Below are 57,671 nucleotides of genomic sequence, written 5' to 3' on the forward strand. Positions count from 1 at the left end.
CGGCTCGGTGGTGCGGGGCCCGGCGAGATCTCCGAGCAGGGGCGACCCGGTCATGGTGGCGAGATCACCGTCGGTCTCGAGGCAGAGACCAACAGCTGGCTGCCGGGTGAGTACGCGGGCGGCAACTCCGGCACCACCAGTCGCCTACGCCCTACGACCCGCTGATGAAGGGACGGCCGAGGGCGAGTTCAAGCCGTCTTCGCCGAGTCGATGAGCTCGAACGAGGACTTCACCACCTGGACGCTCACGCTCCGGCCGGACGTGCAGTTCCACGACGGCACGCCGCTGAACGGCGAGGCCCTGAAGACCGTCTTCGACACCTACCTGAAGGCGCCGACGTCCAACGTGGCCAACACGCTGGCGGAGGTCAGCGCGCTGAACGTCGTGGACGACCTCACCGTCGAGTACGTCCTGACCGAGACCAACGCCGCGTTCCCGGACGTGCTGACCGGCTCCCCCGGCTGGCCGTTCTCCCCGACCGCCGCGGCCGCCGCCGGCGAGGACGCCGGCGCCAACCCCGTCGGCACCGGCCCCTTCTCGTTCGTCAGCTGGCAGCGCGACAGCAACCTGGTGCTCGAGAAGAACGAGAACTACTGGCAGGACCGCCTGCCCTATCTCGACGGCATCACGTTCCGGCCCATCCCGGACGAGGACACCCGCCTGGCCAGCCTGCAGAGCGGTGACATCGACGTCATGCAGACCCTGCGGCAGAGCACCGTCGCGAAGGCGCGCGAGGTCGACGGCGTGGACAACTACGAGTACCTCGGCAACAACAGCGGCGTGTCGATCATCAACACCACCAAGCCACCGTTCGACGACGTGCGGGTGCGGCAGGCGCTGGCGTACGGCATCGACCAGCCGGCGCTGATCGACGTCATCGGCGGGACCGGGTTGACCCCCGACGCCACCCAGTACTTCAGCCCGGACAGCCCGTTCTACTCGGAGGAGGTCGCCGAGGCCTATCCGACCTACGACCTGGAGAAGGCCCAGGAGCTGTACGACGAGTACATCAACGACCCGGCGCGCTCCGACGGCCTGCCGGTCGGGACGGATCTGTCCTTCAGCTACAACTGCCCGCCCGATCCCACGCTCAACGAGCTGTCGCAGCTGTACCAGTCGTACTGGAGCGCGCTGGGCATCGACGTGAAGCTCAACACGGTCGAGCAGGCCGCCCACATCCAGAACGGGCTGGCGAAGGACTACGACGTCCAGTGCTTCCGGGTGGGTGCGGAGACCGACCCGTACTTCACGCTGAAGAACGCGTTCACCCCCGGTCCGCTCAACCTCACCGGCTACACCAGCTCGGTGATCGACGACGGCCTGGAGACCCTGCGCACCACCATGGACATCGCGGAGCGGAAGGCCGCGGTCGAGGCGATCGGCATGGACATCGCGGAGAACGTCCCGAACGTCTTCACCGGCTACACGCTCACCGACGTCGCCGTCGGCGAGCAGGTGAAGAACGTCGACGGCTGGGTCTTCCCGGACGACACCGAAGGCGACGGCGTCCCGGGCGCGACCACCATGTGGGGCTACGTCTGGCTCGCCGACTAGCCGGAACCGCATGAACCGGTGGCCCGGGCGGGGAACCGCCCGGGCCACCGCCATGTGTGATGGACGCTCCCGCGGAAGCGTCGTCAAGCCGTACACCTTGACCGCGTTCCCGCGGGAACGTCACCGCGGCGGCGAGGGAGGTCCTTCACGCCGGGCGGGCGGCGAACCCACTCCGTCGGGTCAGGGATCCGGCTCGGAACGGAGCGTTCGGCCCGTTCTCGCCAAGAATCCGCACCATGTACAGCGCGCTGGCTCGCGACTGGTCGGGCGGGGGCGTCGGCCGAGCGTGAGGCCATGCGCCGCATGCGGACCGAGCCGGTCCTCGTCGAGGCCCGTCCGCGAGCAGCACTGTCGGTCGTGCCCGCCTACCCGACGCCGTACGTCCCAGGACCGGCCGCCGGGATTCCGGCAGGCGGGCAGACGCCGTCCGGAGCGCGCCGCTGGGGCCGCCTGGCCGGCATCAGCCTGCTCGTCCTGCTGGCCACGTCGCCGCTGAGCGCCGCCGGCCCAGTTGGGCAGGTCATGGCGGCCCTGATCGGCTTCCCGGCCGTCGTGCTGTTCGGGGTCTCGGTGGTCGGCGCCCCCGTCGCAGCCGTCCGCGCGACCTGGACCTCACTACGCCCGGAGGCGTTCGTCCCGCGGTCTCGGTATCCGTCGCCGGTCGTCGCGGGGCCTCGCCGCCCGGCCCACCGGGGTACGCACCTGCGGGTCACCGGCGCCGAGGACAACTGGGTCAAGGGCGCCCGGGGCGAGCAGGCGGTGGGCGCGGCGCTGGCCTGCACGGGCCTGCCGGTGCTGCACGACCGGCGTCTCCGCCAGGGCTCCCGGGCCAACATCGACCATGTCGTCGTCGCCGCGGACGCCGTCTACGTCGTCGACGCGAAGAACATCACCGGTTCCCTGGTCGCGACGGGCGGCACCCTCCGGATCAACGGCCGGGACCGGGACAGCCTCTTGCAGGGTGTGCGACTCCAGGCCCGCGAACTGGAGGCGGCGCTCGACCGACTGGGCGTCGCCGTTCCGGTACGTCCCATGCTCTGCCTGACCGGCTCGGCCAGGCCCGCCGGCATGCAGTTCGTCGGCGGTGTCCTGCTCACCACGCCGTTCTCACTCGCCAGCGCACTCACCCTGCCGGGCCCCCTCGCCGGCGACCGACGGGCCGCGATCGCCGACGACCTGGCGTGGGCCTTTCCTCCTGCCGTCAGCGACTGAGAGCCGGACGCCCCTGCTCCCGGCTCACCGCGTGGGCCGAACGGCCAGGTCGTCCATCCGCAGGGCAACGGGGGCGTTGGTGGCGCTCCCGGAGAGGTAGGTGGTCAGCCCCACGCCGCCCGGCGCCTGCAGTGCTGCGGTGCTGTCGGTCGCGGTGCGCTGCCACTCGGTGGGCTCCGCCGAACCGGCCGGCCACACCTTCACCCGGACCGTGGTGGGCGCGGTGCCGACGACCTGCAGCCGCACGTCGAGCGCGCTGCCGGGCCCGTAGGTGGTCGACGCTGGCAGCCGGACGGCGGAGGCGAGCGTCTGGGCCGTGGACGTCCCCCGCAGTGCGGTGAGGGCGACGTCGACCCGCCCGTCGCTCGCCAGCAGCAGCCGGGCTCGGTACTCCGTGTCCTGTGCCACCCGGCGGCCCACCACGTCGACGTACGCGCCGCTGCCGGTGGGGCGCTTGTCGGCCGAGAGCCGTAGCCGGAGGTCGGTGTCGGTACTGCGGACGTCGCCCAGCCAGGCGGACACCTGCGTGCCGGGGTTCCGCATCGTCAGCCGGGCCGTGCCGCCATCGACCGCGATGTTGGCGGCGGAGCCGGCGGTCGACCAGGGCCCGCCGACGTCGGCCGTACCGAGCCCACCGCTGATGGTGCGGCCGAACGCATCGGTGGCGGTGCCGCCCGTCGGGGCCGGAGCCGGGGGCGGGGGCGGGGGCGGGGGCGGGGCCGCCACCGTCACCGTCCGACGAACGGTCGACCGCGCGCCGTCGTCGTCGGTGACCGTCAGGGTGATCGTGTAGGTGCCGGCCGCGGCGTAGGTGTGGCCCGTCTGCGACCCCGTCCCCGTCGTGCCGTCCCCGAAGTCCCACGCGTGGGCGACGATCCGGCCGTCGACGTCGGACGAGGGCGCCCCGTTGACCGAGATGGTGAGGCCGCTGACGGGTGTCGCGGTGAAGGTGGCCGTGGGCGCGGCATTGGCCGGCGCACCGCGACGGAAGCCGGCCAGCGCTCCGGCGTTCATCTGCTGGAAGAGCGTGCCCGCAGCGACCGCCAGCCTGCCGGTCCGGCCCGCCGGCAGGTCGATGAGCCGCACCTGGCGCCCCGTGACGTCGTAGGCGGCGATGCGCTCTCCCACCGACCCGTCCGCTCGGACGTACTCGTTGTTGAACCACACCACGTCCGCACCGCGGACCAGCCCCGAGGCCGAGCGGCCGACCTCGACGGACCACTCGATACGCCCCGTGGCAGCGGCCAGGCGGGCGATCCGGCCGATCCGGCGGACGTCCGGCTCGGCGTTCTCCCGCACCTGGGTCCAGGCCGCGAAGATCATCGAGCCGTCCGCGCCACCCAGGGTCGGAGTGCCCGCTCGCGAACCACCGAGGTCCACCGACCACTGCGGAGCGCAGGTGGCGGCTCCGCATCCTGCCGCCGGGTAGGCCAGCACCTTGCCCAGCGCCGTGCCGTACACGCGACCCCCGGCGACGACGGGGACACCGGCCGCGGCCGGTCCCGTCCAGAGCCGGCGGCCGGTGGCCGCGTCGTGGGCCACAATGCCCTCGCCGCCGCCGGTGTAGACGACGCCGTTGCCGACCGCGAGCCCGTCGACCCCGTTCGGCGTGCCCGCGACGTTGTTGGTGAACGGCGCCGTCCAGAGGGGTGCGCCGTCGGTGAGGCGGTAGGCGTTGATGGTGTTGCTGGCTCCGGTCACGAACACCCGCTGACCGTCGGTGTACGCGGTACCGGCGATCGAGTTGCCGCTCCACGCGACGCGGGAGGGCGGCAGGTCCCGCGCCCAGACGACGGTGCGGCTGGCGATGTCGACGACGATCACCCCGCCGGCGCGGCGCCACCCGGTGAAGGGCACCACCACGCGGGTCCCGCTGATCGCCAGGCCCGCGTTGTAGTTGGCCGCCGCGGGTAGGCCCACCGTCCAGAGCGTCTCCCCCGTCGTGGGCGAGGTCGCCGTCAGGTAGCTCGGCCCGTTCACCCCGTCCGGCGAGACCACACGCAGCACGGATCCGCCCGTGACCACCGGGCCGGTCGACGAGCGGGTGGCCGTGCTCCACGTGCCGCCGACGCTCCCAGCCGTCGCCCCGGTGAGGGTCAGCTCCCCGGGTTGTTCGACGTGTTGCCGCCGTCGCCGAGGGCCCCGGCCCACAGGTCGGGCGCGGCAGCCGCAACCGGTGTCGCGGGGAGCAGCACTCCTGCCGCGAGCACGGTGAGCAGCGCGCCCACCAGCATGGTGCGGCTCCGACGGGAACGAGCGTGGGCAGAGCGGTGCGGGATCACGGAGAACTCGCCTTCAGGGCAGGCCGACGGGACGGCGTGGGCTCTCCCCCTGCCACGACGCGGCACCACCAGAGCACGACATCCAGAACGGCGCGCGTTCCGGGGCCCGAACCACCCGAGCGGGCGACGGTCGACCACCCGCGGGAACGACTCAGGCCGCTCTCCCAGAGGGAGAACGGCCTGGTCATACGGGTGGACCTCCGTAGCAGCTTCTCAAACCCCCGGAAGCCGCTCGGATCGCTGATTTCCCGCGTTCTACGGGGTTCGCGGGCTCGTCGGCCGCGCACTCGGGGTGCTCAGATCGCCGATGAGCGCGGTCCGGTGCGTGAGAATTCGCGTCAGTCTCAAACCCGTTTGAGCGTCTCCAATCGAGCCGAGCTGATCGCCGGGTACGCCGATGGTGTGCCCGTGCGGGAGCTGGCGACGCGGTTCAACGTGCACCGCGGCACCGTGCGGGAGATAGCCCGGCAGGCGGGCCTGGCAGCGCGCCGACCGGAGTTGCCGGACGCGACCCGACAGGACGCCGCCCAGCTCTATGCGGGTGGGCTGACGCTCGCTCAGGTCGCCGCACGACTCGCAGTCAGCACCGAGGCCGTGCGCTCGGCGGTGATCGCAAGCGGTGGAACGATCCGTGCTGGCGGTCGTCGCCGGGTCGGTGCCTGAGTTCTCACACTTCACCGGACACCTATCGCGTCCACCGCGGCGCGCTCTTCGGCATCGTCTGCTTCGGAACGCAAGCTGGCGCGCTCACGACGGGCGGTGACGGTCTCGCGGACATGGGCGCGGATCAGGAGCACAGCGCTGACCGGCCCGATCCAGAGCATCTTGAGCATGTTCCAGATCGCCCACAGCACTACAAGGTGGAGCCATCCGGGGCCACCCTGCTCGACAAGTTCGACGCAGACGTTCGCGATCAGCAGGTACGGGATCGCGAGCAGCATCGCGGGGATACCCCACTTCAAGCCGCGTCGGCGGGTGCGGATCGCATCCAGCAGGATGTTGGTGGGCATATAGCGCCGCAGGAAGTAGCGGGTGTGGACGCTGACGGTCCAGATCAGACGGATCATGGTCTTGTTCCTCTCCATCGCACAGTGCATCTGGTGAGGCAGTGCGTTGGAGAGTGACCCGGGGGTCTGCCGCGAGCGGCGCGCTACAGAGGAGAAATCCACCTCAACGCCGAGTATACGCCCGGGCCGGACAGGACGGAAGGGACCGGCGAACTCGCGCCGAGCGCGGGTCGATCGCCGGTAGCGGGATCGCGGTTAGCGGTAGGAGCTGGCTGTGTTGGCCCACTTGGCGCGAGCGCGTTCCATGACCTTGCGGGCGCCGCTGTGGTTCATCCTCCAGCGGGCGACTGCGAGGCTGACGTCGTAGGCATCTGCTGCCTCCTCGTCGGTGGCGTTCGCTCGGGCGAGCCGGAATGCTCCGTCGTTGGGGATCAGCATCTCCCCTAGAGAGCCAGTCGGCTTCGGCTTCTTGGTCGCCGCCGAGCCCGCACTTCCTCTCGTCGGAAAGAGAGACGCCGAACTTGTGCTCCAGGACGACGTGGGCGAGTTCGTGGCACATGGTGGTGCGACGACGGGTCAGTGGCTGAGCGTCGTTCTCCAGGATGACCACGCCGCTCCCGTTCGGGATCAGCGCCCCGGACAGTGCGCTTCCGTCCGCTCGCAGGAAGTGGTCACGCGCGCCACCATCGAGGTCGCTGAGTTGGACGACGGGGATGCCGTACTCAGAAGCGAAGGTGTAGGGGTCGAAAGGCGCGTGGGCGTCGAGACCGATCTCGGCTCGTAGCTCCAGTGCGAGGCTCTTCGCCTCGGTCTTGAATCCTCGACGCACGAGTCATCCCTGTGCCCGTGCACGTTCGATGGTCGCGCCGATGACCTGTTGCAGGTACTTGACGTCGGTCTCGCTGAGGTCCTTCCGGGCGCGCAGGAGCGGCGCGAGCTGCGCCATGAGGTCGGGTTCACGGTCGTCGTTGGCGTCACGTTCTCCCTCGTGCTCGAAGAAGTCCTCGGCCGGGAGTCGGAGCCAGGCGATGATCGTGGCGAAACCGTCGGTGTCCGGCTTGAGGCCGTTGCCGAGCCGAGACAGCAACGAGGGGCTCACGCCGATCTCGCCGGCGAGTGCCCGCCAGGAGATTTGCCGCTCCTGACGCGCGGCGTCGAGGGCGGAGTGGAGCGCGGCCGTGTTGATCGTGGTCTTGGCCATGCACCCAGTGTGTCACATCTGCGACACCTCGTCGCCTCCGAAACGGAGTGTGTTAGAATTGAAACGTAGCATCGAGTGTGGAACGCAAAGGAGGTGAGGAGCATGGCAGGCAAGCGAGGGCGTAGCGCGGTCACCGGGCGGTTCGTGAAGCAGTCCACGGTGAAGCGTCACCCGAAGACCACGACCAACGAGAGCAACGGCAGGCGAGGCAAGAAGAAGTAGGCAGCGAGCCTGCCCTGCCCCGCGCAGCAATGTCGGTGGCAGTAACTACGGTGATCGAACAGACGGACCAATCAGGAGAACGATTATGAGTGTGACTGACGCCTTCAAGACCTTTCAGGACGTCGTGAATGCCGACATCACACACGTCCGCGAAGCACGCACTCGCCGCGATCTCTTCAAGGGCGCCTTCGGCACCGAGGACGATGTGAAGGAAGTCATTGCGTCCGGATCGCTCGCGCGAGGGACACACAAGGACCCGATCCATGACGTCGATGTGATCGTCGTCTTTGATCAGGATGAGCATCCTGAGTGGGGCTCGCCGGGAAGCTCCGCCGCGGACGCTCTCGATCACACCCGCGAGCGCGTCAACACGCTGCTCGGGGCAACGAACGGCACATACGACCAGGCGGTCCGCCTGGCCCGGTGGCGCAACCATGCCGTCAAGTGCTTCCTGGATGACCCTGATGATCCTCACGCGTTCACGGTCGACGCCATGCCCGCGCTTCGCCGCGATGGGCGACTCCTCATTCCTGAAGCACTCTCAGAAGATTGGGTCGCTTGCGACCCCGAGTTCCTAATCGCCGAGGTCGCGGATCGACACGCGCAGTGGAACAAGTTCGCCGGCACTGTTCGGATGCTCAAGTGGTGGGCCGCCGAGCAAGACACCAAGATCAAGTCTCTCGTCATGGAGGTCCTCGCACTCGACTTCCTGCCTACGGACGTCAACCAGGCGGCTGCGATCAAGCAGTTCTTCGTAAGCGCCTGCTACCACATCGAGGGCGGGAACGACGTCGCCGATCCCGCTGGACTCTGCGGACCGATTCAGCCTGACATCGACTACGACGCGTTCGCCGACGCCCTGCGGTCCGCGCGAGACAACGCCATCAAGGCGTTCCAGGCACAGGCGAACAATGACGCTGCGGCTGCGATCAATCACTGGGGTGAGGTCTTTGGGGACGACTTCCCGAAGCCTCCTGCCTCCACTGGCAATCCGGCGCCCGCGGTCGTGCCCGCGGCGCCCCGTCCGGTGAAGGACACTCCGCAGGGATGACTCGCGCAAAAGGTCCAGATCGCGGTGTGGGCACCACGGCGCTCAACCCCGTCCTCTGGACTGAGCGCGAACCTGTGCGACTGGCGCGCGATCAGAATGAGGTCCAGGCGTTCGCGCCATTGCTCGAATACCAGAGCCCCGCAGACGACGGCTTGCCGCACGGCGGATGGATCGGCGTCCTCCCCGCTGGCCGTTCGAGCGGCCACAGCCCGATGCTCTCGATGAGCTGCTCGGGGACCAAGAACTGCGAGTGCTCGTCATCTACTCCGCAGCGCACCCGATGGTTCCGCCGACCATCTACTCCCTCGATCCGGAGCCGTCGATCTGGGAACAGACACAGTCCGCATGGCACGTTGCCCCAGGAGGATCGCTCTGTCTGCTCCAGAGCGATGGCGGCTGGCAGCCCGAGGCCAGCCTCACCGAGCTTCTGGCGAAGGCATCGGGGTGGCGGATCGAGTACGCCCTCATGAAGCGCGGGAGTCATCAATGAGATGTCGGTCAATGGCATCGTCTCTGACCCCTCGCACGACCACCTGATTGACCGAGCGATTCAGCGAGCAGCTCCAACACCGGACCCGACCGAGGCGGGAGACACAGGTGTCTCCTCGTAACCCCTACATCGTGATGCCCAGAGACGCGGTCACCAAGATCGCAAGCTCCAACCTCTCGGGCGGAGCGCTGGTACTCCGCCGCGTTCCCGCGGACGATATGTACGTCGTCCAGGCCGTGGAAACCGGCAAAGACATCCGTCTTCCAGCCGACGTCCCACGCGAGTACGCCGCGCTTCGTTCAGGCGACCCCCACCATGCAGCTCAGTGGATCAGGGTGGCACCGAACGACGCCCATCTTCACCATCTCTTCTTGTCCAGGCGCCCCGATATCTCCATAGGCTTCAAGGATTTCAGGGAGCTGGTGCCGGGCGTTGCCGACCCCGGCAACAACCTTGGCGTGGTCGTCACTCACGACCCCGATCTTCCACCAGAACTGGTGGAGGCCGGTGCCTCGGAGTTTGCGGGCTGGGCCGTCCGGCGCGATGGTGTGGAACCGCTCGCTATCGAGATCGAGCCAGAAGTTGTTGGCCTGGCACAGTTGGCTGGCAAGTGGCCGATCGAGCAGCTCGCCGCCAACAGCATCATGGTCGTGGGCTGCGGCAGCATCGGTAGCGCCGCAGCAGAGGCGCTCGCAGGATACGGAGTCGGACGCGTGGAACTTGTCGACCCGGACCGATTCCTCTGGCACAACATGCTCCGCCACACTCTCGGAGCCGAAAGCGTCGGGCGATACAAGGTGACGGCCATGAAAGATCACCTGGCCCAGCACTGGCCGCAACAGACAGTGGTCGCCCACCGACGCGACCTGGTTGCCGAGGCCCACTACATCCGGCCCATCGTCGACCGCGTCGATCTGGTGCTGTGTGCCGCAGACGGTATTGCTCCCAGGCGTGTCGTCAGCCACCTCTCCAGACGCGCACAGAAGGCGGCGATCTTGGCGTGCGTGCTCGACAATGGCTCGATCGGAGAAGTCATCAGGCTGCGACCAACGCCCCGGTTCGGATGTCTCCTCTGTCTACGGCAGCAGCTTGCAGATCAGGGAGCGATGGACGCTGAGGCGGATCAGGAGTTGGATTACGGCACCGGGCGCGTCCATCAGCCTATGACGGCTGTGCCGCCCGATCTCCGATACGTCGGCACGTTCGCCGCGAAAGTAGCGATCGCGACACTGCTGGAATCGCTTCACGGCGACCACACCCAGCAGGTTCCCGGCGAACACGCCATCATCGGTCTTCGACCAACGGGTGACCTCGCAGCCCCGTTCGACCTCAGCCAAGCCGGCGATGTTCGGTGGTCGTCCATCCCCAGACCTCGCGCATCGTGTCCGACCTGCTCGCCAGGATGACAGCGCGGCGAGAGGTGACTCCGGTGACGATCACTGACGTCGCACTCAGCGCAATCGCGCGCGAGGCGTTGCGGTCCGTCGACGGACTCGAAACTGGCGGCATCTTGCTCGGGGACGACGCGACTGATGGGATCGTCATCCGACACGCCGGCGGACCTGGACCCAAAGCCACCCGCGGCGAACGCACCTTCATGCGCGACCTCGACCATGCCCGGCGTCTCGCGGACTCCGCCTGGTCGGAGGACCGTAGCCAGTGGATAGGCGAATGGCACACCCACCCGACCGGAGGACTCTCCCCGAGCGAGGTTGATCTCCACTCCTACATGCGCCATCTGCACGACCCCGAACTGGGGTTCGACAAGTTCGTCGCGATCATCGCTGGATTCGATTCATCGGCACGCGTGGTCGTTGCAACTTGGCTCGTAGAACGGGACCGCATCGTGGCAGTGGTACCCGAGAGGCTTCCTACGGCGCCTGCCGTAAACAGCCCGTACGCCAGTGATGCGGTGAGGCACGCCGCCTTCGTAGCTGATGAACACAAGGAGACGCCATGACATCCGATTCCGCCGCCCCTGACCCAGCAGACCCTGTCTTCATCTCGTACCGACAGAAGGACGGTACTGGTGTTGCTGGGGAGCTCGCCTGGCTCCTGCGGGCTGCCGGCATCCCTGTCTGGCGGGACCGAGACGATCTGCCGCCAGGCGACACCGAGGCCCGACTCAAGCAAGCGATAGCGGGCGGCATCTCCGGCGGCGTTCTTGTGACGACGCCGGACGTGGTGAACAGCAGAGTCGTGAAGACGCTGGAAGCACCTCAACTCCTTGAACTACACCGCGACCACGAAGTGTTTGCGCTCGGCATCGTCAACTCGGTGAAGACAGAGGACGGCGGAACAGATTACGACGCTCCTGACCGGCTCCTAGAGATTCGTCCCGGCACCTTGAGCGGTGTAGATCAGCGATCCGCCGAGCGCGATGGTCTGCTGGCATTGATCCGCGGTTTGGTCTGGCACCGGATCGCGTCTCTTCGCAAGCGAATCGAGGCAACCGACCCGACGTTCCGCCTGAGCCTCCAGACCAGGAACACGCCACAGGTCTATGACCGAACCGGTGACGAACTGGACATCCGGCTCAGGCCCTCCGATCACGAACGGCTTCCGAGCACCGAGGGGCTCCGAGATCTCAAGGACACCATTGGCCTCCTCCCCGATGCCGTGACCCGTTCCGGGGCACATCGCCTGCGTGTCGCTGGAGGGGCTCATCTCTCCGTGGCCTTCGCAATCGGGGCGGCTTTGCCTTCGTCTCGAATCGGGCACATGGACGTGATCGACCAACAGGGCGCCACCTGGGCGAGCGATGGCGAAGCGCGGTTCATCGAACAGCCGCAAGTACAGATCGCAGATCAAGGCGGCGACCCATCTGCCATCACGACCGGCCGCCCCTCCGTAGCCGTGTATGTCGATCTCCTGCCCCAACGCAGTGACACCGCCTTCACCCGCTATATCGAAGACCATAGGCCGTTTCTTGCGGCCTGGCGTCATCTCACAGGTGCGAGCGGCACGCTCCTCGACCCCGCTGATGCAGGCCTGATCGCTGCCGACGTCGCCGCGCACATCCGTGCCCTGTCGAACGACAACGCCAACGCCGAGGTGCACCTCCTGCTGCGGTGCCCGTTCCCACTTGCGCTTCTCATCGGGCGATTGACCAACACCCTGCGCGTAGTAGTCCATGAATGGGACGACTCCGACCCCATCGACGGTGAAGACTACCGCGCAAGGTACGTGCCCACGCTGCGTGTACGTACATCTGCAAGCTCCGGTGTCATCGAAGATGTGCTCCTCCCGGATGCGTCGTGACTGCGCCAACCGACCTTGCGGCCGCCCGTAACACCATGTTGAGCGTCACTCTCACGCGGAGGATTCGCTCAACGTTGAGACAACGGCGATCCGAAGGACACGGGCGTCTATGAGCTTCTCGCGCGATCCGAGCTTGTCCTACTCGGCATTCACTCAAGCGTGCCGCGCCTTCAAACCCAGCGAGCTGATCCCGGCGATCGCGCAAGCCTCGGCATCGCTCGGCGAACCGCCGTATCCAGATGCTGTGAAACATCGGATGCCGCCGTGGGGATTGGCTGCGGCCGCGCGAGATTCGCTTCTCTACGGCAATGAGTATCGCTCGAAGGTCGTCGATGAGGAGGCGCTGCGGAAGCTGATGCACAAGTTCCAGATCGCGATGGACATCGACGATGCCGATGTGGGGTCCGAGGACTTCCTCGTCAGACTGATGACTCGGGTCACGTACGAGCAGTTCCCCTACCAGGAGTCGATGTTCGAGGAACTTGCTCGCTCCCACGCCTGGATGGTCGAGGGCCTGCCCGATGTCGAGACCCGAGTGATCACAGAGGACTCGCTGGCGGCCATGCTCGACGGAGTTCCGTTCCGCGAGGCGATCGGCGCGACGTTCTTCCTCCAAGTGGGTGCCTTCCAGAACGGTGGAGCATATAAGCCTGGCTGGCTGGATCAGCCAAACTTCGCTGAGGTGCTGAAGCTCTATCCGCGGAGGAACATAGAGACGATCGCCTCTAGGCTCACCACGACACCCGCAGCCTTTCGGACTGCCTTCAACGACCACTCCGTCGGAACAGCCACAGCGGCCCGATTCGATTACAACCCGTTGATGGCGACGCCGTTCGTGGACATGGGCGACGGGGAGCCGGTTGCTCCAGCGACGCGTCTGATCATGCGGACGGTCACGCCGGGAGGCTTGTACTACGCCGGGATGGCCAAGCACGGCAAGGCTTTCGCGGATGATCTCGGAGGCCTGTTCGAGCACTACATTGGTCGACAACTCAGACTGATCGAGGACGCGGAGGTCGAACCCGAGATTGTCTTCGGCAAGGGTGGCGGTCACAAGAGCGTTGACTGGTTTGTGATCCTGCCCCATCTGGTCATCTTGGTTGAGGTCAAGTCTCGCCGCCTCGGCCCGGCAGCACGCGCCGGCGATGCGACGCTGATGAACTCGCTCAGCGAGACCCTGGGCGGCGCACGGAAGCAGTTGACCCGGACCGTCAGCCATCTTGCTGACAATCACCCGGCGTTCACGCACATCCCAACGGACCGCCCCATGTTGGGGTTGATCGTCACGGCGGAGCCGTTCTATACCGGGGCCGCATACCTTCTCGACCATGACGTTGCGGCCATCCCCGGCGGGAGGCTCCCAGATGTTCCTGTAACCGCGGCGAGCGCGCGTGAAGTCGAGTGGCTCGTGACGCACGGCAAAGACGTTGAGCCGCTGCTCCTCGCAGAGATGGCGAAGAGTGCAGGAGGTGTCGTCAGCCTGCGTGACATCGGTAAGAAGACTGATACCGAAAATCCGATTCTGTTGAACGCTTGGAATGCGTATCCCTGGCCGACCCGCAAAGGACGTGGCGATGGACAATCATCAGCGACGCCGACCGGCAATGGCTGACCCTCACAGTCAGACCAAGTCGATTGCAAGCTTCGGAAATGCCGAAATCGCGCCACGCTTACAACGAGCGCTCGACGTCCTCGCGTCCCGGTGAATGCTGCGGTACATCGCTCGCTTGGACGATGAAGCCACGTGCTCGATCGAGAGCAGTTCGTGCACGAGCGGCGTCGATGCTCTGCGCCGTGGACTGCGGCGGCGATCCCAGCGGTCGGTCATCCGTGACGCCGTATCTGTCGCGGTAGGCCGCGACAGTGCGCCCATAACGTCGCCACGCAGCGGCTTGGCGCTGACCGCGGGGTGGCTCGCCAAGATGCTGCACCCACGCTTCGCCGGTCTCACGTGCGGTGTCGAGCACGGCATCAGTGCGAGCTTCGATCATCTCGCGCCGCTCATCGAGTGCCTGCCGCATATCGCTTGCCATCGGGCCGTCCGCAGCCGGGATGAGTCCGGCGATCAGCCGCGGCGTCTTGCGAGCACGACCCGAGCCAGCCGGGCATGCTGTGGCGCGCGAAACGCGGTAGTGCAGCACAGAGGAGATGTCGTCGGCATCGGTGAACCCGCGGGCTGCCACGAGTCGCGGGAACAGAGTGTCGAGGTCGTGGTGGTTGGCCTCGGCACGGCGCAGCTCCGCGGTGAGCGCACCGAACGCCTCGGACTCGATCGCGGCGTCCGCCTGGTCGGCTGTCAAGCCCGAGGACTTGATCAAGGTGGCCCAGCGGTCTCGTTGGGCGGCGGCAGCAATCGTCTCGTACTCCGCGGCGAGCTGGGCGATCGACCCCCACTGCTCCTGTTCGGTAGTGATGGTCTCGTGCGCGGACAGCTCGGCTCCAACGTGTTGCAGGACGCCGTAGAGGACGGAGCGGGCCGTGGCGTCGGGGTTGTCGCCTGGGTGCGGGTGGGCGTGCTCGTTGGCCCGGTCGAGGATCACGTAGGCGTGGTTGGCGTGCTTGCCGCGGGTCATTGCGACGTAGAAGTTCTCCCGTGTGGTGGTCGGTTCCACCAGGACGTGTGCGGTGTCGACGGTGACGCCCTGCGCTCTGTGGGCGGTGATCGCATAACCCAGATCGACATGATCGGTCACATACGCGGCCGGGAGGACGATGGAGCCGCCGAACCGGCGGCCGGTCCTGCGGATCGTGATCGACCCGTCGTCGCGGACGCCGGTGATGGTCCAGGTGTCACCGTTGCGTACCCAGTCCTTCCCGGCTCGTAGGCGGCGGTCGTTGCGGCGGGTGACGACCGTGTCCCCCACCCCGGCAGTGGTGCCGTCATCCAACTCGACCTCCCGGCCCGGTTTCAGGCTGCCGTCGAGGATCAGGTCGGCACGTGCCCGCTGGTTGAGGGCGCTCACGTGGTCGCGGGTCTCGGCGACCAGCACCGACACCAACCCTCGCTGCCGGTCGGCGCGCCAGGCGATGTAGGCGGTGTCGCTCATCGCCTCGCCATCGCCCTCGTGGATGCGGTCGTGGTCGAGGTAGGTGTCGATCACCTGCGTACGACCGTGGCGCAGAGCGAGGGAGGCGGTCTTCTCCCAGGTGTTCACGAAGCGGTGCACGTCGACCAGCTCGGGCGCGTCGTCGTCGCGGTCGTTCACGAGGAGCCCGAACGCACCACCGGCGTCGACGGATTGGAGCTGGGCGAAGTCGCCCACGAGTAGCACCTTGGCACCGGCTCGTTCAGCCCGGTGCGTGATCCGATCCAACGACAGGGTGCCAGCGAGAGAGGCTTCATCGATGATGACGAGCTGACCGGCCTCGAAGTCGGTGCCGTACATGAGGTGGTTCTGCCACCACTTCGCCGTGTTCTCCGTCGCAATCCCCAAGTCCTCAGCGAGAACCTGCGCGGCCACCGCGGACAGCGCCAGCCCGACCACGGAGCCCTCGCCGTGCGCCTTCTCCCACGCACGCCGCAACGCCGACATAGCCGTCGTCTTCCCGGCCCCGGCCGGGCCCACCAGCACATCAAGGACACGGCCGGAGACCGCGATCTTCATGAGCGCGTCGGCCTGATCCTCGCCGAGCATCCGACCCTCCGCATCGGGACGAGCGGTGATCTTCTCGACCGTCGCCAGCGGCACGGTCGGCCCGGTCGTGGTGCGGGAGCGGTCGAGACAGTCGGTCTTCGGCGGCCAGGAGCAGCTCGGAGGAGAACACGGTCGAGTGCTTGGGCCTGAACACGCTGGTGCCGTCCACCCGCCGGAACGCGACGGGTGAGGTGGCGAGGTCGGGCGGCGTCAGCCGGAGCGAGGCTTGCTCGGCGGCGTCGGCAATCATCGCGACGACCGCTTCGCGGTCGTGCATGGTCGCGAAGCGCCAGCCCATCGTCTGCCGGGATGCCTCGGCCATGAGGTTCCAGCGCCGCCAGGTGGACCGTTTCTCGCCCACCACCTCGACCACGGTCTGGCCGAGTTCGCCGATGGCATCGAGCGGTACGTCGTCGGCGCGCAGCAGCATCGGCTTGTCGTTGTCGGTGATCGTGCGTGCCCAGTCGGTGGCGTCCTGGCCGAGTACCCCGGTGGCGCGGGTGCGCCACTCGGCCGTCAGGTCGGCCAGCGACCGCACCTGCTTCTCCGGGCGTGTGGCGAGGGTGGCTTGGGCGCGCAGCTTGATGATCGTGGCTGTGGAGGGTTGGCGGCCGTGCTTGGCGACGTACTCGGCGATGAGCCTGTTCTTCTCGGCGTCGATGTGCCGGGCACGGGTGGAGAACTCCTGGACCAGCTCTTCTGGCACCGTGCTGATCGCCCAGGCCGGGTTGCGGTCTCGGCCCATGTCGCGGGCTTCCCATTCGACGCCGAAGGTGCGGGTCATGTGGTCGGCGAACACCGCCTCGTGCAGCTCCGACAAGGCGACCACGGCGGCGTGCATCGGTCGCCCGTCCAGACTGCGCCATTTGCCGTCGAACGCGGTCTGGACCTTGTTGCTGATGACGACGTGGGTGTGCAGGTGGGGGTCGCCGGCGCGGGAGTGGGCGTGTCAGATGGTCTGTGTAGGAGCTGCGTGAGCCTGGGGCTGTGGCCTCGGGAGGGAGCACCCTGATGACCGTGACCGATGAGCAGGCCGGCGACCCGGGTGGCCCGGGCCGGGTGAGCGGGGCGCAGCTGCGGCAGCTGTTGGCCGATGACACGTGGCTGGATGCGTTGATCGACCGGGCCGAGACCGGCGGAGTGGCGCTGACCGGGGAGGGCGGGTTCCTTCCGGAGCTGGTCAAGGCCGTCCTCGAGCGGGGACTGGCCGCTGAGCTGACCGAGCACGTCGGCTACGAGCGGGGCGATCCGGTCGGCCGGGGCTCGCCGAACAGCCGCAACGGCAGCACGCCCAAGACGGTGCAGTCCGAGGTCGGCCCGCTGCCGCTGGCCGTGCCCCGGGACCGGGCGGGCAGTTTCACCCCGCAGCTGGTGCCCAAGGGCGAACGCCGCCTCGGCGGCCTGGACGACATGATCATCTCGCTCTACGCGGGTGGGATGACGGTGCGCGACATCCAGCACCATCTGGCCCGCACGATCGGCACCGAGCTGTCCCACGACACGATCAGCAAGATCACCGACGCGGTGCTCGACGAGGTCGGCGCATGGCAGGCTCGGCCGCTGGAGCCGATCTACCCGATCGTCTACGTCGACGCGCTGGTGGTGAAGATCCGCGACGGCCATCAGGTGCGCAACCGGGCCGCGCACATCGTGGTCGGAGTGGACCTCGACGGCATCAAGCACGTGCTGGGGATCTGGGTGCAGGCCACCGAGGGCGCGAAGTTCTGGGCCGGCGTGGTGGCCGAACTGGCCAACCGCGGCGTGCGGGACATCCTCATCGCCTGCTGTGACGGGCTGACCGGCCTGCCCGAGGCGATCGAGGCGACCTTTCCGCACACGACCGTGCAGACCTGCGTGGTGCACCTGATCCGCGCCTCGATGCGGTTCGTGTCCTACGGCGACCGCAAGAAGGTGGCCGCCGCGCTCAAGGGCGTCTACACCGCCCCGACCGCCGATGCCGCCGAGACCACGCTGCTGGAGTTCGCCGACTCCGACCTGGGACGCAAATACCCGGCGGCGGTGGCGACCTGGCAGAACGCCTGGGAGCGGTTCATCCCGTTCCTCGCCTTCGGACCCGCGCTCCGCAAGATCATCTACACGACGAACATGATCGAGTCGCTGAACTACCAGCTCCGGAAGATCATCAAGAACCGGGGGCACTTCCCCAACGACGCCGCGGTGATCAAGCTGCTCTGGCTGGCGATCCGCGACATCGAGGACAAGCGGGCCCGGGAGCGGCTCAAGGACCGCGGCAAGCCGGCCAACCAGCGCACCGCACCCGGCAAGCTCGTCGAGGGCGCGGTCACCCAGGGCTGGAAGCCGGCCATGGCCGAGATGATGATCGCCTTCGGCGACCGCATCGAGCCTTACCTCAGCTGACAACATCAAGATCGACTGCAGGTCTTACACAGAGAAGTTGACAAGCTCGCGGGAGTCGAAGTGATCGAACGCCGTCGCCACCAACCCGGTGACATCGACCTGCGCAACGGCACCGTCGCCGGCGGTTGCGCCCGACCGGGTGGCTGCAACCTCACGCTCCATGAACGCAACCACCTCCGCAACCGCCGCATGATGCGCCTCACCGATCAGGGCTTGGGTCCCGGCGTCGGCGACCGCCCACAGTGCCGAGGCCGACTTCGGGATCGAGAAGGTGAAGTCGAACCCGGCCACCGCGCGACGCTTCCCACGCTCGGCCTCCTCAGCCTCAATTCGCGCGACCGCCTCACCTTTCGCGCCCGGACTCAGCGATGGGTCGAGATCGGCGATCCGGGCCTCGATCCGCTCCGGGACCGACTTGTAGGCGGGGAACGCGAGGCCGAGCGCGTCGCCGGTGATCGGATCACGACCCATCCCCATCACGAGCTGGAGCTGGGCCTCCGAAACCCGGTCCCCGACCGCGAGCTGGCCCTTGCCGAGTGAGGCGACGCCGGAGCCGAGCCACTGCCCGGGTGGGGTGCCCGCCTCCACGTAATACCTCGTCAACGGCGTCGAGAGAGTCCGATCGCCGTCTGCGGCCGCGACCGTACGCAGGAGGTACTTGTAGCCGTCTCCAGCGCTCATCACCCGCATCGAGACCGTCACGAGACCACCGCCTTTTCGGCAGTCAGGTGAGCAGCAGACGCCCGTGACCTCCGCCCCGGAAATGCCCGCTGGTGCGGCCGGCCGCGACATCCGGCATCCACTGCTTGGCTCCGTCAGTTCGACACGTCGACGCTGACATACATCTCCGGAATTCGGGTGCTGGGAGACTAGTGGGGTGAATCTCGACGAGTTGCTACAGGTGATGGATCGCGCCGCGGCAAACCTTGCCAAGCTCCAAGCGATCTGGGACCGCGCGGAGCCGATGATCCCGTCGAGCCCTCAGCGGGGTACGAATCGGGAGTATGAGGATCTGCGTCGGGCGTGGACGCCGCTGCTCGCGGGGCTGCCCCCGATCGACGGGTTCACAGTCACCGAGGAGCTGCCCGACATCGACGAGGCGGGGCAATCTTTCATCGATTACTTCGAGATCGGCGAGCCTGCTTTCGCTCTCATGAACGAGTTGGAGAAGCCGGGCCAACAGCTCGACGAGTACAGATTCAAACTTGCTCAAGCGCGTCGCCGGGCGATTCACGAGCGCCTCGACGATCTCGTGTCGACGATCAACGCGACCCTTGGTCAGATCACTGATTCCGTTGCGCGGGACTCGTCCGATCGCGTGGACGATCTCAGAACGAAGGCGGTGGAGGAGTCGATCAGCGAGATCGAGCGGTTGCTCGGCGACACCACTGACCGAAAGGGACGATGGGGCGATCTTCACCGGCATCTCCGTTTCAGTCAGGGGCACGATTGGCACGACATCGCCGAGATGGATTGGCCGTCTGTCCGGGCTGACATTGAGGCCGCGAGTCTCTCCGAATCCGACCCTTTGCCGGTGCCAGCGGTCGACCTCGGCGTAGCTGCTTCCGCGAAACCCGCAGGTGGTGCAAGCATCGGGCTCGATTGGGGTGCTCTTGATGACGACGGCTTCGAGCGACTGCTGTTTGACCTTTTACGCGGCTTTCCCAGTTACCAGAACGTCGAGTGGTTGATGAAGACGCGCGCGCCCGATCGGGGCCGCGATCTGTCCGCTGAACGCGTCATAAGGGACGACGGCGGGACGACGCGAACCGAGCGGGTCATCGTGCAGGCCAAGCACTGGACGTCCAAATCTGTCGCACCTGCCGACATCACGAATACCTTGGCGGCGCTGTCGCTCTGGGAGCCGCCGGTCGTTCGGACTTTGGTGATCGCGACGAGCGGTCGCTTCACCACCGACGCGGTGGCGATCGTCGAGAAGCACAACGTCGATGGGAAACTTCCGTTCATCGAGCTTTGGGCAGATAGCCGCCTCGAAACGCAGTTGTCGCAACGACCGGACTTGATCGCGAGCTACGGCCTCCGCTCGTAAGTCCGACGTGAGCGATTCGCGACACTCTACCTCGACCTGCAAGACGCGTGGCAACTCCGATGGCGGGCTGAGCGAGAGACGGATCGGCGGCGGCCTGATCGCCGGGAATGGGTGCGTCTCGTTGTGTCGTTCGGCGAGGCGTCAGCGGCGGTTGAGCAAGGGTCGTGCACCTGGCGAGTGACCAGCCCGGCGAAGGGCTCCACGAGAAGTTCGGGTCCGGGGTCACCGAGCCGCCGGAGCCACCATGCGCGACCACACCCCTGCTGGCAGGCGCCGTCTGCGGGTCGGGTCCCTGTTCTCCGGATACGTGGTCTTGCCTGCCATATGAAGGTCTGCTTTGAGCGATCCTCGCGACCCTCTGGTCACCGCGTAGCGGATATCCTCAGGGCAGGAATACATCGCCGTTCTTCATGGCCTGCCCATCTCCGGAGTCCGCTGGACGAAACCTCGCCTGAGACTCGATCGTCCAGCGCACAGCAACTACTAGTGGACGTGGGCATGGCTCTCGATCTCGGCTCGCACTTGCACCATATCGAGGGCCCGTACCTGCGTGATCAGGTCGTCAAGCGCGGGCCTCGGGAGCGCCCCGGCCTGGAAGAACACCCTGATCGAGTCGCGGTAGACCGCGATTGTTGGTAGCGCGCGGATTCCGAGTGACTCAGACAACTGGTGCGCCGCCTCGGTGTCGACCTTGCCGAAGAGGATATCCGGGTGGTTCTCAGAGGCTGCCTCGTAGACTGGTGCAAACGCCTTGCACGCACCGCACCAGGTGGCCCAGAAGTCGAGGATCGCGATCCCATCCCGCTCGGTCACTTCGCGGAAGTTCTTGTCTGTCACATCAACCGTTGCCATCTTCCGTCCAATCGCTCGGCGACTCCTAAATGGACCCAAGGGTCCATCCATATGATGGTTGCTCGCTCCGAGCTGCGCAACCTGCATGACTCCCGCAGTAGCTATGGCTGGCTTCATGGGGCAAGCGGAGACAATACAGTACGTCCCCGCGCGTAGGGTCGTGAACGATTCTAGGACCTGAGAGTCCAGAAAATCTACCGACCCCGGACGAGGCTCAGGCTCACAGCAGCCGAGCGAGCCGCGGCACAGTCACACAGAGCCACTCTCCGTCGAGTACGCACGCACCTGTGCGATGGCCATGTCGAGGACCACCCGCATGGGACGGACGTCTCGGGCCGTCTTGGCGAGTAGATACCCTCCCTGCAGAGCAGCCAGCAGCCCGGTAGCCAACGCGTGCGCATCGGCGCTCGCGGTTAGCACGCCGCGCTTCTTCAACTCTTCAATCGCGTCGGTCAAGAGTTGGAGCCAGACGTCAAAATGAGCAGCAATGACCTTTCGTGTGTCTTCGTCATGATCAGCGATCTCATTCGCCAGCGCTCCGAGTGGGCACCCAAAGGCGCCGTTCCGGAGACCATTGCGCTCAACTAGCTCATCGCGCCAGAGTTCGAGTCCGCGCAGCGACTCGACCCTCGTAAGGCGACGACGTTGCTGCGACAGCAGAGCCTCCGCGCGTGCCTCAATGACTTCCTTCACCAGTGCGTCCTTCTCGGCGAAGTGCTGATAGAGCTGCGACTTCGACGTCCCACTCGACGCACGGACGTCCGCCAGAGTCGTCGAGGCAACGCCGCGCTCGTACATCAACTGATCGGCCGCCTCGATAATCCGTGCCTTCGTTGCGGCGCCGCGAGCCGTCAAGCGGCGCGGACGGGGGCCGCTGGCGCTGTCGGTCATGCCCCAAGGCTAATCGTCTCGGATTGGTCGGGCGCTCTCGCCGGCACTCAGATGCCAACGACCATCCATGTGGACCACCCTCGCGAGCAGTCGACGAGAGCCTCATGCCGTACGTCAAGGACCAGGGCTTCTCACGGTTGGGCCAGGCTGCCCAGGCGACTCCCGTCGCGGCCCGTCGGGAGTGGAGAGGTGGATCTCGACCCCAGATGCCCGGGCCCAACCGCAGAACCTTGCTACGTCGCCACGCTGGGCGAACGCCGCTCAGGCAGCACCCAGCCGTCGCGGGGGAAGTGGCAGGTGTAGCCGTTCGGATACTTCTCCAGGTAGTCCTGGTGCTCGGGCTCCGCCTCCCAGAACGGACCGACAGGCTCGATACTGGTGGCTGCCTTGCCCGGCCACAGACCCGACGCGTTGACATCCGCGATCGTGTCGTGGGCGATCCGCTCCTGCTCCGGCGTGACCGGGAAGATCGCGGACCGGTAACTCGTGCCCCGGTCGTTCCCCTGACGATTCAACGTCGAGGGATCATGGATCTGGAAGAACAGCGCCAGGATGTCGCGATAGCTCGTCCTCGAAGGGTCGAAGACGACCTCGATCGCCTCCGCATGGCCTGGGTGGTCGCGGTAGGTCGGGTGTTCGTTCTGCCCGCCCGTGTACCCGACGCGGGTTTCGAGGACGCCGGGCCGGCGGCGGATCAGGTCCTGCATGCCCCAGAAGCACCCGCCCGCCAGAACGGCTGTCTCCGCTCCCGAGACTTGCGTGATCTCCCCGCTGTCGTTGGTCCCGCTGGTCATGCGGTGGCTCCCTTCGTAGAGTCCTGGTCGGTGTCGAACAGTGCACTGAATTGGCCGTAGCCCTCCTCGACGAGCTTGGAGGCAGGAACGAAGCGCATCGCGGCCGAGTTCATGCAGTACCTCTGGCCCCCGGCGGCGGGTCCGTCGTGGAACAGGTGCCCGAGATGACTGTCGGCGCCCGCCGAGCGCACCTCTGTGCGGATCATGCCGTGCGTCCGATCCGCCTTGGTCGCGACAGCGTCGGCGGCGATGGGCGCCGTGAAACTCGGCCATCCCGTGCCGCTGTCGTACTTGTCGGTGGACGAGAACAGCGGCTGACCCGAGACGATGTCGACGTAGATGCCAGGCTCGTGGTTGTCCCAGTACTCGTTCCGATAGGCCGGCTCTGTGCCGTCCTGTTGCGTCACCCGATGCTGCTCGTCGCTCAGGCGGCTGAGCGACTCAGGGGTCTTGCGGTAGTCGTTGGTGGTCACTTTGGCTCCTCCTAGCAGGTGACGCGGCCGCGCCATCACATGCTGTAACGGACCCGGCGGTCCAACTATTCCACATGTCCTGCGGTAGAGTCGAGGCCAGACGATGCGTCGCCCCCGAGGCGGGGCGGCTGGTCTCGCGACGACCGACGAAGACCGATGTAACCAGGCTATCAAGGGCTGAAACAAGACTCTTCGGCGATGCAGTTCCGGCGACAGAGGTCGGAGAGGAAGCGACATGAACGAACCCGAGGACCTGGGTCAGGTGACAGAAACTGTGGACTCACAGGACCAGAATCAGGCTGGTGGCGCCTTCACGGACGCAGGCGAACGGCATCACGAGCCCGGTGCCAGGTCGACGAACCTCGAGAACGGCTCGTCGTTCTCGATCGCGGTGGATGCTCAGGCCAGCACCTTCGTCGCAATCAAGGATGGTGTCGAGTTCGGAGCCGTCCCGTTCGCGGAGAAGAACGGCAGAGTGACGCTGCTGGCGACCTCGATCCTGCCGGACTACCGAGGACAGGGCTTGGCGACCGAACTCACCCGCAGGGTGCTGGACAGCATCCGCGCGGAGGGCAAGAGCGCGACCGTGAGGTGTCCCGTGTTCCGGTCCTTCATCGAGCGCAACCCCGAGTACGCCGCCATGGTGGACATTCCGGGCGTTGGACGGGACGGTCGGGGCGATGTCTGAGCCCGGCACCGAAAACCCGAAGCCGGTACTCGGGAGTCTCCGGTTCGAGAACACTCGCTTCGACCCAGACCTCACGCCGTTCCACGAACTCGCCAAAGACATGGCCACGCAGTTCGGCTACGCCGCAGAGCTGTCGGGAGACCGTGTCCTGCTACAGCTCCTCCGTCTGCGCGTCGCACAGCTCAACCCCTGCTCGTACTGCCTGATTCTCCACGCCGAGGTGGCGGCCAGGATCGGGATCCGGCCCGAACAAGCCGCACACCTGGCGTCGTGGCGTGAGAGCACCATGTACTCGCCCAGGCAGAGAGCCGCGCTCGCCTACTGCGAAGGTCTCACCTCGTTCCGTCACGAGGAGATTCCGGCCCTGCACGAAGAACTGCGGCTTCACTTCACGGAGCGCGAAGTCGCAGAGATCGCCGCGGTCGTCATCAACATGAACGTGTGGACCCGCCTGAAGCTGGACTCAGGGTGCCACTCCGAGCCTGGCGTCAAAGGAGTCGCCATGAGCCACGCACCAGTCAACGCGACCGAGCTGTCATGCGCCGAGTACACCGAGGAACTCACCCAGTTCCGAATGGGTCTTCTGGATGAAGCCGACGCCGAGGTAGCCCAGCAGCATCTCTACGCATGCCCGGACTGCCGGCTGTTCACGCACCAGGTCGAGACCGTCACTGATCTCGTGGCTGATGCCGAACCGCATGATCTGCCCCATCTGCCCGACAGTGTCTCGCTCCTACTTCACGACATCGTCGACGGCGAGACCGAGAGGCCCAGCGATCCCAGTGAGATCACTCGCCTCCTCTTTGGACTCGCCCGGAGTCTCGCCCCACACGTTGCGGAAGACCTGGTCCAAGAGACTCTGCTCTCAGCATTCGAGGAAAGCCCAAGGGGGTTGGACCCTCTGGCGCTCGCCCGGGACCTAGCCGATCGAGCATTCGCTGAGCCTGAGCCAACGGTACGGAGCCTCGACGACTATCGAACAAGAGCCGAGAACCAGACCGCCGAGCTGGATCCCGACGCTGATACTGCGGAGTTCTTCTACCCCGACTTCTACGACATTGGACCCGATGCTGGACGCCACATTGACGCACCGAACCGCTGGGGCCAGACCAATACCCTGAGCCCGGACGACGAGGTGTTCACCACCGATCTGTATCGAGTGGTGGACGGCGCCGTCGCACGTTTGGCCGATCCGCTCGGCCAGTTGGTACAACTCGTCGACATCGATGACGTATCACTGGCGGACGCGGCCTACGTGCTTCGCCTCGACAAGGTCGATGCCGTCGACGCTCTGCATCGCGCTCGGATACACCTCCGCGGCGTCGTCAACGAGTACATGGCTGTCAGAGCGTGACTGCGTCCTGCCGATCCAGCCGCCGTATCGAGGGCACTGGCGTGGTGACTGGCACCTATGTCCAGCGGATCACGCGCCGGTGGCCACGCCGCTCGGTCGGCTCTCTGCCAGGACACTCCGGCGACGAACTGCCGGCAGTGGCTCAAGACCATCGACACCAAGAAACGGGAGGTTTCACAATGACCCTCGCCGTCTTCCGGTGCTACGTCGCGCCCGAGCAGCGGGCCGAACACGACCGGCTCTACAACCAGATGCACATCCTCATCCAACAGAGTCCTAACCACATCGAGCACAAGATGTTCACCGCTGAGGACGGGGAGTCGGCACTGGTCGTCGAGTTCGACGACCTGCAGAGCCTTGAAGAATGGGGCGAAAACCCCGACCACAGGATCGCCAAGGCGTCGGGCAAGCGGTACGTGTTCACGAGTTACGACGTCGCAGTCCGCGAAGTCGTCGAACGCCATGTCAAGAGCGATGTTCGTCCGGAACACCTACCCAGCATCGCTCCCTCGTCAGCGACGCCGACCGTTCGCGCAGGCCACAGTAGCGAGTTCCCGCAGGAGGGGCAGTCATGGGAGTGATCAACGGCGGGTTCGGAGGACGGCATGGCTCCAGCGACCCGCGACTGCCTCCTGGGCAGACCCACGTCTACGACTGGCCGGTGCTCTCGACGGGACCCACGCCCAATGTCGACGAGGGCCGATGGAGCTTCACGATCACGACCGAAGACGAGGTCACGCACCGGTGGAACTGGGGTGAGCTTCAGGAGGTAGGCGTCGAAGACGTCGTCACCGATATCCACTGCGTCACCCACTGGTCGAAACTGGACATGGCTTGGCGTGGCGTGCCCATGGACCGGCTGTTCGAGGATGTCGAGACCAGTTACGACTACGTGATGGTCCGTAGCTACGGCGGATACACCACCAACCTCCCACTCGAAGACCTCCTCGATGGGCAGGCATGGCTAGCCACCGAGGCGGAGGGCGAACCCCTTACTCCCGAGCACGGAGGTCCGGCCCGGCTCCTCGTGCCCCACCTCTACTTCTGGAAGAGCGCGAAGTGGGTTCGAGGAATGGAAATGATGCCCTCGGACGACCCGGGGTTCTGGGAACAGAACGGCTACCACCTCCGTGGCGACCCATGGCGAGAGGAACGCTACTGGTGATGACTCCTAGCCGAGTCCGGTGGCACCTCGGGCGGGTGCTCAGTCGGCAGTTTGAGACCGAGGCGGCCATCCGCCTTGAGCTGGATGTTCCGACCTGGCCTGGAAACGTCGCCGGAGCTCATCTCGACATCCGGCTCACGGCACCGGACGGGTACCAGGCGTCCCGGTCTTACTCGCTGGCGTCCTCGGGTGAGTCGACACGGGTTGTACTGGTGATCCAGGAGCTGCCCGGGGGCGAGGTGTCGCCCTTTCTCGTGCGCCAACTCGCAGAAGGTGAAGAAGTCGAAGTACAAGGACCGCTCGGACGCTTCTTCGTCTGGATCCCCGCTGAGCCCGAGCAGTCACCGGTTCAGCTCATCGCAGGCGGATCGGGGGTTGTGCCGTTGTTCTCAATGGCCTCAGCACGTGAACGTGAGCCGAAAGGCGCTGACTTTCGGCTGCTGTACTCGGTCCGCAGTCCGCGCGATGAGTTCTTCGCTGACGAACTGGCAGAACTCTCACGAACCATCGTCGAGATTGTCCACACGCGCGAATCAGCGCCCGGAGCGGGCCGGCCACCTAGACGATTGACGCGCGAGGCGCTCGCCGCGTCGACCTTTCCCGCATCGTTGTCGCCACGCATCTTCGTCTGCGGACCAACGCCGTTCGTCGAGGCCGTCGCGGGTTGGCTTGTCGAACTCGGTCACGACCCCGCACAGATTCGTACGGAACGATTCGGAGGCAGTCCATGACGCACGTCGACGGAAACGCCCTCGCAGGTGCCTTCGCGACTACTCTCGGTATCGAGATCACTGTGACGGTCGGTAGGTGCCGGAGCTGCGGCAGCTCTTTCAACCTCGCTTGCGCGCATGTCTTCATCACAGCCATGGGTGCAGTCATGCGGTGCGGCCATTGTCAGGCGGTGCTGGGCGTCATCGTCCGCGGTTTCCGAGAGACGCTAGTGAACCTCTCGGGCCTGGACTACATCAGGGTGCCCCACCTATGACTGGTCCGCTCGCCGCGATCGCGGCTTCTACCAGGCAGGGGGCTGCGGACTGATGCTTCGCATCTACGACAGTGCTGTCCGGAAGCTACGCAACTTCGTCCCGCTGAACCCAGGACGAGTCTCAATCTATGTGTGCGGGCCAACCGTGCAGTCCGCGCCTCACATCGGGCACCTTCGTAGCGCCCTCGTCTACGATCTCTGGCGACGCTGGCTCACCCACCGCGGCTACGCGGTCACCCTCGTTCGCAACGTCACCGACGTCGACGACAAGGTTCTGGACCTGGCAACCGAGACTGAACCATGGTGGGCACGCGCCTACCGTGTCGAGACGGAGTTCGCGCGCTCGTACGCCGCGCTGGGTGTTCTCCCGCCAACCCATGAGCCCCGAACTTCCGGTCACATCCCGCAGGCACTGACCCTGATCGAACGACTCCTTCGCCGCGGACACGCCTACGTCGCCAGCGACGGCTCCGGCGACGTCTACTTCGATGTCAGCAGCTGGCGGGCATACGGCAAGCTCACCAGGCAGACCCCCGGCGCCGTAGCGGACCCTGATAAAGGGCCTGGCGGGGCAAAGATCGATCCCCGCGACTTCGCGCTTTGGAAGGGAGCCAAGCCCAGCGACCCAGAATCCGCGCGTTGGCGCTCACCGTGGGGAACCGGCAGGCCGGGATGGCACATACAGTGCTCAGCGATGTCCCAGCACTACCTCGGACGTGCGTTCGACATCCACGGAGGCGGCCTCGACCTGCGATTCCCGCACCATGAGAACGAGCTTGCCCAGTCCACCGCAGCAGGCGACGAGTTCGCCAAGTACTGGATACACAACGGCCTCGTCACGATCGACGGGCAGAAGATGGCCAAGTCGCTGAACAACTCTCTGTATGCCGATGAACTCCTCCGCCGTGTCGGCCCGGCGACGCTGCGTTACTACCTGCTCAGCGCGCACTACCGCAGTGCCTTGGACTATCAGGAGAAGGATCTCACGCACACCGAGGCTGCAGTCACGAGAATCGCGACGTTCCAGCACCGAGCACGCACACGACTCGCGAACACAGCATCCGACGCCCCGACGCCGCCCATTGCCTTCGCGGCCGCGCTCGACGACGACCTGAATGTCCCAGCGGCGCTCGCAGTCCTGCACGACCACGTGCGCGCGGGCAACATCGCTCTGGATAACGGCGATCCAGCTGCCGCCATGTCTACGTACGAATCGGTGCTCGCGATGACCGAAGTGTTAGGGATCGAGCCCGGCGGCTTCACGACCGCCCCGCGAGCCGACGTTCATGGCAGCACGATCTCTACCCTCGTCGAGGTTCTACTCGCGAATCGCTCTCATGCGCGGGACGCAGGAGATTTCTCCACCGCCGACCGCATCCGGAACGAACTGGCTAGCGCTGGGATCGCCATCCAGGACCACACCTCAGGCACCACCTGGACGCAGGCGTAGCCAACTCGTGCACGATGGTCGAATACTTCCGTTCCGGGGTGATCCGATCAGAGCAAGAGACCGAGTGAGGCGTCCGCCAGACGTCGAACCGTCATAGGGGCAGAGCTGTCTCGCTTGTCTGCCACTGTGTCGGTACCAAGCGAGGCGTCAACCCACTCCTGCAAAATGGTGACTGCGGCCGGAGCGTCAAGGTCGGCGGCTAGTGCCGAGAGCACGGCCTGCTCGACCGGTGCTGCCGGCGCCCCGCTACCGAGAGCCAGGGCACGACGCCACTGCTTCAATGTGTCGAGTGCGGCCGAGATTTCGGCGTCTGTCCACTCCCAGCTTGATCGATAGTGGTGCCGCATGAGGGCGAGGCGGATGGCCGCAGGGTCCACTCCTTGCTTTCGCAGAGAGGAGACGAAGACCAGGTTTCCGCGCGACTTCGACATCTTCTCGCCGTCGTACGCAACCATCCCGGCATGGACGAAGGTCTGCGCGAACCGATGCTGTGGATGAATGACATGACCGAGTCCTGCGGACATCTCGTGGTGCGGGAATGCCAGGTCTCGTCCTCCGCCCTGTACGTCGAAGGATGATCCCAGATGTTCCTGGGCGATTGTGGTGCATCCGATGTGCCAACCGGGTCGTCCCGGCCCCCACGGACTGGGCCAGGACGGCTCCCCTTGCCGCTCGCCGCGCCAAACCAGGCAGTCGAGCGGGTCGCGCTTGCCTCTCCGATCGGGGTCACCGCCACGCTCGGCGAAGTCCTTCAACATCACATCGCGGTCGAGTGACGATACGCGGCCGAAGGATGGGTCGGCAGACACCTCGAAGTAGAGGTCGGTTCCCACTCGGTAGATAGAGCCGCGCTCCTTCAACATCTCGATGCGAGAGATGATCTTGGTGACGGCCTCGGAGACTCCGACGAAGTGTGCGGGTGGCAGGACGCGTAAGGCTGTCATGTCCTGTCGGAATCGCTCGGTCTCGCGTTGTGCGAGATCACTCCAGGGAATGCCTCGCGCGTGGGCGCGTTCCAGCAGCGGGTCATCGATGTCGGTGACGTTCTGAACATAGATGACATCGTGCCCGGCGTTTCGAAGGGCGCGGTTGAGTAGGTCAAAGCCGACGTAGGTTGCCGCATGGCCGAGATGAGTGGAGTCGTAGGGTGTGATGCCGCAGACGTACATCCGCGCGGCGTCATTCGGCGGCAACGTCACCAAGGATCGGTTCTCAGTGTCATAGACCGAGACTGCGGGCCCGTGTACATCCAAGCGTGGAATCTCTAGACGGGGCCATGCCAACATGTCGTGGTCCTCGTAGTCGATGAAGCCACACCAGAGGATTCGGCGTGGATTCCTGATCCTGCTGACAGAGTGTCGCGAGGGCTCATGCGGGCGTCCATCCGCGCAGGAATGCCAGCACCTTGGCTTCGGATACCTCACAGGGCCGTAGGTGCTCTGCTTTGCGAGTGCGGTACACGTTGGCGCTGATCAGGTCGTCCCCTCCTAGCTCCTCGGCCGAGATGCTGATGCTCTGGCCATGCACTCGCGTGGTACGGGTCAATCCGTATGAGCGACCTTCGTATGCGACGACGGTCCAGCCTTCAGGAACCCGATCGACCATTGCCTGCAAGCTGGCTGTGGCCTGACTCGCACCATCATGCTCGGGAGGCATCGAGTGGATAGAGCTCGAACTGTGAGAGTCGGGGGCACAACTCCTCACCATGGCATGGCTCGTGGAATCGCGCGCGAGCTCTGGAACTCGTGCTTCAGAAGGCATGTGCCCTCCCCCGCAGTTCACTCTGCGGCGCTCAGCGCGACGCGGATGGAATCGAGAGCCATGTCGAGCGCGATCGCCATGCTGCGCTCGTCCCGTGTGGTCTTGACGAGGAGGTACCCGCCTTGGACAGCGGCCATCAGACCGACGGCTAGCTCTTCAGGGTCTGCGTCCGGCCGTAGCTCGCCTGAGTCCTGCATGCGCTCCAGTCCGAGACGGAACCAGTGCTGCCAGACGCTGAATCCTCGTTGGAGATTCTCACGCGCAGTTTCACACCGGCCAGCGATCTCGCCCGCCAGCGACCCCATCGGACAGCCGTGAGCACCTCGCCAACCACGCACTCCTACCACGATCGCATCCCGCCAACGCTCGAAGCCGCGCATCGTGCGCAGGTCGTCGAGGAATGGTGCCTGCTCGCCAAGCACCCGTTCAATCTGGGCCCTCACGACTGCCTCAACCAACTCGGTCTTGTCCGAGAAGTAGTGGTAAACCTGAGACTTGCCCGTTCCGCTGGCCTCTATGACATCGTCAACGCTGGTGGCCTCAACGCCCTGCGTGTACATGAGATCGGCGGCTGCCGCGACGATACGCAGACGGGTGGCCTCGCCCTTGGCGGTCAGCCGTCGCGGCTTCTTCTCACTCACCGTGCCCCCAATCTGGACTGGAGCCGCCAGCCTCGGGGGTCACGATGAGTCCTGCGATCGAGTCGCTCCCGTCCGTGGTTTCTCAGGCGCACCGCTACCTCCCGGTGCGTCAACGGCACCTGACGACCGGTCGCGTTCCCACTGCTCAAGAACCGAGTTGATGGCATGACTGATCGAGTGCAGATCGGCTTCGGTGTTCTGAGAGATGTGGAACGTCTCGATGTCTCGCGCACGGTCCCGGTCGGACTCCCGTCGCTGAGTGAGCAGAATCAGCGGTCCCTGCAGAGCAGCGACGATCGCCAGAGCCGTTCCTAGATAGTCCAGCATGGCCGTCGGGTGGGGATAGAAGAACGGCAAGATGGTGTTCACGACAAACCACGCGAGAATCGCCACCACCAGGATCAGCAGGAACGGCCATGAGCCCGCGACGCTCGCCACCCAGGCAGCGGCCTTGTCTCCAGGGCTCGACCGCGCTTCTCTGAACATGCTGAGTTGGTGCCCGCAGTGCGGGCAAGCGAACATCTCGCGGCCTACGATGTCGCTGAAGTGGCCGTCCATCTCGGGCTCGGAATGGTGTCGAGAAGCGCGGTGCAAACCGGCGCCACTTCCCTTTCCAGACTCTGGTGACTGCTCTGTTTGCTCGTCGCGCTCCGGCTTGGTCATCGCTCTCGCTCTCCCCGGGTGCTCTCCCCGGCACTGGCGCGTTCCTGCGCGATCTGCTCGCGGAAGTGCGCGTCCTCCTGCTTGACCGCTATGGCACCGAGCAGGATCTCGTCGATCTCTGCAGCGGGGATGATGACCGCACCCGACCCGTCGGCGAAAACATAGTCGCCCGGCATGACGCCGACACCGCGCAGCACCACGGGAACATTCGCCCGGTGTGGAGTGATCAGCGCACCGCCAGCCTCCACCGCCTCACCAGCGCAGTACGAGGTGAACCCGTACGTTCGGAGCTCAGTGAAGTCCCGGAGTCGGCCATCTGTCAGCACTCCGTCGAGCCCGTAGTGGTGCACGCGACCCAGCTTCGTTCCACCGCCTACCGAGACGCCTGGATGGCCATTGGTCGCGAGCACAAGAACTTTTCCCTCAGAGTCGTCCCCAACTGCCTCACGGAACAGCGATCGGAAATCGTGCACTGCGGGGTCGACGCTTGCAGCGCAACTGGGGAAGAAGGCGATCGTCACGGCTGGTCCGAAGAGGACCCTGCCGGGGGTGGGGCTCTCCAGCCCCAGGATGTGCGCGCCGTGGCGGTGGCGACGACCCAACGCATCGACTATGTCGGCACAACCGATCTGCTCGGCCTGCGCCCGCCGGTCCTTGGCGCTTGCGCGGTTGGTCGCACGAGGTTCTCCACTCACAGGACATCACGATGCCAGAGCCTTTTATGTACTGTCAAGTACGAAATACTGGTGCGCTGATGCACCCAGGGACTCCGGGGTCTCGAAGCCTGCAATACCGCCGGACGTGTTCACGGCGGAGGTCAGGACACGTCCCAATACGCGTGAACAGCACTCTTGACCACGGAGTGTCCACCTGCAGCGGTTCGGGACAGTCACGTTCCCTTCGCCCGAGGCTGACACCGACGCGGTCGACGCGGACCAATCCGTGGTAGTAGATTGTACTATCTGCTACATTTTTACACGCGCCGCGAGTCAGCACCGCTGCGGCGGAAGCCAGATCAAGCCCTCGGGGCGGGGATGCGAGCGCCTTGCCGCCGTGCGAGAGGACCAAGAACGCCGACCATGACTGCCCGACCTCACCACTGTGCGACCTCTCGGCCAGAGGGCTGCGCGCCGCAACACGCTGGGGTAGGGCCTCGCGACTCACACCCGCCTAGAGCGTGTCTGCCAAAGATCTGAGGGTTCGCAGGCGACGCTCGACGAATGCTGCGCGCGGACGAGATTCCAGACGAGTTGTGGGAGCTGATCGAGCCGGTGCTGCCGGCAGGCGGCCATCAAGGGCGGCCGTGGAATGACCACCGGCTGACGCTGGAGGGGATCAGTTGGAGGTTTCGCACGGGGTCGCCGTGGCGTGACCTGCCCGAGCACTTCGGGGCCTGGCAGTCGGTGTGGGAGCGCCACCGTCGGTGGTCTGACGACGGCACCTTTACCTGCGCATGTTCGCCGCGGTTCGCGCCGCAGCCCCCGAGCGCGACGAGCAGCTGCGCAGCCTGTTGTCGGTCGACTCGACCATCGCCCGTGCCCATCAGCACTCCGCCGGCGCGCGGCACGAGGGCCACACAGGGGGCCCTGTCGAATGACAAGAACCTGACCAACGAGCCCGCCGATCACGCTCTGGGTCGTTCCCGCGGCGGGCTGAGCACCAAGATCCACGCGCTGACCGACCGGTACTGCTGCCCGCTGACGGTGCTGCTCTCACCGGGCCAGGCCGGTGACAACCCGCAGCTGATCCCGCTGTTGGAAGCCCACGACCGCGGCGACACCGGCGCCTTCCGGCTGCTGGCCGACAAGGCGTACTCCCACCCCAGCACCCGGGCGCACCTACGGGCGAAAAGGATCGCTCACACCATTCCCGAACGCAGCGACCAGATCGCCCGCCGCAAGGCGAAGGGCTCGGCCGGAGGCCGGCCACCTGCCTGCGATCCGGAGCGCTACAAGGACCGCAACACCGTCGAACGCGGCTTCGGCCGGCTCAAGCAGTGGCGCGCCATCGCCACCCGATACGACAAGTACGCCACCACCTACCTGGGCGGCGTCCTCCTCGCCTGCATGATCATCCACCACCGGGTCCGCAGTTAGCAGACACGCTCTAGGCGACCGGGATGCCGTCTGGGAACGCTGGATGCAGGAGCAGCGGCCCCCGGCGGGACGCGACGAGGACGACGACGACGAGCACGAGGACGACGAGCACGAGGACGACGAGGACGAGGACGACGAGGACGACGAGCCGCAGGACGCGGACGAGGCGCAGGCGGAGGACGAGGAGACCGGCTGGGCGGTGGTCGGCGAGCTGGCCCAGGAGTGGTCGCACGTTTGGTACGAGGGCTCGGAGCACGCTTGGCTCAGGTACGCGTGGTCGGCGCTCCACGAGGCGGGCCTGACCGCAGTCGGCGACCCGGTGGACCGGGCTGAGGCGGTCGCGAGGCTCCTGGCCCTGACCAAGCTCTACCGCGTCTTCCACGCGTACGCCCACGAGACCGAGCACGTCGACGAGTGGCAGGACATGGGCGATCAGGTCTGCGGCTCCGAGCCGCTCGTCCCGGCGTTCGTGTGGGGGCAGCTCAGCGAACGTCGGGGGTTCGCCGCGTACAGCGACGACGACGACGAGCTCCCTGACGAGTTCGCCAAGGTGCTTGTCTGGCACTACGCGCCGGAGGTGGCGAAGGCTCTTCTCGATCAGCTCGGGGAGAACTTCCTGTTCGCTTCCCTCTGGGCCTCGTCGTCGCCCGGCGTTCGGTTCCCCCTGAACGACCGTCGGTACCACGAGGCGGTCAACGAGGACCCCTGGGAGAAGATGGCGGCCTTCAACTGGACGACCGATTGCATGCGCCTGTGAGCGCAAGCGGTGGAATGCCGCCGGCCGGGCTAGCGAGTTTCCTCGGTTTCCGCGCCTCAACGCTTCTCGGCGGTCCCGTAGACAGGCGTCTCTAGGACCGGTCCCTGCAGGGCGGGGCCAGATGCGGCCGCGGCCGCGTCGCCGGAGACGGGTCCTGTGGCTCCTCGCTCATGGCCGTAGCGCCTCATGCCCGGAGCGGCGTTCCCGGCCGCGACCGACAGCAGGACGAGGGCCAGCAGGAGCGACCGGAGCGCCACGCGAACCGTTCCGGGGCTTCAGCGCCTCCACCAGACCCGGGGCGGCCAGACGAGCGTCCCCGCCGGTGCCGTCAATGCGCAGGGGCGTGTGAGCAGTCACGAAGACGTCGTCGATCTGACACTGAAACGACTGGTCAATCGCGGCGCTACCGAACGACATCACGGCGGCCCGCAGCAAGACCGCTGGTTAGCCTGCAGGATGCGGTGCAGGATCAAGCCCATTCATGCGGGAGCGTCCGGCTGACCGGCGACCTGCCGCGCCAAGTCCTCGAGGTCATCGTCGTGCAGCTCAACGCGCGGCTCACCTTCGAAGTGGTATGACACGTACGAGATGGCTCCGCCCTGCCGCGACTCGAAGAAGTAGCAGGCGTTGTTGGCGCTGCGCGGGGTCGGCCCGACACGGACGAGCGGCACCAGATGAAGCACAGGACTCACGGCCGCATCCCGCGACACGAACGTGAGGTGGTCGCTTTCCAGCGGCTGACGGGTCTGGACCTCGAACTGCTGGAAGATGGCACTCGGCCCGCGGAGCCGCTCAGCCTGGTGGTAGGTGTACAGGCCGTGCCGGTAGCGACCTTCCGCGGCCAAGGCCAGATCAACGTCCTCAAAGGCCGTACCGAGCGCCTGCTCAACGTCGCTCAGCAGCGACTCCAACCCAGATAGCCACCCCGACAGCTGTTCAGGCGAGACGACGCCGCCGTGGGACCGTTGATTGCGGACTACCCGCGCGCGGTCCAGCAGCGCCCAAAAGCGCTTGTCAGCCAGCCGTTCGATCAGCACTCCGGCCGGTCCGCTCGCCGCTTCGAACGCCTCCTGATGCTCCTTATCGCCAGCCAGCCGGCGGACATTCTTTGCCAGCGTCGTGCCGAGATTGCGCCACAGCCCAAAGTCGGCGCGGTCAAACAGCTGGCGCCCCGGTGGGGCTGCCTTAGCGAGGTCAGCCTGTACCTGCTGGAAGAGGACATCGTCGGCTCGGAAGACGCTGAGGAGCACGGCGCAGCCGAACTGCGCCATGGCTTCGAAGAAGTTGACGAGGCTCTGCACGCGCGCTTCCGGGTCGCGCAGCGCGACGTACCGCTGCAGGACGGACGCCAGCGGGTACGGCATCGACTCGAGCCAGCGGCGGACCGGGTCAAGCCGCGCGGCCTGCTCGAGCTGCTCGACGACGCGCTTCGCCTTCTCCGGGCGGCGCCACAAGTCGCTGCGCAGCCGCTCGACAGTGGCCTCCATGCTGGCGAGGTGGCCGGCCGCTGCAATGGCCTCTTGCTGGGCGATCAGCGACGGGAGCGGGATGCGAACGGAGGACAGCGCGGCAAGGTCAACATGCGGCAGCGTCGATCCGCGGGATGAGACTTCGCGCAGGCGCTTGCCAATCGGACTGGACAGCAGCGCGGCGACGTATTCGGCGCGGGCGCGATCCGGGTCGAGCTGCACCTCCAGCAAGCGGTATCCGCTGCGTCCCTCATAGGTCGGCGGGTACGTCGTGACGTCGCCCATGCCGATGCCGGGGACGAAGACGGCGTTGTCAGGTGGCTCGTAGTCGCGGTTGGCGCGCAGCGTGACGGCGCGCAACCTACCCACGGTCGCGAGCGCGATGAGCTCGTCGGCACGGAAGGCGTCTGCAAGCTCACGCTGCACCACCAGGGTCTGCCAGCTGCGGTAGCTGCGGTCAGTGAGCAGCCCGAGGTGGAAATTGACCGTATCCGGCCGCCGAGCCAGCAGATTGGCCACGAGCGCCGCCGTGGCGGTGCGCTCGTCAAGCCGGGCGACGAAGAGCTGCTCGGTCGGCTGCGCCTCAAAAACGGCAATCGACGACTGAAGTGAAGTGGTCGGCCAGAAGCCTCGGTCGACGGAGATGGCGGCCGTCAGATGCCAGCCGCGCTCTGCGCAGGCCGCGAGCACCTGCCCCTCTCCACCCCAGAACAGATTGTCGGCGCAGTGATAGATGATTCGGCCGCCGGGGGCGGCCCGGTCGAGCGAACGCAGCAGGGCGTAGTCCGCCAGCTCCGGGCGGGACAGCGCCGGTAGCGCCGGCAGCTGGGCTGGCCGTGCCCGCATACCGAGCGGCGGCGACAGCAGCACCACGTCGAAGGTCTGACCCTGCGTGCGCTCAAACAACGCCTCCGGATCAAGCGACCAGTCAGCCGACGGCGTCAGGGCCGCCCCGATGTCCCGGACGGCGGGATCGGCAGCTGCCGCGACGAGGCGTGCGCCGGGGACGGCCTCAGCGACCGCCGCCAGAGGCAAAGGAGAGGTGGCGTAGGGGTCGAGCACCGAGCCCGGTGCCAGCCGCCGGGTGAGCTGCCCGAGGAAGTCAAGGACGTGGGTTGGCCAGGGCGACTGCCGACCGCTCGTACGGCGCGAGCGCGGCCACGTCCCGCCAGAAGACCGGGCCCGCCTCCCGTGCCCTGGCCACGACCGCCGGCAGGCTGAACAAGCCCTCCGCCCGCAAACGCATGGCCTGCTCAAACAGGGGACTGTCCGGGCGCCGCGCGGTCGTCATCAGGCTGCCTCGGTCTCGCTACCGAATTGGCGCTCCAGGGCCTGCCGCGCCAGGCCGAGGACGTACGGGATGTCGTCGGCATGAGCGAGGCCGACCTCGACATCGCCATTGCCCCAGCGACCAAGATTGGTGACGTCCTTAGCGATGCCCTTCGGATCGTTGAGCGCCGGGAAGGGCATGTTGAGCGACAGCCGCAGCCGGGACGCCTGCGGCACGACGTCGACCACGTTGGTCTCAGCCTTGTAGGCGATGTACAGCTTGAGGACTTCCTCGGTGACGTTCGGATCCAGCCCCAGCAAGGCGCTGCGGAGCTGCTCGAACAGCGGTCGCATCGCCCGGCCAGGCGCCAGCTGCGGGTGATCGTCCAAGCTGTAGCGGGACTCCCCGGCGGCCGCCTTCGGACGGTAGGCGGCGAGCACGCCTTCCTCCAGCGCCGGCTGACCCCAGACGGTCGTCGCCCGCTCTGCCAGGCGGGCGGCCCGGGCGTCGATTGCGGCCTCGTCCCAGCGCTCGACAGCGCCGAGCCCCTCGTTGAGACGAAGCGGGCTGTGCTTGAAGCCGCCCGCCATGTCGCGCTTCTCGCCGAAGGGTCGGTCGCTGTACTCGCTGTTGTAGCCAGTGAGCGTCAGGTTGCCGAGGGTGTGCAGTTTGGCGGCGTGAATGCGCTCCCAGTCCAGCCCGAGCGCCTGCCGCCACGCCTCTGACAGATTGTCGTTCTGCGGCATGATGTGCTCGATTGTGTACTCGTCAACGATGACACGTTCCTTACGGCCGTGGTTCTCCAGCCGGCGCAGCCAGTAGGAGCGGCGCGGCTGGTTGTACAGGTCGCGGCTGACGAGCTCCCGCTGGAACTCCTCGTCGCCCGGGAAGCGCCGGTACGACGGCAGCAGCAGGAACGCGGCCTCAATGCTCTCCAGGTAACGGTCCTTCTTGAGCGACCGGCCGAAGGTGGCGAAGGTCTTGTTTAGCGAGTTGGTCGGGATGGCGCAGACTGCCCGCCGGAAGACATAGGCCTCGACGAGGCGCAGCGCCTTGACGAAGTCGTCGCGTGCCAACACGTCGGTGGCGTAGTCGCGGTACAGCTCGAGCAGCAGCGGGTAGGCGACGTCGACCTTGAGGTCGCGCAAGTCCGCGAACGCTGCGGCGAGGTCCCTGTTGTCCTCGCGCTTCAGGGCCATGGCGCAGTAGTAGCCGGCGTAGGCGTGGACGTCTGCCACGAGTGCATCGACGCCGGCCTGGTCGATGACCGGCCGGGCGTAGGCCTTGAAGGCGTCGTAGACGGCTCGCACGTTCGGGATGTCGCCGGTCTTGACCGTCAGGTAATGGCGCATGGAAGGAGTCGAAGTGGGCGCCGTAGCCCTCCTGGCCGAAGCCGAGCTCCATTGGGCGCCAGTGCCGCTCATACAGCTCGGTTTGGTGCTGCGGCTCCAGCCCCATGAGCACGTAGTTGCGAATCAGGTCGGCCTGGCTGAGCTCGCGGCCGGTCGAGTTCATACTCTCGAAGATGAGCTGCGGGTTGTCCTGAGCGCGATTGAGCGAGACGTCGACGATGACCAGCTTGGCCAGCCCGCGGCAGAGCGGCGCCAAGTCGCCCTTGAGAGCCGTGACCTGCTCGTCGAACAGCTCGAAGTTCTGCGCGATGCGCAGCGAGCCCCTCTCCGGCAGCGGCCGCTGCTGGACGAGCGCCGTCAGGCTGTCCCGGTCGGTCTGCGTCAGCAGCAACTTGAAGGCCTTGTCGCCGTCCTCGAGCGGGTTGAGCAGGTAGTAGCTGCGCAGCTTCCGGGCCGAGAAGCCCTCCACCGGCTCGTCGTCGCCGAGGTGCCGCGCCAGCGCCTCGAGCAGCAGCGTCACGGTCGTTAGGCGCTGCTGCCCGTCGATGACGAGTAGCGGCGACTGGCTGGACACCTGGTACAGCCCCTGCTCGACGTAAACCACCGATCCGACGAAGTGGGCGTTGACGCTGTCCTCCCGCCCGGCCCGCAGAATGTCCGCCCACAGCTGCAAGCACTCGTCGCGCCGCCAGCTGTACGTCCGCTGGTAGATCGGGATAACAAACTGCGGTGACTTCTTGAGGAACTGCAGGAGGGAGGCTTCAGTTGCTTTCATACGACGGTTCTCCAGACTACTACGCGCGATTTGTAGCTCTACCTCTACGAACTTAGGCGGGGCTTAAGGCACGGGTAAGGCACGCTCTCAGCGGTCGGCAGATCTGTCACCGCAGAGTTGTGACTGAGCAGGCTCAGAACCCGTAGAGATGCTGGCGTGCGTTGAAGGCAGTCGGTCCTCCCTCAAGAAGGTTCTCGGCGAGCGAACGAATTTTGGCGTCATCCAGTGAGCCAACACCCTGCTCCGCGGGCCACCCGTGTTGACCGTCCCCCTCCAGCGCCACGATAAGTTCGGCATCACCAAGCACCGGCACGTTGGCGTTGTGGGTGCTGGCGATGATCTGCCGCGCTCCCTTCAGCTCCCGCAGCTTCTGCACAATCCCGTCGTACACAAACCGGTTGTCCAGGTCATCTTCCGGCTGGTCGATTACGAGGGGGGCAGTCGATGCTCCTAGCAGCAGAAGCAGCAGCGCGGTTGCGCGCTGACCCTTCGACAGATCGTCAAGACTTCGATACTCGCGTAGCCCCGAGCCTGCTGCTATGTCGAGCCGGACGTCGACCGCCTGTCCGACACTCAGTTCTTCGAGCTCCCGGAGCAAGGGTTCCCCAGCAGCCAGGAGGTTGGCCGCCTGTGCGCCCTTGACGTTAAACTTCTGGTCAAGCTCCTCTCCGCTGACCCGGGCCGCTGCCACAAAGGCTCGCGGTGAGAAATTCTCCGAGTCAATCGCCGCCATTATCTGGGTGCGAGCTCCCTTGACTCCTCGCTCGACCACGGCCTTGATGTGCTTACGGTCAGGTGCCGCTACCGGCCGTACTATCACGACCCCCTTCGTGGCGGCGTTCGCCGACCTGATGGCCTCGTGGAGGTCGTCTAACCGCTTGGTCTCGTTGGTAGCCAGCTCCTCTAGAAGTTCGCCGCGCTGCCGCGACAGCTCGGAGAGCGTCCTGGCGATGCCCTCGCGCCGCTGCGCCTTGGCTTCGAGAGTGTCCAGCGCCTTTGTTGTGGCCAGGTACTTGTCGGGATCGTGGCCATCCTCAACTAGCTTGCGGAGGACCTCCGCATGGCCGGCCCGCTGAGATTCTGTCGAAAGCTTCCACTCCGCTTCGGCAGTTTCGATCGCCTGAACCGCCGCCTGCACAGCCACGTCGGCCGACGCCTGCAGTTCAGTGAGCTTCTCGCTCAGCGACTGGGTTGCGGCCGTCACCCTTTCCAAGACTGTCTTCTGCGGGGACTCGTCGATCGCGTCGATGGGCGCCGTTAGCGAATCCACCACCTGCTGGTCCGTGAGCGACTGGAGGACTGTACGCACATTGGCGACGCGCTCGGTCGCCTCCCTGAATACTCCCGAGTCGCGCTCGAGTCTCTGCAGTTCCGAGAGTCGAGTGGGCAAGTCCGTGGCGGTGTAGTGCGCTACATGTTCTTCCAGTCTCGGGATATCCGCGAGCTCTTCTTCCAAGTCATCCCGAGCCATCTCTGCCCGCTGCAGTTTTTCGCGGTTCGCTCGGAGTTGACCCACGATCCGATCGTGCTCTGCGTCTGGACCGGTAGCGCCCGAGAACCGCTCCAACATGCGGGCGACGCTCGCCTTGTCGTGCGCAAGCTCGGCCAACTCGTGTTGTCCGAATATTTCCACTGTGCCGATAACGTCGACCGGGCGAAGATTCGTGTGCGATCCGGCGGCGTCACGAACCACTGGAAGGTTCGGCACGGAACGCTCAATCGTGTACCGCCGCGGGACCGGCGAGGTCGTCTCGACTTCGAGCCTTACGGTCGTCCCGGAACGCAAGACGCCCGACACGATTGCCGTGTGGTCACGCTTGGCTTGCTCGCCCAGAGCATCCACGCCCAGCACATAGCGCAGGCTCTCGATTACTGTGGACTTGCCCGTCCCTCGTCCGCCGATCAATGCGGTCAAGTCGGGAGACAGCGGGACTGTGACGCCGTCGAGGAACCCGCCGACCCAGGAAATCTGACGGACCAAGGGGCGTGGAGTAGATCGCGGATCTTCAACCGCAATCCGTGTGGAGGGTGTCCGCACCGCGAGCTTGAGGTTCTCTAGGCGCGTTGAACTGACCTTGAACCAGGTCGCCGCGCCTCTGGAGCCGAGGGCGTTCGGGTGCGTGACGTCATCGGCGAAGACGACGGAGAGCGGGTGCACCCGGTCGTAGGGCTTGCGCCCGGCACAGACAGCTTCCTGGTCGGTCGCAGCTGACGAGTCCGGCGAGACCGCGATGGCGTGCAGATCGGGGTGGGTCACCATGTTGACGAGCGGAGGTCCCGAGCGGCCGGTCAGCATGCCGGCGTTCGCGACATTGACGTGCGCCGGGATGACCAGGGCACCCCTCTCGCCCATCTTCCGCAGGATGTCCGCGAAGGGCTCCCCTGCCGTGCCGTTAGCGCAACCAGGCGTGCCGCCGCAGACCCCGATTGCAGCGTTGATATCCGCGAAGTCGGTGCCCGCCTCAAAGATGACCAGGAGGTGGACGCCTTCCGCTGAGTTTGCTTCAAATCCCGGGAGCGCAACTATGTCGCGGGCTGTCGCGGCATCGATCAGTGATCGCGCAGTATCGACGCACCAGTGATCGGTTATGGCGATGAGTTCTATGCCTTCGGCAGTGCATCGGTCGAGTAGTGCGTCGTTGTACTCGTTCTCACTTCTGAAGGCGCTGGCCGGCGCCCCGCGTCCGTTGTAGGCGTAGGGATTCACTTGCAACGCGGCCCGTATCCACCGGGCGCCGGCGCTGTGACTTGTGGTCATCGCGTTTCTCCAAACCACAAGCGTGCCCCGCGCTGTGCTAGCTCTTCCTTCTTCCCGTCGTAGTCCGGCATGGCCCGCGCGAGGACCTGCCAGAAGGCCGGTCCGTGGTGCGGTTCTCGGAGGTGGGCCAGCTCGTGGACGAGGACGTAGTCCACCAGAGCCGGTGGGAGCTGGAAGGTCGCCCAATGCAGCCGCACACGTCCGTGAGCGGAGGCGCTCCCCCACTTGCGTCCGAGATCGGCCACCGAGATACCCTCCGGCTCGACCCGGAGCCGTTCGGCCCACGACCGGGTGCGTGGCTTGAGCCAGGCCTCCCCTCGCCGGCGGTACCACTCGATGATCGGCTCAGCGCCCGCGTCGGCTTTCGTCCGCGGAAGCACCAGGCCCCCGCGCTCCAGCCGCACAGTCGTCGCGTCGTCGGAGAGCTGCAGGCGGTGGCTGCGGCCCAAGTAGGAGAAGCCCTCTCCGTCCACCATCTCCTTGGTGATTGGCTCGTGTTGGAGGGCCTCCTTCTCCGAAAGCTTGCGGTAAATCCAGGCCCGCTTGGAGACCAGGAACCGCTCGAGCTCGTCGGGAGCCACGTCGCTGGGGGCTCGCAAGCTGAGCGAGCCGTCTGCCTCGACCGTGAGCCGAGCCTTGCGGCTGCTCCCGGCGGTCTCGACCGGGACCGGGATGCCATCGAGGTGAAGGACTAGCGCGTTCATGATGCCCTCCCGCCGCCGACGCGCTCGGCGATCAATGCCTGATTGGCCTTGGCCAGCTCCATCAGGCGGTCCGCGATCGCGGCCTGTCCCTCGAACGGGAACAGATCGCGGTCGTCGAGGGCGTGGATGAGTTCCTTGCGCAGGTCGTCTTGCGCATGCGGGTTGTGCCAGAAGCGCACGATGCCAGCGTGGTCGACGACCTCGACCACGATCCGCTCAGAGAGGTAGACAAGGTCGACTCGGACTTCGGCGGGCAAGTCGGCGCTGGTCGCGAGCTCGGTCTCCAGCAGGCCGTAGAAGCGAGCCACCAGCGGATCGTGGTGGACGGCCTCCTTATCGACCTCGTCAGTGGCGTCTTTGAGCAGCTCTTCCAGTGCGAGCGTGAGCTCATCCCACTTGCCCGTGAGCCCCTTGAGGATCTCGTCAAGCCGCTCGGAGAGCTTCGTGTAACGGGCCGGGTCCTCGTCAAAGTTCTTCCTGATGTGGAACCGCAGCGCGTGTTCCATCTCCGACGCCTTGGCCTTGGCTGACGTGAGGCCCTTGACCTTGGCGAGGAAGTCCGGATCGGTCACCGACACCGGAGGAATCTTGGTGGCGATGCCCAGGGCGGTGACGTGCTCATCGATGAGCGCGCGCACCTTCTCGCCGTAGAGGGATGGGTCGAAGTCGCCGAGCCCATCGTCGCGGTAGCGGCGGCGCGCCACCTTCTGGATGACCCCGAACCGCTTGGCGTCAAGCACGAAGGGCAGCGCCTCCGGCCGCGGGAGGACGGTGTCGAGGGTGCTGAGGAACTGCTTGAGCAGCACACCAAAGCGGGCACGCAGCGCCTCATCGGCGAGCACCGCGACGCACGCTTCGATGTCCTCGTCCGCATCGAAGGTCTCGATGCCTGCCTGGGCGAAGACGGCGACCACGCGGTGGTGCCGGTCCCGCAGCTTCGGCACTTCGTCCTTGATGGACGCCAACGCGCCGACCGCGTCTTCGGCGTCTTCCGGCGCGTACGCCTGCAGGGCCCGCTGCAGGTGGGCACCGACCCCGAAGTAGTCGACGAGGAGCCCGGCCTGCTTGCCGGGAGCAGTCCGATTGACGCGGGCGATGGCTTGCAGCAGTTCGGCGTCCTGGATGAAGCGGTCGAGATAGAGCGCCTGCTCGACCGGGGCGTCGAACCCGGTCAGCAGCATGGTCCGCACGATCAGGAAGGCAATGGGACTGGTCTGCTCCCCCGCCGGCCCGAGCGGGTTCTTGAAGTCGGCGATGACGGCGTCCTGGCGTGCCTTGTCCGTCCACTGCGCCCACGTCGGGTCGTCGTTGTGGCTGCCGGAGATCACCGGGATGAAGTCGAGGTCGCGGATGAGCGGGAGATAAGGCAGCGCCCGCACCAGCACCTGCGTGCGGCGGTCGAGCGCGTCGATATCCACGCTGCCGTCGGATGCTCCGGCCACGAGATGGTCGGGTAGCGCGCTGATCTGACCGACGAGGTCGTCACGGGCCGCGAGCAGTGCGGTGCGGTACCGCACGGTCGCCAGGCGGCTGGTCGCCGCGAGCTGGGCCTTGAAGCCGCCTGGCAGGACGGTGGAGACGTAGTGCCACAGCATGGATCGGGCCTTGGCGGCGATCAGCTTCCGCGCTTCCAGGACCGCGCCCGTCGTGGCGTACCGGGCCTTGAGCTTCTCCAGCTCGTCAGGTGTGTGCTCGTCGAACATGTCCTCGAACAGTTCATCGAGGTCGCTGCCGCCGGCCACGGCTCCCTTCGCCGTGCGGCCTTCGTAGAAGATCGGGACGACGGCGCCGTCGCTCTCGGCCTGACGGATCGTGTACTTGTCGATGAACTCGCCGAAGATCGCTGTGGTGCGCTTCTTGCCCTCGCGCATGATCGGCGTACCGGTGAAGCCGATCTTGGCGGCGTTGGGCAGCGCGGCCATGAGGTTGGCGTGCAGGGTCGAGGTCTGGGAACGGTGCGCCTCGTCGACCAGGATCACGATGGTCTCGTCGGTGTTCAGGACACCGAAAGACTCCTGCGACTCGTCGTCGGCGAGCTGGACGTCCGTGCCATCGGCCTGCCGGACGTCGGTGTCGCGGTACTTCTGGATCATCGCGAACACTAGGGCCGGCCCCTTGTCGGCCAGCACCTTGCGGAGCTTGCTTGCTTTCCGGGCGCGCTCGACGCCTTCGCCCGAGAGCTTCGCGGTTTCGGCGAGCTGCTTTTCCAGGTCGGTGCGGTCGGTGACGACCACGACCTTGAAGGCCCGCAGCACTGGATCCGAGCGCATCGCCCGGACGAGAAAGACCATGGTGAGCGATTTCCCGGAGCCCTGGGTGTGCCAGATCAGGCCGCCGCGGCGGTCGCTCTCGCCGTCCTGTTGCCGGGTCTTGCCCGTGCGCAGTCGCGGCAGCGCCCGGCCGACCGCGCGGTACTGCTGGTACCGCGCCACGATCTTGACGCGCTTGCCGCCGGCCTCCGTGAACAGCGTGAAGTGCCGAACGATGTCCAGCAAGTTCGCTGGGCTCAGCATGCCGGCGACCAGCAGCTCCTGACCCGACAACTGCGACACGGGCTTGCCAAGCGACTGGGCGAGATCGTCACGCGACATGGGGGCGCTGTCTCGCCACTCCAAATAGTGCTCGGCCCCTGCCGTGAAGGTGCCGACCCGCGCCCTGTCCCCGTACGTGGAAACGACGAACTGGTTGGTCCAGAAGAGTTGCTCGTTGCCCTCCGGCGCGCCCAAATCGCGCTGGTTGGCGTAGCGGCGGAGCTGGTTGATTCCCTCGGCCATCGGGTCAGTGACGTAGGGGCTCTTGCACTCGATCACGACCAGCGGGATGCCGTTGACGAAGAGCACCACGTCAGGGACGACGAACTTCTTGGCCTGGCCGCCGGGCTCGTCCACCCGGAACTGGTTGATGGCCAGAAAGTCGTTGTTGGCCGGCTCTTCGAAGTCGATGAACCTGATCCGCTGCGTTCGCCCCTGGTCCCAGTCGGGAAGCCCTGCCACAGACACGCCCTCAAGAAGGCGTTCAGTCATCCGCTCGTTGAGCTCGATGAGCTTGCCTACTTCAGACCGTGTCAGGGACGAGACGGCCTCGGAGAGCCGCGAGTCGTCGAGCCATGGAGAGCCGCCAGGGCCTGCGTTGATCTTGCGCAGGGCTGCGCGCAGCCGCTCCTCCAGCAGTGAGCCACGGAAGGAGTCGCGCCCGGTCACCGACGGATCTGACTTGGAGCCCTCGATGACCTCCCAGCCGAGACCTGCCAGTTGGTCCAGCAGGGGCTTCTCGACTTCCGTGTACTCGGAGCCCAGGCTCATGAGGTCACCCCGACTGGCACCCGAACACGTCCGGATAACAGGTCTGCAGCCAACCCCTGCTTGAGCAATTTGAGCGCGGCCAACTCATCGCGCGTGCGATCTAGATCGACATCGACCAGACGCATGCGGTGAGCTATTTCCTCCTGCTCCTCAAGCGGCGGGACGGTGATGTGCAGCTTGCGGAAATACGGCAGACCGATTGTCTGAATCGTACTACCAAGGGCAATCCCTTCAAATGCCCTCTTCATAAACTGTAGCCAGTAGTACAGGTAGACGTTGTTCAGTTCGCGCCCCGCCTGCCAAGCCACGAAGTGCTGACTAACGGCCATGCCTTCGGCAAGGATCGCACTCTTCCCCACTCCGGCATCTCGGCTCAGGATAACAGTTCCAACTGGGTGTAGCACTGCCGATGAGTTCGCAATTCCCGTGTGACTTATCTGTTTGTCGGTGTCTTCTATAAGAAATCGGTCCAGCTTGGAGGAGTCGGCAAGTGAGACCCATTTGATGCCACCGTTCCAGTATGATGGAACATTCTTATTGGGTGTGTGACCACTACCCCTCTTGGCGAATTGATCAAGCAAACCAACGCGCCACGCCTTGGGCCGTAAGCCGTAGACGCCGTCGACATATATCGCCGCGTCCTGGTGGGGCGACGGCCTCAGTCGCCCCGTGGACGCAACTCCGCGCGTCATCAGGTCCCTGAGGAGGCCTAGCCTGACGACAGACAGCTTCTCGATGATGCTCTGCAAGGAAGAGATCTCAGCATCGAGCGCATCCAGAACCGCCGCAATTCGCCGCTGAGCATCGCGAGGGGGAAGTGCAATCGGCACCTTCGTGAGCACTCCGGCCGAAAGGCCAGCGCGGCCGCCACCCATCGAGCGATTACGCAACTCCTCGTAGCGATGATCAAGATTGAAATACAGGAACCTCGCATCGAGGCGCTCGTCGATGGGTCGGAGCAGCGCCACCGACTGATTAGTGCTGACCGTAGCCTGCACCAATGCAGCTGTGCCCCGAGTCTTCCCTTGACCTGCGAGGGCGACCGCGACGGTAGGCGGACTGACAAGTCGAGCATTGCTCGACTCGAGTCCAAGTTTGGTGATGCGTCCCGGCACGTCGTCGATGATCTTCATGTGGACATCCCCTGAGGACATCCAGGGAATAGTTCCGCCCCAAAAGGCTGAGACTTCCGTACTTGGCGTCCCCCCGAGAATAATCTCAGTAAGCTCTCCAAGTTCACACTGAAGCCAGTCGCTCGGTGTCGAGTTGTCACTCATATCCAAGCTCTTTCAGAAATCCGGCAAGCGCCGTGGCGGCCGCGTCACGCTCGGCTTCAAGCGCCGACAGCGGCGTCCGGTACTTATCCCACCACGCCTGGAAGGCTAAGATCACCGCCCGGCGATGCCGGGCGACGCGGTCTTCGGCCTCTGCCAGCAGGTCGCTTTCCAGGCCGTCAAGGACGATCTGGCGCGCGGCGGTGTCATCGAGCGCCGCGCTGGCTGCTGCGAGACGGTCGGCGAAGGCGACCTTCTCCGACTTGAGTTGCTTCTTTACGGCCGTCAGCTTGCTCTTCAGCTTCTTTAGCTCGGTCGGCGAGAGGGCCTCCTCGGCTACTCCGTCTCCCTCTTCCTCGTCATCAGACGCAGTGGCCGCCTTGATCGTGCTGTTGAGTTCGGCCACCTCGGCTTCCAGAGCGGCGAGCCGGTCGAGGTACTCAGGGAGCAGGGCCTTGGCGGCCTTGTGGTCGAGCGGGTCGACCTTGGCCTTGTCCTCTTCGAGAGCATCGAGGACGGTGGTCACCCAGGCCTCGACAAGCCCCTTGTAGCCGAGGGTGGCGAGGGCCTTGAGGTCGGGCAGGCTTGTGCCCCACCAGGAGGCAACGATGCCGCTGACTGCGAAGTGGTCGAGAAGAGGCGTCGCCTGCAGGGCCGACCGGAAAGTTCCGATCAGTTCCTTACGGAGCGCAACAAGATCCGCGACAGTCTCCAGTTTGTCGAAGCGCGGCTCCTCGTACTTCCACCACCGTTCGATCGCCGTCTTCACAGCCGCCTCGGCAGCGACGACACCCGGGTCGCTTTCAACGAGGCGACGCAGGTCCCTCCGGTCAGCCACCACGTCGGCGTACTGCAGGTATCCCTCTGCCTTGGGGACGAGCAGGCGCTCCGGCTTCATGCCATGCGCGGCGAACAGGTCAGCCTTGGCCTGGACCTCCGCGATCGGGATGCCGCCGTGCAGATGTGCCCGGACGTCCTGCGGCTCAGGCTCGGGCGTGGTGTCGACATACCGACGGATGTTGAGGTTGTCGTCGTTATCAGCCAGCTCCTGGCGACTGACCACGCGAGCGAACCCGGGAACGTCCTCGAAGGCACGGAAGGCCGAGACGATCTTTTCGACGTGCTCGGGCTCAAGGTAGTTCTGGGCCCGGCCTTCGCGGTAGTCCCGGTCGGCGTTGATGAAAAGCACCTTGTCCTCGCGCTCGGCAGGCTTGGACCCGACGGGACGCAGCACCAGGATGCAGGCCGGGATGCCCGTGCCATAGAAGAGCTGCGGGCCGAGGCCGATCACCGCCTCGATCACGTCATGCTCGAGGAAGCCCGTGCGGATCTTGCCCTCGTCGCCGCCGCGGAAGAGCACACCATGCGGCATGACGGTGGTGACCATGCCGCCAGACCGCGTGACCGCCAGCATGTGCTGGACGAACATCAGGTCGGCCTTCTTGCCCTTCTCGGGCGTGTAGCCGTAGCGGAACCGCTCCGAAAACGGGATCCCCTCGGCGGAGTAGTTCATCGAGAACGGCGGGTTGGTGATCACACGGTCGAACCGCTGGAGCTCTCCCCCGCTGATGTGCGCTGGGTCCTCCAGGGTGCCGTCGTCGTTGTTGCGGAGATCGGCGTCCGGAATGCCGTGCAGAAGCATGTTCATCTTGGAGATGGCCCAGACGCTGCCGTCGCGCTCCTGGCCGGGCGAGGGCCAAGTTGCGCCCGTCGCCGCCGCTCTCCTCGACGTACTCCTTGGACAGGATCAGCATGCCGCCGGATCCAGTGCAGGGGTCGTAGACGCTCATGCCCTCGTGGGGATCGGCGATCTGAACCATGAGCCGCACGACGTCGCGGGGCGTGTAGAACTCGCCGCCCTTCTTGCCGGCCGAGTCCGCGAAGTCGCGGATCAGGTACTCGTAGGCGGCCCCGAGCAGGTCAGGGAACTCGAAGTCCTTCTGGCGCAGTGGAACCTTGTTGAAGTGCATGATCAGTTCACGCAGCTTCTTGTCCGACATCGACGACTGCCCGACCTTGCGGGTGAAGTCGATGTGCTGCAGAACGCCGTCCAGCGACCGGTTCTCATGCTCCAGCGCTTGAAGCGCCTTGTTGAGCTCGCTGCCGACACTGTGGTGTGCGTGGTCGCGGATCTGCTCCCAACGCGCGCGGACGGGGACGTAGAAGGTCTTGTAGAAGGACGGCGACTCGGCGCGCTGTTCAGCCTCAGCCTGTGATCGCCCGCGGGCCAGCTGCTCGGCGATCACCTGCTGCCGCTCATCCTCGAACTGATCTGAGGCGTACCTCAGGAACAGCATGCCGAAGATGTATTCCTTGTACGCGGAGGCCTCCATCGAGCCCCGCAGTACGTCGGCCGCAGCGAAGAGGTGCCGCTCCAGCTGCGGCAGCGTCAGCCGCGCCATCAGCGAGCGCTCCCCTGGGTGAGTCGCTCAGCCTGGAACAGACGGCGCCAGGCGCGTACACCCCTGGTCATCAACAGGGACCTGACCGACATCAGACTGCTCGCCCTCCCAGGTAGCCGACGGAGGCGCTGCCGGATCCTGGACGGTGCCGGCCGGGCTACGCGCAGCGACCCTATGCGCACCCGCGGACAAGACGGCAACGCAACGCTCGCCCATCGTCCGCAGCGAGACGCGTTGGCATCTAGGGCAAGCCCGTGCCCTAGTCAACCGACTGCTGCGTCTCCTCCAGCGCCAACGCTCCCTGCAATCACACCGCGATCACGACCGACACACGTCTTGCATTTCGGGCTCGGAGACTTGTGGTGCTGGTTGCCGCTGAAGTGGTGCGCCCGACCTGCCGTCAGGGCCCACAGCCGCACGGTGGCTTTCCTCCGGTAGGCATCGGCGTCGTCGGTGACGTCGGAACCGTCCTCCGTAGAGCAGGTGGCTACGGACGACGACAAGACGGGGGGATGCCGGCGACGAGCAAGCCGTCTCTGATGTCACCCCGACCGGCGCGCCACTGAGCGGCAGCACGCCAGGCTCAGGTCCTCGGCGGGCGATCTCAGGCGCCCGGTCACCGTCGCGCGATTTGCCGAGCGCCGGCGCACGCACCCTGTCACCCCTTCGTCGTCTGCTGGCATGACGGTCGCAGAGTCCTGGATGCATGAGGTGTGTCAGGTCGTGGTCTTCTCCGCCTGGGCAGTCGAGATGGCCGCGGAAAGCGCTCAGGCCAGGACGCGTGAACGTGGACGAGGGTTCACCGTGCGAAGAACCGCTGAGGGGTGACGGGGCGCCGTCGCTGCCGGGCTCCTGCCAAGGACCTGGTCGTGGCCGTTCATTTGGGCTTTGGTCACTTCCGTCGCTCACGGGCCAGCGAGGGTCGTAAGCGGCCTGCGACCGACGAATCGACTCGCTCCGTCGCCGTACTGGAGGAAGACCGGGGACGCGCCGGAGCAGATCAGGAGACCCAGCAAGCCGACGGACGTCGGGCCCTAGGTGACCAAGAGCTCGGACAACAGGAACTGGAGAAGAGCAGGAACTTTGCGCGGCACTGTCACCAACAGGCCGGGAATGGCGCCTTCTCCAGGTGGGCGTGCGGCGCCGGCCGCCGCCGGCGCACGAGGCCACGCGACGAGGAGGGCGAGATGAGCGACGCGCAGCGACCTCGACAACCGGTCTCCAGCGACCCGCTGCTCCTCACCCCCGAGGAGGCCGCCACGGTGCTCCGCCTCGGGCGCACGACGGTCTATGCGTTGATGAAGGCGGGCGACCTGCACCCCGTCCACATCGGCCGGAGCTGCCGTCTCTCCCGCAGCGAGCTCGAACGTTACGTTCGCGGCCTGGAAGCTCCCCGCACCGCTCCTCGCGCGCTGCGCCGGTCCGGGACCACCACGGACCAGCGCGGACTCTTCGAACTGGGCCCGACGTCACCCGATGCCGCGTGAGTCCACAACCGCTCCGCCGGTGTCGGATCGCTCGGCGAGACTGACACTCCGGCCCACGACCCAGGGGTGACCGATGGCAGGGCGCTCAGCGAACGGCGAGTCGACGATCTACCAGGACGCCGACGGGCGGTGGCACGGCTACGTCTCCGTCGGCTTCACCCTCACCGGCAAGCCAGACCGCCGGCACGTCACCGGCAAGACCCGGGCCGTGGTCGTCGCGAAAGTCCGCGACCTGGAGCGCAAGCGCGACGCCGGCACTCTCAGCGCCGTCTCCACCCCGACGCTCGCCGAGTGGCTCGAGCACTGGCTGACCACCATCGCCCCGCGCCGGGTGCGGCAACGGACGCTGGAGAGCTACGAGTCCGCCGTCCGCAAGCACCTGATCCCCGGACTCGGACGGCACCGCCTCGACCGGCTGCGCCCCGAGCACCTCGACCAGCTCTACACCGCGCTCCTCGACGCCGGCTACTCCCCCGCCACCGTGCTGCGCCATCACCGCATCCTGTCCCGAGCGCTCACCGTCGCCATGCAACGCGGCCACGTCGCCCGCAACGTGGCCGGCCTCGTCGATCCACCGGCCCAGAAGCAGAGCGACATCGCCACCGCCCTCGACCTCGATGAGGCCCGCGCCGTCCTGGGAGCCGCGGCTCGTGTGCGCAACTCCGCCCGCTGGACCGTCGCCCTCGCCCTCGGCCTGCGGCAGTCCGAGGCCTTGGCGCTGCAGTGGAAGGACATCGACCTGCTCACCGGCACGCTGACGGTCCGGCGCAGCATCCACCGCGTCCGCGGCGGCGGGCTGATCTACGAGGAGCCCAAGACCCGGCGCAGCCAGCGCACCTTGGCCCTCCCGGTCCCGCTGGCCGCCGACCTCCACCGGCACAAGGCGGCCCAGCTCGGCGAGCAGATGCTGGCCGGCTCCGAGTGGCACGACGAGGACCTGGTCTTCGCTCAGCCGAACGGCCGGCCGATCGACAAGAAGACCGACCACGACGACTGGACGCGGCTGCTCCAGGTGGCCGGCGTCCGGCACGTCCGGCTGCACGACGGCCGGCACACCGCCGCCACCCTGCTGCTGAGCGAGAACGTCCACCCGAGGGTGGTCATGGAGCTGCTCGGCCACAGCCAGATGCGCACCACGATGGACATCTACAGCCACGTCATGCCGGCCCTCGCCCGCGAGGCCGCCGACCGGATGGGCGCCCTGCTGCTGCCAGGTAAGGGTGGGCAAACTGCAACCACAACTGCAACCAGAGACGACTCAGGCCGTCCTCCAAATGGAGAACGGCCTGGTCATCGGGGTGGAGCTGAGGGGACTCGAACCCCTGACCCCCACACTGCCAGTGTGGTGCGCTACCAGCTGCGCCACAGCCCCGTACCGACCCGGAGTGGTGCGCCCGAGCCGGAGGTAACTGTACAGGGCTGGCGACGTGCCACCGCGCAGGGGTGGCGGCGCGGCACCGAGGAGCGGCGGTCGCCTGCCGACGGCTCAGGCGCCCTTCATCTGCGCGATCCGGATGTGGTTGCCGAACGGGTCGCGCAGGCCGAAGTCGATGCCGTACGGCTGGTCGACCGGCTCCTCGGTGATCTCCACGCCCTTGGCCTTGAGCTCGGCGTGGGTCCGGTAGGCGTCGTCGCAGGCGAAGAAGAGGTGCCCGCCGGCCACGCCCTTGCTGATCGCGGCCCGCACCTCGGCCGCGGTCTCCTCGCTCATCGAGGGCGGCCCGGGCTTCTCCAGCAGGACCGCGCGGTCGGGCGCACCCGGGAGGACGACGGTCAGCCAGCGCATCGGGCCGAAGTCCATGTCGGCCTGGACCTCGAAGCCGAGCTTGCCGACGTAGAAGTCGAGCGCCTGGTCCTGGTCGGGGACGTAGATCTGGGTGATGGTGTCGAGGTGAGCATGCCGCGAACGCTAGGGCGGCTCACCGGCCCGGGGCTTCTCCGAAACTGCTCGGTCGCAGCCAGGCCATGGCGAAGCACGAGGGCACCGGCGGCAGCGGCCCGCGGCGCCGGTAGACCGAGGGCGACTCCCCCACGACGTCCCGGAACACCCGGCTGAACGTGCCCAGGCTGGAGAAGCCCACCGCCATGCAGATGTCGGTGACGGTGTCCTCGGTGGAGCGCAGCAGGAACATCGCCCGCTCTACCCGCCGCCGCTGCAGGTAGCGGTTGGGCGTCTCGCCGAAGGTCGCACGGAAGGTCCGGATGAAGTGCGCCTCGGAGACGTACGCGATCCGGGCGAGCGTCGGGACGTCGAGCGGCTCCGCGTAGCGCCGGTCCATGGCGTCCCGCGCCCGCAGCAACCTGCGGTTGGACTCCTCCGCGCGATGCGCCGGCCCACCGCTCACCACATCGGCCGGTTCAGACCTCCGCATCCACGTCCACGCCGCGCTCGCGGAGCCAGACCATCGGATCGACTCGCCGTCCGTCGATGCCCCCCTCGTGCACCTCGAAGTGCAGGTGCGGGCCGGTCGACTGGCCGCGGCTGCCGACGAGGGCGATCGTCTGTCCCGCGTCCACGTACTGCCCTGCCTCCACGAGGATCTTCTCCATGTGCCCGTAGACGGTCACGTCGCCGTTGTCGTGCAGGATGTAGACAGCCAGGCCGAAGCCACTCGCCGCGCCCGCCTTGAGGACGACTCCGTCGGCTGCCGCGTACTCCGGGGTGAGCATCGGAGCAGCAAGGTCCAGGCCCCTGTGGGTCGTTCCCCATCGCGGACCGAAGCTGCTCGTCAGCCTCGCCCCCTCGATGGGGAAAACCGCCTTCGGCCGGGCAGCCTCCGCGGCAGCCGCCTCGGCCTCCGCCGCTGCCGCCTCGGCCTCCGCCGCCGCCTCGGCGCGGGCCGCCCGCGAGGCGGCGACCTCCTGCAGCCGGGCCTGTGCCTCCGCGACGGACACCGACGCCTGGGGCAGCACCTCGAGCTGCTCCTCCGCGCCGAGCAGCTGCTGCTGGGCGGCGAGCACCGACGTGCTCTCCCCGGAAGCCCCCGCGGGGCCGGTGAACCCCAGCGCGGCGACGACGCCGCCGGCGAGCACCGCGCCGAGCAGCAGGCCGGGCCGGCGCGGCGGGCGGGCGGCACGGCGCGAGTGCCGGGCCGCGGAGCGCCGGACGGGGTTCGGGTCGACCGCGACCAGGAGCTCGGTCGGGGTGTCGGAACCGATCCGTGCGCGCATTCAGGAGCCCATCCGTGCGAGGAGTGGCCAGAGGAAGTGGCCGCGCACATCGAAACATTCCGTGACGAGTTCGTGACCAGCCGTTCGGCGTGCCGCCCACGACACGCCGCGTGACCCGCCCCACACGTCACATGCGTCCCACGCGGGAATCACGGCGTTGTCATTCGATCCCGATGAGCGGCATCACACCCGAGCGGGCGACCAGGCCGTTTGCGGAGCCGCCGGACTGGCAATGTCCCCTCTCCCGGCGTGGAACATCCCGCGTCGACCGTGTGCCCGACTCCGGTTGCGACCTGGATACATCGGCACGGGAACCATTGCGCGGCTGGTGCCGCACCCCGTGTACTGCTGATCAGTAGTGGTCCGAAACCGGATCGGCCGCTGGAGGCAGCACGGACGCGACGTAGGAGGGGTGCGATTGACGCAGGTCGAGATCTTCCCGTTCTCCCCCGCCGCCCCCGAGGCGCAGTCGCCGGAGATCCGGCCCCTCACCGAGCAGTCGCTCGGGTCCTACGACGAGTCGCTGGTCGTGCCGACCTACGACCGGTCCGCCCTCACACCCGCCGTCGTCCACCTCAGCGTCGGCGGCTTCCACCGCGCCCACCAGCTGCTCTACTTCGACGAGGTCGCCCAGCGCCGCATCAGTGACGGCTGGGGCGTGGTCGGTGTCGGCCTGCGCAGCCGCACGATGAAGGAAGCGCTGGCGCCCCAGGACCACCTCTACACCGTCGTCGAGCGCAGCCCCGACGGTGAGCGCGCCCGCGTCGTCGGCGTGATGGTCGACTACCACTTCGCGCCGGAGGACCCTGCCCGCGTCCTGGACCTGCTCGCCGACGAGCGCACCCGCATGGTCTCCCTGACCATCACCGGCAGCGGCTACCGGCTGAGCCCGTCCAGCGGCGCCTTCGACGCCGACGACGTCGACATCCGGGCCGACCTGCGCTGCCCCGACCGCCCGCGGACGGTCTTCGGCTACCTCGTCGAGGCGCTCGACCGCCGTCGCCGGGCCGGCCTGGCGCCGTTCACCGTCGTCTCCTGCGACAACATGCACCGCAACGGGGACGCCGCCCGCGCCGCCGTCGTCGGCTTCGCCCGGCTGCGCGACGAGGTGCTGGCCCGCTGGATCGCCGACCGGGTCGCCTTCCCCAGCAGCATGGTCGACCGGATCACGCCCCACACGTCCCCGGGCGAGCGCGAGGCCGTGGCCCGCCGCTACGGCGTCGACGACCGCTGGCCGGTCATCACCGAGCCGTTCTCGCAGTGGATCATCGAGGACGACTTCAGCCACGGCCGCCCGCCGCTGGACCAGGTCGGCGTCCGCTTCGTCCCCGACGTCGCCGCCTACGAGCTGATGAAGACCCGGCTGCTCAACGCCAGCCACTGCGCGCTGGGCTACCTCGGCTCGCTCGCCGGGCTCGCCACGCTCGACCAGGTCATGGCCGAGCCGGTGTTCGCCCACTACGTCGAGCGGCTGATGGACGACGAGGTGACGCCGCTGCTACCCCGGCCGGACGGCATCGACCTGGCCGACTACAAGCGCACCCTGCTCCAGCGGTTCGCCAACCCGGCGATCTCCGACGGCCTCCCCCGGCTGTGCCGCCGCGGCTCGACGAAGATGCCGCACCACCTGCTGCCCTCGCTGCAGGAGGCGCTCGCCGCCGGCCGCCCGCACCGGCTGCTCACCCTCGCCGTCGCCGGCTGGTTCCGGTACCTGCGCGGGGACGACGCCGGCCGGTGGACCGTCGACGACCCGCACGCAGCACGGCTGCAGGCGCTCGCGCGGGCCGGCGGCACCGATCCCCGCCCGTTGCTCGGGCTCCGCTCGGTCTTCGGCGACCTGGGGGACGACGCCGGGTTCGTCGACGGGCTGCGCGCCGCCCTCGAACGCCTGGACCGCGACGGCGTCCGCGCCTCGCTGGCCACCGGCACCGCCGTCCCGCTCCGCTGATCCACCCACCCCCCCACCCACGACAGACCGACCGACAGGAGAACCCCGGTGCCGACCGTTCCGCCGACGCTCCCCGAGCAGGTCACGCACCTGCTCTGCGACGCCGACGGCAACCTCTTCCCGTCCGAGGAGCCGGCGTTCGACGCCTCCACCGAGGTCACGAACGCCTTCCTCGCCTCGCTCGGGATCGACCGGCGCTTCACCGCTCCCGAACTCCGGGCTGCCGCCACCGGCATGAACTTCCGGTCGACGGCGCGGACCCTCGCCGAGCAGGCCGGGGTCACCGGCGTCGATCTCGAGCCGTGGGTCGCCGAGGAGCGCCGTGCGGTGACCGAGCACCTGGCGCGCACCCTGCAGCCGCACCCGCCGACGCAGGCCGCGCTCACCGCCCTGGCCGCGCACCTCGAGCTGGCCGTGGTCAGCTCCAGCGCGCTCGCCCGGCTGGCCGCCTGCTTCACCGCCACCGGCCTGGACGCGCTGCTCCCGCCCGAGCGGCGGTACAGCGCGGAGGACTCGTTGCCCGTCCCCACCAGCAAGCCCGATCCGGCGGTCTACGCGCACGCCTGCGCGCAGCTGGGCATCGCCCCCGAGCAGGGCCTGGCCGTGGAGGACGCCGTCGCCGGGGTCCGGTCCGCGGTCGCCGCCGGCTGCCCCGTCGTCGGCAACCTGCTGTTCGTGCTGCCCGAGGAGCGCGCGGAGCGGGAGGCGGCCCTGCTGGCCGCCGGCGCGCTGACCGTCGTCAGCTCGTGGGCCGAGCTCGCCGACCTGCTCCTGCCGGTGCTCGCCGGGGCCGGTGCCCGGTGAACATCGTCTACGTCGCCTTCCGCGGCCACTTCTCCGACAGC

At 66.7% G+C, this 57,671-nt stretch carries 48 protein-coding genes, 1 tRNA gene and 5 pseudogenes (1 of these 54 running past the window's edge); 25 read left to right on the top strand and 29 right to left on the bottom strand.

From position 1 onward, the window contains the following. Positions 1-201: 201 nt before the first annotated feature. Together JKP76_RS00005 and JKP76_RS00010 are read left to right on the top strand one after the other, a co-directional pair. Positions 202-1,554: pseudogene (locus tag JKP76_RS00005) on the top strand (ABC transporter substrate-binding protein); the annotation flags it as partial. A gap of 294 nt (positions 1,555-1,848) precedes the next feature. Then, positions 1,849-2,766, top strand: a complete 918-nt coding sequence (locus JKP76_RS00010; protein WP_200489054.1) for a nuclease-related domain-containing protein — start codon at positions 1,849-1,851, stop codon at positions 2,764-2,766. A 24-nt stretch (positions 2,767-2,790) separates the two neighbouring features. On the opposite strand, the gene JKP76_RS00015 is transcribed toward JKP76_RS00010, so the two are convergent. Next, positions 2,791-4,773, bottom strand: a complete 1,983-nt coding sequence (locus tag JKP76_RS00015; RefSeq protein ID WP_200489055.1) for a PKD domain-containing protein — start codon at positions 4,771-4,773, stop codon at positions 2,791-2,793. A gap of 89 nt (positions 4,774-4,862) precedes the next feature. Then, entirely contained in the window at positions 4,863-5,000 is a 138-nt protein-coding gene (locus JKP76_RS00020) for a hypothetical protein (RefSeq protein WP_200489056.1), read from the bottom strand. A gap of 369 nt (positions 5,001-5,369) precedes the next feature. On the opposite strand from JKP76_RS00020, the gene JKP76_RS00025 reads away from it, so the two are divergent. Then, positions 5,370-5,711, top strand: coding sequence for a helix-turn-helix domain-containing protein (locus JKP76_RS00025; RefSeq protein ID WP_200489057.1), 342 nt, complete (start codon positions 5,370-5,372; stop codon positions 5,709-5,711). Positions 5,712-5,722: 11 nt separating this feature from the next. Here the strand turns inward: JKP76_RS00025 and JKP76_RS00030 are convergent, their stop codons facing one another. The 3 genes from JKP76_RS00030 to JKP76_RS00040 all read right to left on the bottom strand — a co-directional run bounded on the left by JKP76_RS00030 (position 5,723) and on the right by JKP76_RS00040 (position 7,256). Next, positions 5,723-6,115 carry a hypothetical protein gene (locus tag JKP76_RS00030; RefSeq protein ID WP_135446954.1) on the bottom strand — a complete coding sequence of 131 codons (393 nt, stop codon included), beginning with the start codon at positions 6,113-6,115 and terminating at the stop codon, positions 5,723-5,725. A gap of 103 nt (positions 6,116-6,218) precedes the next feature. Further along, a complete protein-coding gene (locus JKP76_RS23690; RefSeq protein ID WP_200489058.1) occupies positions 6,219-6,884 on the bottom strand; it encodes an ImmA/IrrE family metallo-endopeptidase in 666 nt (221 codons plus the stop codon). 3 nt (positions 6,885-6,887) lie between these two features. Then, entirely contained in the window at positions 6,888-7,256 is a 369-nt protein-coding gene (locus JKP76_RS00040) for a transcriptional regulator (protein WP_135446951.1), read from the bottom strand. A 313-nt stretch (positions 7,257-7,569) separates the two neighbouring features. Between JKP76_RS00040 and JKP76_RS00045 the strand changes: the two genes are divergently transcribed. The 6 genes from JKP76_RS00045 (at position 7,570) to JKP76_RS00070 (ending at position 13,892) form a co-directional block, all read left to right on the top strand. Beyond that, a complete protein-coding gene (locus JKP76_RS00045) occupies positions 7,570-8,529 on the top strand; it encodes a nucleotidyltransferase domain-containing protein (RefSeq protein ID WP_200489059.1) in 960 nt (319 codons plus the stop codon). A 250-nt stretch (positions 8,530-8,779) separates the two neighbouring features. Continuing rightward, positions 8,780-9,019: a hypothetical protein gene (locus JKP76_RS00050; protein ID WP_200489060.1), complete on the top strand. Its 240-nt coding sequence runs from the start codon at positions 8,780-8,782 to the stop codon at positions 9,017-9,019. A gap of 134 nt (positions 9,020-9,153) precedes the next feature. Continuing rightward, a complete protein-coding gene (locus JKP76_RS00055) occupies positions 9,154-10,425 on the top strand; it encodes a ThiF family adenylyltransferase (protein ID WP_220477472.1) in 1,272 nt (423 codons plus the stop codon). A 23-nt stretch (positions 10,426-10,448) separates the two neighbouring features. Then, the gene (locus tag JKP76_RS00060) at positions 10,449-10,979 is read left to right on the top strand and encodes a Mov34/MPN/PAD-1 family protein (protein ID WP_135446946.1); all 531 of its coding nucleotides are present in this window, start codon (positions 10,449-10,451) and stop codon (positions 10,977-10,979) included. Beyond that, complete coding sequence (locus tag JKP76_RS00065) at positions 10,976-12,280, top strand: SAVED domain-containing protein (RefSeq protein WP_135446944.1); 1,305 nt, start codon at positions 10,976-10,978, stop codon at positions 12,278-12,280. Before JKP76_RS00060 ends, JKP76_RS00065 begins: the two co-directional genes overlap by 4 nt. Positions 12,281-12,389: 109 nt before the next feature. Continuing rightward, complete coding sequence (locus JKP76_RS00070) at positions 12,390-13,892, top strand: nuclease-related domain-containing protein (protein WP_135446942.1); 1,503 nt, start codon at positions 12,390-12,392, stop codon at positions 13,890-13,892. A 58-nt stretch (positions 13,893-13,950) separates the two neighbouring features. Here JKP76_RS00070 and JKP76_RS00075 read toward each other — a convergent pair whose 3' ends face one another. Further along, positions 13,951-15,969: an ATP-dependent RecD-like DNA helicase gene (locus JKP76_RS00075; protein ID WP_200489062.1), complete on the bottom strand. Its 2,019-nt coding sequence runs from the start codon at positions 15,967-15,969 to the stop codon at positions 13,951-13,953. Beyond that, positions 15,854-16,852, bottom strand: a pseudogene (gene mobF / locus JKP76_RS00080) (MobF family relaxase); the annotation flags it as partial. The gene JKP76_RS00075 and the pseudogene mobF (JKP76_RS00080), both read right to left, overlap by 116 nt. Before the next feature lie 74 nt (positions 16,853-16,926). On the opposite strand from mobF (JKP76_RS00080), the gene JKP76_RS00085 reads away from it, so the two are divergent. After that, a complete protein-coding gene (locus tag JKP76_RS00085; protein ID WP_375335624.1) occupies positions 16,927-18,294 on the top strand; it encodes an IS256 family transposase in 1,368 nt (455 codons plus the stop codon). A 24-nt stretch (positions 18,295-18,318) separates the two neighbouring features. Here JKP76_RS00085 and mobF (JKP76_RS00090) read toward each other — a convergent pair whose 3' ends face one another. Continuing rightward, positions 18,319-18,996 (bottom strand): MobF family relaxase, encoded by a 678-nt coding sequence (mobF, locus tag JKP76_RS00090; protein WP_200489063.1) that lies wholly within the window; start codon positions 18,994-18,996, stop codon positions 18,319-18,321. Between the two features lie 175 nt (positions 18,997-19,171). Between mobF (JKP76_RS00090) and JKP76_RS23085 the strand changes: the two genes are divergently transcribed. Then, positions 19,172-20,344, top strand: coding sequence for a restriction endonuclease (locus tag JKP76_RS23085; RefSeq protein ID WP_200489064.1), 1,173 nt, complete (start codon positions 19,172-19,174; stop codon positions 20,342-20,344). Positions 20,345-20,827: 483 nt separating this feature from the next. Here the strand turns inward: JKP76_RS23085 and JKP76_RS00100 are convergent, their stop codons facing one another. The 4 genes from JKP76_RS00100 to msrB form a co-directional block, all read right to left on the bottom strand. Further along, complete coding sequence (locus JKP76_RS00100) at positions 20,828-21,181, bottom strand: thioredoxin domain-containing protein (RefSeq protein ID WP_309229499.1); 354 nt, start codon at positions 21,179-21,181, stop codon at positions 20,828-20,830. A gap of 264 nt (positions 21,182-21,445) precedes the next feature. Further along, positions 21,446-22,087 (bottom strand): TetR/AcrR family transcriptional regulator, encoded by a 642-nt coding sequence (locus JKP76_RS00105; RefSeq protein ID WP_182495685.1) that lies wholly within the window; start codon positions 22,085-22,087, stop codon positions 21,446-21,448. A 233-nt stretch (positions 22,088-22,320) separates the two neighbouring features. Then, a complete protein-coding gene (gene msrA, locus JKP76_RS00110; RefSeq protein WP_135446938.1) occupies positions 22,321-22,881 on the bottom strand; it encodes a peptide-methionine (S)-S-oxide reductase MsrA in 561 nt (186 codons plus the stop codon). Then, entirely contained in the window at positions 22,878-23,390 is a 513-nt protein-coding gene (gene msrB, locus JKP76_RS00115) for a peptide-methionine (R)-S-oxide reductase MsrB (protein WP_135446936.1), read from the bottom strand. Before msrB ends, msrA begins: the two co-directional genes overlap by 4 nt. Positions 23,391-23,589: 199 nt before the next feature. Here msrB and JKP76_RS00120 point away from each other — a divergent pair, with 199 nt between their 5' ends. The 7 genes from JKP76_RS00120 to cysS all read left to right on the top strand — a co-directional run bounded on the left by JKP76_RS00120 (position 23,590) and on the right by cysS (position 28,996). Next, complete coding sequence (locus tag JKP76_RS00120) at positions 23,590-24,042, top strand: GNAT family N-acetyltransferase (RefSeq protein ID WP_135446935.1); 453 nt, start codon at positions 23,590-23,592, stop codon at positions 24,040-24,042. Then, positions 24,035-25,396 carry a carboxymuconolactone decarboxylase family protein gene (locus tag JKP76_RS00125; RefSeq protein ID WP_200489065.1) on the top strand — a complete coding sequence of 454 codons (1,362 nt, stop codon included), beginning with the start codon at positions 24,035-24,037 and terminating at the stop codon, positions 25,394-25,396. The genes JKP76_RS00120 and JKP76_RS00125 overlap by 8 nt, the downstream gene beginning before the upstream one ends. A 179-nt stretch (positions 25,397-25,575) precedes the next feature. Further along, positions 25,576-25,977 carry an antibiotic biosynthesis monooxygenase gene (locus tag JKP76_RS00130; RefSeq protein ID WP_167854061.1) on the top strand — a complete coding sequence of 134 codons (402 nt, stop codon included), beginning with the start codon at positions 25,576-25,578 and terminating at the stop codon, positions 25,975-25,977. Further along, a complete protein-coding gene (locus JKP76_RS00135; RefSeq protein WP_135446929.1) occupies positions 25,968-26,561 on the top strand; it encodes a molybdopterin-dependent oxidoreductase in 594 nt (197 codons plus the stop codon). The genes JKP76_RS00130 and JKP76_RS00135 overlap by 10 nt, the downstream gene beginning before the upstream one ends. After that, positions 26,561-27,292, top strand: a complete 732-nt coding sequence (locus JKP76_RS00140) for an FAD-binding oxidoreductase (RefSeq protein WP_241548411.1) — start codon at positions 26,561-26,563, stop codon at positions 27,290-27,292. The genes JKP76_RS00135 and JKP76_RS00140 overlap by 1 nt, the downstream gene beginning before the upstream one ends. Continuing rightward, a complete protein-coding gene (locus JKP76_RS23695) occupies positions 27,289-27,546 on the top strand; it encodes a DUF6510 family protein (RefSeq protein WP_220477203.1) in 258 nt (85 codons plus the stop codon). The genes JKP76_RS00140 and JKP76_RS23695 overlap by 4 nt, the downstream gene beginning before the upstream one ends. Before the next feature lie 52 nt (positions 27,547-27,598). Then, on the top strand, positions 27,599-28,996 hold the full coding sequence (gene cysS, locus JKP76_RS00145) for a cysteine--tRNA ligase (RefSeq protein ID WP_241548412.1): 1,398 nt from the start codon (positions 27,599-27,601) through the stop codon (positions 28,994-28,996). A 47-nt stretch (positions 28,997-29,043) separates the two neighbouring features. Here the strand turns inward: cysS and mshC are convergent, their stop codons facing one another. The 4 genes from mshC to JKP76_RS00165 all read right to left on the bottom strand — a co-directional run bounded on the left by mshC (position 29,044) and on the right by JKP76_RS00165 (position 32,756). Then, complete coding sequence (gene mshC, locus JKP76_RS00150) at positions 29,044-30,282, bottom strand: cysteine--1-D-myo-inosityl 2-amino-2-deoxy-alpha-D-glucopyranoside ligase (protein WP_135446923.1); 1,239 nt, start codon at positions 30,280-30,282, stop codon at positions 29,044-29,046. 492 nt (positions 30,283-30,774) lie between these two features. Beyond that, positions 30,775-31,398, bottom strand: coding sequence for a TetR/AcrR family transcriptional regulator (locus JKP76_RS00155; RefSeq protein ID WP_200489067.1), 624 nt, complete (start codon positions 31,396-31,398; stop codon positions 30,775-30,777). A gap of 39 nt (positions 31,399-31,437) precedes the next feature. Next, positions 31,438-32,061 (bottom strand): DUF1003 domain-containing protein, encoded by a 624-nt coding sequence (locus tag JKP76_RS00160; protein ID WP_200489068.1) that lies wholly within the window; start codon positions 32,059-32,061, stop codon positions 31,438-31,440. Beyond that, positions 32,058-32,756: an RraA family protein gene (locus JKP76_RS00165; RefSeq protein ID WP_135446919.1), complete on the bottom strand. Its 699-nt coding sequence runs from the start codon at positions 32,754-32,756 to the stop codon at positions 32,058-32,060. The genes JKP76_RS00160 and JKP76_RS00165 overlap by 4 nt, the downstream gene beginning before the upstream one ends. A 525-nt stretch (positions 32,757-33,281) precedes the next feature. Between JKP76_RS00165 and JKP76_RS00170 the strand changes: the two genes are divergently transcribed. Both JKP76_RS00170 and JKP76_RS00175 read left to right on the top strand, forming a co-directional pair. Continuing rightward, positions 33,282-34,157 (top strand): IS5 family transposase, encoded by an 876-nt coding sequence (locus JKP76_RS00170; protein ID WP_242471124.1) that lies wholly within the window; start codon positions 33,282-33,284, stop codon positions 34,155-34,157. Between the two features lie 43 nt (positions 34,158-34,200). Next, positions 34,201-34,914 carry a hypothetical protein gene (locus tag JKP76_RS00175; protein WP_200489069.1) on the top strand — a complete coding sequence of 238 codons (714 nt, stop codon included), beginning with the start codon at positions 34,201-34,203 and terminating at the stop codon, positions 34,912-34,914. Between the two features lie 479 nt (positions 34,915-35,393). Here the strand turns inward: JKP76_RS00175 and JKP76_RS00180 are convergent, their stop codons facing one another. From JKP76_RS00180 to JKP76_RS23705, 9 genes and pseudogenes are all read right to left on the bottom strand, one after another. Next, on the bottom strand, positions 35,394-37,445 hold the full coding sequence (locus tag JKP76_RS00180; RefSeq protein WP_200489070.1) for a hypothetical protein: 2,052 nt from the start codon (positions 37,443-37,445) through the stop codon (positions 35,394-35,396). Between the two features lie 228 nt (positions 37,446-37,673). Continuing rightward, positions 37,674-39,005 carry a DUF1524 domain-containing protein gene (locus JKP76_RS00185; protein ID WP_242471125.1) on the bottom strand — a complete coding sequence of 444 codons (1,332 nt, stop codon included), beginning with the start codon at positions 39,003-39,005 and terminating at the stop codon, positions 37,674-37,676. A 169-nt stretch (positions 39,006-39,174) separates the two neighbouring features. Continuing rightward, positions 39,175-39,780 (bottom strand): annotated as a pseudogene (locus tag JKP76_RS23700) (DUF262 domain-containing protein); the annotation flags it as partial. Between the two features lie 133 nt (positions 39,781-39,913). After that, the gene (locus tag JKP76_RS00195) at positions 39,914-42,538 is read right to left on the bottom strand and encodes a TrlF family AAA-like ATPase (RefSeq protein WP_200489072.1); all 2,625 of its coding nucleotides are present in this window, start codon (positions 42,536-42,538) and stop codon (positions 39,914-39,916) included. Next, positions 42,535-43,242: a M48 family metallopeptidase gene (locus tag JKP76_RS00200; protein WP_200489073.1), complete on the bottom strand. Its 708-nt coding sequence runs from the start codon at positions 43,240-43,242 to the stop codon at positions 42,535-42,537. The genes JKP76_RS00195 and JKP76_RS00200 overlap by 4 nt, the downstream gene beginning before the upstream one ends. Then, the gene (locus JKP76_RS00205; RefSeq protein ID WP_200489074.1) at positions 43,239-46,544 is read right to left on the bottom strand and encodes a type I restriction endonuclease subunit R; all 3,306 of its coding nucleotides are present in this window, start codon (positions 46,542-46,544) and stop codon (positions 43,239-43,241) included. Before JKP76_RS00205 ends, JKP76_RS00200 begins: the two co-directional genes overlap by 4 nt. Next, complete coding sequence (locus JKP76_RS00210) at positions 46,541-47,821, bottom strand: restriction endonuclease subunit S (RefSeq protein WP_200489075.1); 1,281 nt, start codon at positions 47,819-47,821, stop codon at positions 46,541-46,543. The genes JKP76_RS00205 and JKP76_RS00210 overlap by 4 nt, the downstream gene beginning before the upstream one ends. Next, entirely contained in the window at positions 47,814-49,466 is a 1,653-nt protein-coding gene (locus JKP76_RS19810; RefSeq protein ID WP_255522488.1) for an N-6 DNA methylase, read from the bottom strand. The genes JKP76_RS00210 and JKP76_RS19810 overlap by 8 nt, the downstream gene beginning before the upstream one ends. Before the next feature lie 112 nt (positions 49,467-49,578). Next, positions 49,579-50,220 (bottom strand): annotated as a pseudogene (locus JKP76_RS23705) (type I restriction-modification system subunit M N-terminal domain-containing protein); the annotation flags it as partial. A 1,187-nt stretch (positions 50,221-51,407) separates the two neighbouring features. On the opposite strand from JKP76_RS23705, the gene JKP76_RS00220 reads away from it, so the two are divergent. Both JKP76_RS00220 and xerC read left to right on the top strand, forming a co-directional pair. Next, entirely contained in the window at positions 51,408-51,707 is a 300-nt protein-coding gene (locus JKP76_RS00220) for a helix-turn-helix domain-containing protein (protein ID WP_200489077.1), read from the top strand. A 73-nt stretch (positions 51,708-51,780) separates the two neighbouring features. Further along, positions 51,781-52,806: pseudogene (gene xerC, locus JKP76_RS23710) on the top strand (tyrosine recombinase XerC); the annotation flags it as partial. Positions 52,807-53,006: 200 nt separating this feature from the next. On the opposite strand, the gene JKP76_RS00235 reads toward xerC, so the two are convergent. From JKP76_RS00235 to JKP76_RS00250, 4 genes are all read right to left on the bottom strand, one after another. Further along, positions 53,007-53,079, bottom strand: a tRNA-Ala gene (locus JKP76_RS00235). A gap of 114 nt (positions 53,080-53,193) precedes the next feature. Further along, positions 53,194-53,589, bottom strand: a complete 396-nt coding sequence (locus tag JKP76_RS00240; protein WP_200491191.1) for a VOC family protein — start codon at positions 53,587-53,589, stop codon at positions 53,194-53,196. Positions 53,590-53,626: 37 nt separating this feature from the next. After that, on the bottom strand, positions 53,627-54,007 hold the full coding sequence (locus JKP76_RS00245) for a helix-turn-helix domain-containing protein (RefSeq protein ID WP_242471127.1): 381 nt from the start codon (positions 54,005-54,007) through the stop codon (positions 53,627-53,629). 58 nt (positions 54,008-54,065) lie between these two features. Next, a complete protein-coding gene (locus JKP76_RS00250) occupies positions 54,066-54,878 on the bottom strand; it encodes a M23 family metallopeptidase (RefSeq protein ID WP_200489079.1) in 813 nt (270 codons plus the stop codon). Between the two features lie 412 nt (positions 54,879-55,290). Between JKP76_RS00250 and JKP76_RS00255 the strand changes: the two genes are divergently transcribed. The 3 genes in view from JKP76_RS00255 to JKP76_RS00265 are tightly spaced (at most 48 nt apart) and all read left to right on the top strand, a layout consistent with a single transcriptional unit that may run on beyond the window. Then, positions 55,291-56,826 (top strand): mannitol dehydrogenase family protein, encoded by a 1,536-nt coding sequence (locus tag JKP76_RS00255; RefSeq protein ID WP_200489080.1) that lies wholly within the window; start codon positions 55,291-55,293, stop codon positions 56,824-56,826. A 48-nt stretch (positions 56,827-56,874) separates the two neighbouring features. Continuing rightward, positions 56,875-57,630, top strand: coding sequence for an HAD family phosphatase (locus JKP76_RS00260; protein WP_200489081.1), 756 nt, complete (start codon positions 56,875-56,877; stop codon positions 57,628-57,630). After that, positions 57,627-57,671, top strand: the start of a protein-coding gene (locus JKP76_RS00265) for a CDP-glycerol glycerophosphotransferase family protein (protein WP_200489082.1). 1,083 nt of this gene lie beyond the right edge of the window; only the first 45 of its 1,128 coding nucleotides appear in the window; the start codon lies at positions 57,627-57,629; its stop codon lies off the right edge, out of view. The genes JKP76_RS00260 and JKP76_RS00265 overlap by 4 nt, the downstream gene beginning before the upstream one ends.

Origin of the sequence: Blastococcus sp. TML/C7B, from assembly GCF_016612845.1 — a bacterium.
In the GTDB taxonomy this organism is placed as follows: domain Bacteria; phylum Actinomycetota; class Actinomycetes; order Mycobacteriales; family Geodermatophilaceae; genus Blastococcus.

Coding starts and splice junctions, on each gene's coding strand:
- JKP76_RS00010 (WP_200489054.1), top strand. CDS start 1,849: ATGCGCCGCATGCGGACCGAGCCGGTCCTCGTCGAGGCCCGTCCGCGA.
- JKP76_RS00020 (WP_200489056.1), bottom strand. CDS start 5,000: ATGCTGGTGGGCGCGCTGCTCACCGTGCTCGCGGCAGGAGTGCTGCTC.
- JKP76_RS00030 (WP_135446954.1), bottom strand. CDS start 6,115: ATGATCCGTCTGATCTGGACCGTCAGCGTCCACACCCGCTACTTCCTG.
- JKP76_RS00040 (WP_135446951.1), bottom strand. CDS start 7,256: ATGGCCAAGACCACGATCAACACGGCCGCGCTCCACTCCGCCCTCGAC.
- JKP76_RS00055 (WP_220477472.1), top strand. CDS start 9,154: ATGCCCAGAGACGCGGTCACCAAGATCGCAAGCTCCAACCTCTCGGGC.
- JKP76_RS00065 (WP_135446944.1), top strand. CDS start 10,976: ATGACATCCGATTCCGCCGCCCCTGACCCAGCAGACCCTGTCTTCATC.
- JKP76_RS00070 (WP_135446942.1), top strand. CDS start 12,390: ATGAGCTTCTCGCGCGATCCGAGCTTGTCCTACTCGGCATTCACTCAA.
- JKP76_RS00085 (WP_375335624.1), top strand. CDS start 16,927: ATGACCGTGACCGATGAGCAGGCCGGCGACCCGGGTGGCCCGGGCCGG.
- JKP76_RS00105 (WP_182495685.1), bottom strand. CDS start 22,087: ATGACCGACAGCGCCAGCGGCCCCCGTCCGCGCCGCTTGACGGCTCGC.
- msrA (WP_135446938.1), bottom strand. CDS start 22,881: ATGACCAGCGGGACCAACGACAGCGGGGAGATCACGCAAGTCTCGGGA.
- msrB (WP_135446936.1), bottom strand. CDS start 23,390: ATGGCGCGGCCGCGTCACCTGCTAGGAGGAGCCAAAGTGACCACCAAC.
- JKP76_RS00120 (WP_135446935.1), top strand. CDS start 23,590: ATGAACGAACCCGAGGACCTGGGTCAGGTGACAGAAACTGTGGACTCA.
- JKP76_RS00125 (WP_200489065.1), top strand. CDS start 24,035: ATGTCTGAGCCCGGCACCGAAAACCCGAAGCCGGTACTCGGGAGTCTC.
- JKP76_RS00130 (WP_167854061.1), top strand. CDS start 25,576: ATGACCCTCGCCGTCTTCCGGTGCTACGTCGCGCCCGAGCAGCGGGCC.
- JKP76_RS00135 (WP_135446929.1), top strand. CDS start 25,968: ATGGGAGTGATCAACGGCGGGTTCGGAGGACGGCATGGCTCCAGCGAC.
- JKP76_RS00140 (WP_241548411.1), top strand. CDS start 26,561: ATGACTCCTAGCCGAGTCCGGTGGCACCTCGGGCGGGTGCTCAGTCGG.
- JKP76_RS23695 (WP_220477203.1), top strand. CDS start 27,289: ATGACGCACGTCGACGGAAACGCCCTCGCAGGTGCCTTCGCGACTACT.
- cysS (WP_241548412.1), top strand. CDS start 27,599: ATGCTTCGCATCTACGACAGTGCTGTCCGGAAGCTACGCAACTTCGTC.
- mshC (WP_135446923.1), bottom strand. CDS start 30,282: ATGTTGGCATGGCCCCGTCTAGAGATTCCACGCTTGGATGTACACGGG.
- JKP76_RS00160 (WP_200489068.1), bottom strand. CDS start 32,061: ATGACCAAGCCGGAGCGCGACGAGCAAACAGAGCAGTCACCAGAGTCT.
- JKP76_RS00170 (WP_242471124.1), top strand. CDS start 33,282: ATGCTGCGCGCGGACGAGATTCCAGACGAGTTGTGGGAGCTGATCGAG.
- JKP76_RS00175 (WP_200489069.1), top strand. CDS start 34,201: ATGCAGGAGCAGCGGCCCCCGGCGGGACGCGACGAGGACGACGACGAC.
- JKP76_RS00185 (WP_242471125.1), bottom strand. CDS start 39,005: ATGCGCCATTACCTGACGGTCAAGACCGGCGACATCCCGAACGTGCGA.
- JKP76_RS00195 (WP_200489072.1), bottom strand. CDS start 42,538: ATGACCACAAGTCACAGCGCCGGCGCCCGGTGGATACGGGCCGCGTTG.
- JKP76_RS00200 (WP_200489073.1), bottom strand. CDS start 43,242: ATGAACGCGCTAGTCCTTCACCTCGATGGCATCCCGGTCCCGGTCGAG.
- JKP76_RS00205 (WP_200489074.1), bottom strand. CDS start 46,544: ATGAGCCTGGGCTCCGAGTACACGGAAGTCGAGAAGCCCCTGCTGGAC.
- JKP76_RS00210 (WP_200489075.1), bottom strand. CDS start 47,821: ATGAGTGACAACTCGACACCGAGCGACTGGCTTCAGTGTGAACTTGGA.
- JKP76_RS19810 (WP_255522488.1), bottom strand. CDS start 49,466: ATGAACATGCTTCTGCACGGCATTCCGGACGCCGATCTCCGCAACAAC.
- JKP76_RS00220 (WP_200489077.1), top strand. CDS start 51,408: ATGAGCGACGCGCAGCGACCTCGACAACCGGTCTCCAGCGACCCGCTG.
- JKP76_RS00250 (WP_200489079.1), bottom strand. CDS start 54,878: ATGCGCGCACGGATCGGTTCCGACACCCCGACCGAGCTCCTGGTCGCG.